This window comes from Streptomyces sp. UF-297 (assembly GCF_058245575.1).
This window is the reverse complement of record NZ_JBSIBZ010000017.1, coordinates 57,672-114,146: the sequence shown is the minus strand read 5'-3', so window position 1 is coordinate 114,146 and position 56,475 is coordinate 57,672. Positions and strand designations below refer to the sequence as shown.

Sequence of the window (56,475 nt, the reverse complement as noted above, 5' to 3'; positions counted from 1 at the left end):
CGCTTCGACCACGTAGCCAGGGCCGAGGTAGCCCTTGATCGTCTTCGCCTTGGCAGGCGACTCGACGATGACGAGTCGGCGGCCGCCGCCCTGTGCGGTCTCGCTGGTCGGGGACAACTTCGCTCTTCTCTCCGGTCGACGCTGGGGAACCCCCGGCCTCGGGCCAAGGGGGCGGGCACTGCGGTGACGCTTGACGCTGCGGAGTGTGACGGTACCTCCCGCCCCCGTGTCAAACGGAAAAACCCCGCAACGCCACTCGAACGGTAACCCGACTACATGCCTTCATGCCGCCCGGGCCGCACGTGGCCCTCCGCCGCCCGTGCCCGCGCCCGCGGGAAGGCCGCGCACCGATCGCACCCGTCCCCGTAACTCATGCCCAGACCCGCCCGCCCTCAGGCACGGACCGGCGCAGACCGTCACGTCAGGGACCGGGGCCCGCGCGTATGCCGTCGTGCCGCGGCGTCGGCGGCGGCTGGCAGGATGGTCATGGACCACACGGCGCGGCGCAGGCGCCCCCGGCCGGCCGTCGCAGCCTCCTGGCCCCGCGCCCGGCGCGCCGCCGTCACCGGCCAGCGATCTTGGGGGAGTGCACCAGCGATGCCCGAGCAGAATCCCTGCGGCCCGCCGCACGAGCCCGGCGGGCGCCGCACGGCCCAGGGGCGCAATCCGGACAGCCGCCGCCCCGCCCCGTACGCGCTCCGCTCCCCTGCACACGCCCCGGACCAGGCCCGGCACGCCGCGGACCGGGCACGCCGCCGCGTACGGCCGCTGAGCGGGTGACCGCCCCGCCCCCGCCCGGCGCCCCGGTCAGGCGCCCCATCGGCCGGGCCGCCGTGCTGCGCCGCGCCGCCCTGTTCGCCGCCCTCGGCGCGGCCGGTGCCGCCTATCTGTGGCACACCGATCCGCACCAGCCGGGGCAGCTGCTGCCGCGCTGCCCCTTCAACTGGCTGACCGGCCTGCTGTGCCCGGCGTGCGGCCTCACCCGCCTGCTGTACGACCTGCTGCACGGCGACGTCGTCGCGGCCTTCCACGACAACGCCGCGCTGCTGGTGCTCGGCGTACCGGCCGCCGTGGCGCTGGCCGCACGCTGGCTGTACGCGGGGTGGCACGGACGCCGCTGGCGCCCCCGGCTCGGGCGCCGCGCGGGGCTCGCCGTGCTGGGCCTGGCCGTCGGCTGGGCCGTCGTACGCAATCTGGTCGGCTGAGTCCGCAGGGCCGGGCCGCGCCGGGGCAGCGGCCATGGAGCGCCTGACGGACGGCGGCGGGACGAGCGCCGTACGGCGGCCGGAGCCCACTGGCCGAAAAACGCCGCCGGGCCGCCCCCGCCGGAGGACGGCCCGGCACACAGACATGCCGTTCAGGGCGCGGAGATCACTTCCGCGCGGTCTTCGCCGGGCACACGGCGCCCGGTCAGCGCACCGTGACCGTGACCACCGGGGAGACCACACCGCCCCCGGCTATCCGCAGCTCGTTCTTGCCCTTGATGCCGAGCTTGACGCGCAGGGAGTACGCGCCGGTCTTGTTGACCGGCACGCTCGCGGGCAGCGAGACCCACTTCTTGCCCTGCTTCTGCTGGAGGGTGACCTTGGTGCCCGCCTTCAGGCCGGTGGAGGTGCCCGAGACGCGGAACTCCTGCCATGCCTTGACCGAGGACACGCTCGCCTTGGCGGTGATCGAGGCCTTCTGCGGGGCCTTGGCGGCGGCCGGGGCGGCGTGGGCGGACGGGGCGGCCGGAGCGGCGACGGCGGCGGCCGCGGTACCGGCGACGAGCGCGGCACTGAGGACACCGGCGGCGGCAAGGCGGTATGCACGGTTCATTACGTGTTCCTCCCTTTCGGGCCTGTTATTGGCCTTCAATGAGGTACACGGTGAAATCAGCGCGTTGGTTGCCTGACCGTGCGGCACGTTTTTCCCCCGGTGCGCACGCGAACGGGGAGCGGACCGGCGCCAGTTGGGACACAGCGTTACGGCTGTGCCCCCTGGGGCTGCCGGGGTGATGGCTGTGGCCCATGCGGCTCATAGGTTCCGTGTGCCCCCTGTTGCGCCTGCCGTAACGACCGGATCCGTACGGATTCCGGATCCGTACGCACTCCCGTGTCCGCACACCCCCGGCCGGACAGCACGAAGGCCACGCGCAAGGGGCGAACGGCGTCTGAACGGTGCCCACTTGGCCCCGCCCCGCGCCGCTCACCTCACCGGCGCTCCGCCCGCCTCAGCCCCGTACGACCGGGTCCAGGAAGCCCTGCTCCACCAGCAGCCGGATCGCCTCCGGAGTGCGGTCCCGCAGCAACACCGGGTCCTCGCCCACCAGTTGGGCGATCGCGTCCAGGATCCGCCCGGCCGGCAGCGAGCCGTCGCACACCCCGGCGAACCCGGCGCCGACCGTGTCCACCTTCGTCGCCCTGCGCATGCCCCTGTTCTGCCGCAGCACCACGTGCTCGGGGTCCTCCGCGCCCGGCATCCCGACCTGCTCCTGGACCACCTCCCGCGCCAGCTGGAAGTGCCCGGCCAGCAGCGCGGCGTCGTCGGTGGCCCGCAGGTAGTCCTGGCGGTCGAAGTGGGCGAGGACCGCCTCGCCCAGCGGCTGCTCGACCGGGTGCGGCCACTCCTCGACCGTCAGGGAGGGGCGGTCCGCGCCCGACTTGCGCAGGGTGATCCAGCCGAAGCCGACGCCCTTGGTCTTGCGGGCCTCGAACTCCTCCAGCCACGCGTCGTAGCGGGCGGCGTACTCCTGCGGGTCGCTGCGGTGGTCCCCGCCGTCGCGCAGCCACAGCTCGGCGTACTGCGCGACGTCCTGCACCTCGCGCTGTACGACCCAGGCGTCACAGCCGCGCGGTACCCACGAGCGCAGCCGCTCGTGCCAGTCCTCGCCCTCGACGTGCTGCCAGTTGGCCAGGAACTGGGCGTACCCGCCGTCGTTGAGCCGGTCCGCGCTCTGCTGCACCAGGGTGCGGCACAGGTCGTCGCCGCCCATCCCGCCGTCCCGGTACGTCAGCCGCGCGCCGGGCGAGATCACGAACGGCGGGTTGGAGACGATCAGGTCGAAGCGCTCCTGGTCCACCGGCTCGAAGAGGGAGCCCTCGCGCAGGTCCGCCTCGGGCGCCCCCGACAGGGCCAGCGTCAGGGCCGCGATGCGCAGCGCCCGCGCATTGAGGTCGGTGGCCACCACGCGGGTGGCGTGCTGGGCGGCGTGCAGCGCCTGGATGCCGGAGCCCGTCCCCAGGTCCAGCGCGCTGCCCACGGGCCTGCGCACGGTGATCCCGGCGAGCGTCGTGGACGCCCCGCCCACGCCCAGCACCAGTTGCGAGCGGTCCGCCCCGGACCGGCCGCCGGCGATCCCGCCCGCGCCGCCGACCGCGCAGCCCAGGTCGGAGACCACCCACCAGTCCTGCCCGTCGGGCCCGCCGTACGGGCGCACGTCCACGCTCGCCCGTACCTGATCGCCGTCCCTGACGAGCCAGCCGTCGGCCAGGCAGTCCTCCACCGACAGCGCGGCCCGCGCCCGCTCGTAGGGCACCGCGTGCTGGAGCAGGAACAGCCGCACCAGCGTCTCCAGCGGGCTCTGGCCGCGGGTCGCGCGCAGCGCGGGCACGGTCTCGCTGCGGGCGAGCGCCGCATAGGCGGGCGCGCCGAGCAGGTCCAGCAGGCCGTCGGCGGTGAAGGCGGCGGACTGCAGCGCCTGGCGCAGCCGGGCCGTACGGGCGGCGGAGTCGGGGTCGCGGACGTCAGCGGTGGGGAGGTGCGTACTCACGCCCCCATTGTCGGGGCTGGCACCGGCAAACGGCGACGGCCCGGTGCCGCGTCCGTTGCGGACGGGGCACCGGGCCGTGTCGGGCCGCGCCTGGCGCGCGGCGGCGGGCAGCTGCCGCTTACTGCCCGGCGTCCGCCTTCTCCTGCTTCTCCTGCTTGTCGTCGGCCTTGTCGCCGGCCTTGGGATCAGCCTTGGGGTCGGCCTTGTCGTCGGCCTTCGGCGAGCCCGAGCCCTTGTCCACCTGGCAGCCGGGCTGCTTGGCCATCGCCTTGCCGACCTCGCCCTCCTGGAACTTCTTCAGAGCGGCGGAGCGCTTCTCGCCCTGCCCCTTCAGCGAGTTGCTCAGGGTCACGATCTGCTCGGCGAACTTCGACAGATTGCCCGGGTCCAGCTTCTCGGCCTGGGCCTTGAGGTCGTCGTAGAACTTCGCGTTGTCGTTGAGCTCCTTGACCGCGGCGTCCTCGCGCTGCTGGCCGTCGTCGACCGGCGGCGGGCCCGAGTCCTTGAGGGACTTGGCCAGCCCGCGCGAGGCGTTGGCGAGGTTCCCGAACGCCTTGACGTACAGCTCCTTGACCCGAGGCCGGTCCTTGATGTGGTCGTTGGCCTCTTCCAGCTCCTTGTCCGCCCCCTGGCTCAGGTCGTACGAGGCGTTCGCCGACTTGCAGTAGGTGGCGGCCCAGTCGTCGAGCTTCTTGCCGCTGTCGTCGTCGCTGCTGCAACCGGTCAGCGTGAGCACAAGCGCCGCACCGCCGGACAGTGCGGCCACTAGCTTCTTGTTCACCGGATTGGTCCCTTCCATGGCTCTCGGCCCCGGAACATACACGCCTGAGGGCCCTTGACCACGAGTCGAGCTTCCTGTACGACCCGCATTGCAGCCATTTGCACCAAGCCTTGGACGAGACCAATGCAGGGCCCGTACGAGACAAAAAGCGGGTGGACGGCGCTCTCAAGATGCGCCGTCCACCCGCCCGTTGGATGCTGCGGGGCCGCTCTCGGCTAGGACACCACGGCCGGGTCGACCGACTTGGCGACCTTCCCGGAGTTGTCTTCGTCACCCACCGCGATACCGCGCCGCTTGGACACGTACACCGCTCCGACGATGATCACGATCGCGAGGACCGCGACCCCGATGCGGATGCCCAGGCTCTTGTCCGCCCCGTAGGAGAACTTCACCACGGCCGGCGCGATCAGCAGCGCCACCAGGTTCATGACCTTCAGCAGCGGGTTGATCGCGGGGCCGGCGGTGTCCTTGAACGGGTCGCCGACCGTGTCGCCGATCACCGTCGCGGCGTGCGCCTCGCTGCCCTTGCCGCCGTGGTGGCCGTCCTCGACGAGCTTCTTGGCGTTGTCCCAGGCACCGCCGGAGTTGGCGAGGAAGACCGCCATCAGCGTGCCGGTGCCGATCGCACCCGCCAGGAAGGAGCCGAGCGCGCCCACACCGAGCGAGAAACCGACCGCGATGGGCGTCAGTACGGCCAGCAGACCCGGGGTGGTCAGCTCGCGCAGCGCGTCCTTGGTACAGATGTCCACCACGCGCCCGTACTCGGGCTTCTCGGTGTAGTCCATGATCCCGGGGTGCTCGCGGAACTGCCGGCGCACCTCGTAGACCACCGAACCGGCCGACCGCGACACCGCGTTGATCGCCAGCCCGGAGAAGAGGAAGACGACGGAGGCGCCCAGGATCAGGCCGACCAGGTTGTTGGGCTGGGAGATGTCCAGGCTCAGCCCCATGCCGCTGGCGGCGCTGCCGACCTCCTTGACCGCCGTGCTGATCGCGTCGCGGTACGAACCGAAGAGCGCGGCCGCGGCCAGCACGGCCGTGGCGATCGCGATGCCCTTGGTGATGGCCTTGGTGGTGTTGCCCACCGCGTCCAGGTCGGTCAGGACCTGCGCGCCGTCGCCGGTGACGTCGCCGGACATCTCGGCGATGCCCTGCGCGTTGTCGGAGACCGGGCCGAAGGTGTCCATCGCGACGATGACGCCGACGGTGGTCAGCAGGCCCGTACCGGCCAGCGCGACCGCGAACAGCGCCAGCATGATGGACGTACCGCCCAGCAGGAACGCCCCGTACACCGACAGACCGATCAGGACCGCGGAGTAGACGGCGGACTCCAGGCCGATGGAGATGCCGGACAGGACGACGGTGGCCGGTCCGGTCAGCGAGGTCTTGCCGATGTCGCGCACCGGGCGGCGGGTGGTCTCGGTGAAGTAGCCCGTCAGCTGCTGGATCAGGGCCGCCAGCACGATGCCGATGGCCACCGCGACCAGCGCCAGGATCCGCGGGTCGCCGGTCTTGGCGAGGATCTCCCCGTCGGTGACGCCCTTCAACTCCTTGTAGGTGGCCGGAAGGTAGGTGTAGACGGCGACGGCCACGAGCACCAGCGAGATGGCGGCCGAGATGAAGAAGCCGCGGTTGATGGCGGTCATGCCGCTGCGGTCCGAACGGCGCGGCGCGACCACGAAGATGCCGATCATCGCCGTGACGACGCCGATGGCCGGTACGAGCAGCGGGAAGGCCAGGCCGGCGTCACCGAAGGCCGCCATGCCCAGGATGAGGGCGGCGACCAGGGTCACGGCGTAGGACTCGAAGAGGTCGGCCGCCATGCCCGCGCAGTCGCCGACGTTGTCGCCCACGTTGTCCGCGATGGTCGCGGCGTTGCGCGGGTCGTCCTCGGGAATGCCCTGCTCGACCTTGCCGACCAGGTCCGCGCCCACGTCGGCGGCCTTGGTGAAGATGCCGCCGCCGACCCTCATGAACATCGCGATCAGCGCGGCGCCCAGACCGAAGCCCTCCAGCACCTTGGGGGCGTCGACCGCGTACACGAGCACCACGCAGGACGCGCCCAGCAGGCCGAGCCCCACGGTGAACATGCCGACGACACCGCCCGTACGGAAAGCGATCTTCATCGCCTTGTGCGAGACCGCCGTCAGATCGCGTGCCTTTGTGTCGCCCTCGGCCGGGGTGGCCTCACGGGCTGCGGCGGCCACACGCACATTGCTGCGTACGGCCAGCCACATGCCGATATAGCCGGTGGCCGCGGAGAATGCGGCGCCGATCAAGAAGAAGGCGCTGCGCCCGGCGCGCTGCGTCCAGTCGTCCGCGGGCAGCAGCATGAGCAGGAAGAACACCACTACGGCGAAAATGCCCAGGGTGCGCAACTGCCGTGCCAGGTAGGCATTTGCGCCTTCCTGCACGGCAGCGGCGATCTTCTTCATGCTGTCGGTGCCCTCGCCGGCCGCGAGTACCTGGCGGACCAGAACGCCCGCGACGGCCAGGGCCGCCAGCGCGACCACGGCGATCACCAGCACCATGCCGCGGTTTCCGGTCGTCAGTGATGGCTCGGCCAGGTATGAGGGGGTGTCCAGCAGCTGAGGGGTGTAAGGCCCCGCCATTCGTCCTCCTTGACGTTTGGCACATGGGCGCGCGAAAGCACGCTCAGGCGTCCTGAGCTAGAGATGTGGACGGATTGTAGGGAGCCCCACTAGATCAAAACAGTGCGCGTCAAAGGGAATTCGCCGGTACCCGCGATGCACCGGCGATACACCGGCGAAGATCAAAAGATGCGCCCCACGGAAATTCGCCTGTACGAATGAAAGCCGCCAATTCGCTGACCGCCGCCGGATGATCTCAGTATTTCCTCGAACGCGCCTGTTCAGAACACCTGAGCCCATTGATCACGGGTGGCGCGGAGAAAGATCGGTACGGGGCCGGGGCGGCCGGGCACCTGCCGCACCCGGGGCCCTGACGGCCCTGGCAGACCGTCCGACGGGGCACACCGGACCTCGCGAAGCGGCGGAAAGGCGGCCGGGAAAGGAGGTACGGGAGCGGGCGCCGGGGCGAGCGGGGCGGTTCCGGGGAAGGGCCGGGGGCGGACGCGGGGAAGGACCGGGGGCGGACGCCGGGAAAGATCGGGAGCGGGCGCTAGGGAAGCACGGGAGCGGGCGCCGTCGGCCAGCTCATGCGGATCACGCCGCCGCCCTCGCCGGAGGACACCTCGACATCGTCGACGAGCCCGCTGATGACCGCCAGGCCCATCGCGTCGTCGCCCTCGGAGTCACCGTTGTCCGAGACCACGACACCGCCGCCCACGGGCTCCACGGCGGCCGGCCCTTCGCCGTCCACCGCGCGCGCGCCGGGAACCAGCCCGGCGCCGCCCTGCACACAGGGGACCTCGTCGCCCACCTCGATGGAGAACTTCTTCTCGTCCTCGACCAGGACGACGCGCACCGGCGCGGAGATGCCGTTGCTGCGGTGCAGCCCGACGGCACGGGTGCAGGCCTCACCCACGGCGAGACGCACCTCGTCCAGCACGGCCTCGTCCACCCCGGCCCGCCGCGCGACGGCGGCCGCGACCAGGCGCGCGGTCCGTACGTGCTCGGGAAGGGCGCTGAAACGAAGTTCGACGGTGGCCATGCCATCCCCCTCGATATGCGGGCGTGCAACGCAGGGGGCCGGACCCCGAAGCCCGGTTCCCCCCACTACTTCCTCCCCCGGCCTCTTCGCCCGGGGGCACCGAAAGCCGTCAGTCGGTGGCCGAGACGGCTTCGTCGACCGAGGTGTGGATCGGGAACACCTTGGTCAGTCCGGTGATACGGAAGATCTTGAGAATGCGCTCCTGGTTGCAGACCAGGCGCAGCGAGCCCTCATGGGCACGCACCCGCTTGAGCCCGCCCACCAGTACGCCGAGCCCGGTGGAGTCGAGGAAGTCGACACGTTCCATGTCCACCACGAGGTGGTAGCTTCCGTCGTTCACGAGCTCGACCAGCTGCTCCCGCAGCTTGGGCGCGGTGTATACATCAATCTCGCCACCGACCTCGACGACCGTACGGTCGCCAACGGTCCGGGTCGACAGGGACAGGTCCACGGATCCTCCAGCACCTTGCTATCGAGCGGTCGCCCCCCATGGATCGGCAGCCGCGATGGCATTCAATCACTTACCAGCAGGCGTGCACGACGCCTTGTCAGCATTGTCCGTCACACCAGTGACACACTCGGTGTCGATGGCCTCCAATCAACTCCCGCCGGACGCGGGCGTCCGCCCTTCCCCACGCGTGGTACTCGACCGCCTCGCCTCCGGGGCGACCCGTGCTACGCGCATCACTCATACGGAGCACTTGCCCCCGAGGATCGGCAGCCATGCCCCCTGGCCGGGACGGATCCGGCCGGAAGTCGTCGAAGCCGTGCGCGCCGCCGGAATCCAGCGGCCCTGGGCCCATCAGGCCCGTACCGCAGAGCACGCCCTGGACGGCGAATCGGTCGTCGTGGCCACCGGCACCGCCTCCGGCAAGTCCCTGGCATACCTGGCGCCCGTCCTGTCGGCCCTCCTGGACGGCTCGGAGGCTCCCAACGGGCGCGGGGCCACCGCGCTGTACCTCGCGCCCACCAAGGCCCTCGCCGCCGACCAGCGACGCGCCGTACGGGAACTGGCCGAGCCGCTGGGCAGCGCGGTCCGGCCCGCCGTCTACGACGGGGACACCCCGGTCGAGGAGCGCGAGTGGGTGCGCCAGTACGGCAATTACGTACTGACCAACCCCGACATGCTGCACCGCGGCATCCTGCCCGCCCACCCCCGCTGGTCGTCCTTCCTGCGCGCGCTGCGCTATGTCGTCATCGACGAGTGCCACACCTACCGCGGGGTCTTCGGCTCGCACGTCGCCCAGGTCATACGCAGGCTGCGCCGTATCTGCGCGCGCTACGGCCGTGAACCGGTCTTCCTCCTCGCCTCCGCCACCTCCGCCGACCCGGCGCAGGCCGCCACCCGGCTGACCGGGCTTCCCGTGGTGGAGATCACCGAGGACACCTCGCCGCGCGGCGAGCTGGTCTTCGCCCTGTGGGAGCCGCCGCTGACCGAGCTGCACGGCGAACAGGGCGCTCCGGTGCGCCGTACCGCCACCGCCGAGAGCGCCGACCTGCTCACCGACCTCGCCGTCCAGGGCGTACGGACCGTCGCCTTCGTACGCTCCCGGCGCGGCGCCGAACTGATCGCGCTCATCGCCCAGGAGCGGCTGGCCGAGGTGGACCGCTCGCTGCCGGGGCGGGTGGCCGCCTACCGGGGCGGCTATCTCCCCGAGGAGCGCCGGGCCCTGGAGCGGGCGCTGCACACCGGCGACCTGCTGGGCCTGGCCGCGACCACGGCGCTGGAGCTGGGCGTGGACGTCTCCGGCCTGGACGCCGTCGTCATCGCGGGCTACCCCGGCACCCGCGCCTCCCTGTGGCAGCAGGCCGGGCGCGCGGGGCGGGCCGGGCAGGGCGCGCTGGCCGTCCTCGTCGCCCGCGACGACCCGCTGGACACGTACCTGGTGCACCACCCCGAGGCCCTCTTCTCCCAGCCCGTGGAGTCCACCGTCCTGGACCCCGACAATCCGTACGTGCTCGCCCCCCACCTGTGCGCGGCCGCCTCCGAACTCCCGCTCACCGAGGACGACTTCGCGCTCTTCGGGCCCGCCGCGCCCGACCTCCTGCCGCAGCTGGAGGCCCGCAAGCTGCTGCGCCGGCGCGCCAAGGCCTGGCACTGGACGCGCCGCGAGCGCGCCGCCGACCTCACCGACATCCGCGGCCAGGGCGGCTCGCCCGTCCAGATCGTCGAGTCCGGCACCGGGCGGCTGCTGGGCACGGTGGACGCGGGCGCCGCGCACACCACCGTCCACGACGGCGCCGTCCACCTGCACCAGGGCCGTACGTACCTGGTCGAGCACCTCGACCTGGCGGACAACGCCGCCCTGGTCAAGGAGGCGAACCCGCCCTACTCCACGACCGCCCGCGACACCACCGCCATCTCCGTCCTGGAGACCGACACCGAAATCCCCTGGGGGGACTCGCGGTTGTGCTTCGGCTCCGTCGAGGTCACCAATCAGGTCGTCTCCTTCCTGCGCCGCAAACTCATCACCGGTGAGGTGCTCGGCGAGACCAAACTCGACCTCCCTGCGCGGACGTTGCGCACCCGCGCCGTGTGGTGGACCGTCACCGAGGACCAGCTGGACGCCGCCCGGGTCAACCCGGAGCAACTGGGCGGCGCCCTGCACGCGGCCGAACACGCCTCCATCGGCATGCTGCCGCTGTTCGCCACCTGCGACCGCTGGGACATCGGCGGCGTCTCCATCCCCCTGCACCCGGACACCCTGCTGCCCACGGTCTTCGTCTACGACGGCCACCCGGGCGGCGCGGGCTTCGCCGAACGCGCCTTCCACACCGCGGCGGAGTGGCTGGCCGCCACCCGCCGGGCGATCGCCTCCTGCGAATGCGATGCCGGCTGCCCCTCCTGCATCCAGTCCCCCAAGTGCGGCAACGGCAACGATCCCCTCCACAAGCGGGGAGCCATCCGGCTGCTGACCGAACTCCTCAAGGGAGCACCACAGCCGTAGCTCCGCCGGGCCCCGCATGGGTCACGCCGGGCCCCGCATGGGTCACGCCGGGCCCTGCATGGGCACGCCGGGCCCTGCATTGGGTTTCGCCGGGCCCCGCTTGGGCCGCGTCAGGCTCTGTGCGACCTATATGGCCTCGCCTCCTTCCCCCTGCGGCGGGCCCGCTCTCGCCCGTACCCGCGAGGTGAAAGGACCGGCCTTCGCCTCGGCCGAGACGTCGGCCACCTCCGCCCGCAGCACACATCTCACCAGGTGCGCGCCTTGGGCCGCCGCCACCCTGCGTGCCGTGGCACAGGCGTCCTGCGTTCCGTACAGGCTGCGGTCGGCGGCGGCCAGGGCCGCCAAGTCGGCCGCCCCGCCCGCCCGGTGGCGGGACAGCACCGCCTGGCCCATGCCGATCACCACGGCGAACACCGCGACCAGCGCCATCGCCCCGAACGCCGACCACACCGTGGCCGAGCCCTCATCTCCCCACCGCTTCCTCGGCAAGTGCCACCGCCTCCCCTCCCAGCCTCAGCGTCAGCGACCCGATCCCGGGCGCCGACGCCTCGACGCGTACGCGCACCAGGTCGCCCTCCTTGGACACCGCCACCCGTGCCCCGCCGGGCCCCGCTTCCTTCGCCGCCGCCAGCACCGCGCCCGGCGGCTCGGACCTGGCCGCCGCCCGTGCCCCCGCCCTGGCCGCGTCCACGCACTGAATCTGCGCGCAGCCGGCCATCACTCCCCAAAGGAGCATCGCGGCGAAGAGCATCAACGTCGGTATCACCAGCGCCGATTCGGCGGTGATGTAGCCCGCGTCCCGCGAGACCGGGTGCGGCGCTGGGGCCAGGGCCGGGGCCCGGGGCGGGGGCGAGGGCGGGAGCCGGGGTGGCGAGCCGCGGCCCGCCACTCCCACCCGGCCCACGCCCCTGCCGTCAGAACGGCGCATCGAGCGCCTCCGAGATCAGCGATTGCAGCGCCCCGCTCACCGTCCCGCTCGTGACGACCTTGTAGAGCACCGCCGCCAGGGCACACGCCGCGAGCGTGCCGACCGCGTACTCGGCCGTCGTCATTCCCCGGTCTGCCGACCCGCGCAGCGCCGCACACCACCGTCGAACCATCACAGCCCCCTCCTTAACCCTTCAGCCTTCGACTCTTCAACTCGTTGGGATCTCAAGCCCCTTGACCCGTTGACCTGCATGCCTGTGTCAGCCGCTCTGCCTGTGTCAGCCGCGTCCCAGCAGCCCGTCCGCCAGCCCGACGAGCACCGGCGCCACCCCAAGGGCCAGAAAGGCGGGCAGAAAGCACGCCGCCAGCGGCAGAGTGACCAGCACTCCCGCCCTGCGCGCCCGGGTGGCCGCCGCCCGCCCCCACTCCGCACGGAGTTCAGTGGCGATCCGCGTCACGGAATCGACGGCGGGCACCCCCGATATCCCGGCACGCTCCATGCACAGGGCCAGCCCTCTCGCCCCGGGCAGGACCGCCAACCGCCCCCATGCCACGGCCGGTTCTCCGCCCAGACGGAGCTCAGCAGCCACCTGGCGCAGCCTCTCCCCCACCGCCCCGCCAAGCGATCGCCCCACCGCCTCAGCGGCATCCCGCGGCCCGGCCCCCGCCGCCAGACAGGCCCCCAACAGATCCGCGCCCGTCGCCAGCCCCGCACGGACCTCCGCCGCCCACACCCGCTCGGCAACTGCGGCCTCCTGACGACGCTGCCAGCGCCACAGCCCGCACCCCACCGCGAGTCCCACCACGACCCCGGCCACCCCACCGACGAAGATGACCCCAGCACCAACCACCCCCGCCACCAGCACGCCCTGCTTCCATCCCCCTCCCCACCGCGCCACCCATCCGCCGCACCACACCCCGCCGGACCGGCGCATCCCACCGCCCGCCCCCAGCAACACCCCTGCCCTCCGCCGCACCACCCTTTCCCTGCGGGCCTCCCTCACAGCCATCACCGCGCACACCACCGCCGCGACAACCGAAACCGTCATCCCCAGCCTGTGGACAACCTCCAGCCCTTCGCCACTCACCACCCCCAGCCCTCCCCCGCTCCCTCACTCACGCCCACCCGCTGCCGAAGACCTGCCGCTGTTGCGCTACACCCCGAAACCACCGCCGCATCCACCACCGCATCCGCACTCCCCGACTTCGGCGTCGGCATCGGCGTCGGCATCGGCATCGGCATCGGCATCGGCATCGGCATCGGCATCGGCGGCATCGACGCCACACCCGTACGCCCCCACGCCGCCGCCGAATCCATAGGCCCCGACGCCGCATCCGCGCCCCTGGGCCGCGACGTCATCGACAGCTCCATGGCCCCTGCCGCTGTCTCCGCCCCCGGCCCGACTCCCGTCGCCACCCGCGGGTCCGGACTCGCCGCCCGCCCCGTCGCATCCCCCGACACCGGCCCCGCGGCCATCGCGCCGCGGACGATCCGGGCAGTCCACAGCACCCCGGCCCACTCCAAGAGGCAGCCGGCTGCCAGGCACGCCCAGCCGATGGGCGTGTGCAGCAGTACGTGTACGGGGTCCGCGCCCAGTGCGGTGCCCATCAGGACGCCGCATGCCGGGAGCAGTGCCAGCATCAGGGCTGTTGCCCGTGGGCCTGCCAACTGGGCGTTCAGGTCCTCGCGTTGGTCGTGGCGGGTGCGCAGTGCGAAGGCGATGCGCTCCAGGCCGGCCGCCAGTCCGGCTCCGCCTTCGACCCCGACCTGCCAGCAGGCCGCCACGCCGGTGAGGCCGTCCGCACCCGGCAGCCGCGCCGCCGTGCGCAGCGCTCCGGGTACGTCCCCGCCGAACCGCGCCGCCGCCAGCACCGCGGTCCCCGCCTCCCCGAACTCCACGGTCCCCAGGCTCTGTGCGCCCACGGCCAGCAGGGCCGGTCCCGGCTGCCGCCCGGCCCGCAGTTCGCCCGCCACTGCCGAGCACAGGGCGATCACTGACGCGTCCCGCCGCCTGCGCTCCCGCGCCCTGCCACGCCCGGCCAGCCAGCGGCGTACCAACGGCGCCGCCACGACTCCGGCGACCACCGGCAGTACGGATCTCGTCAGCAGCCCGGCGCCGATACCCAGCGGCACACACCAGACCCACGGCCCGATCCGGCCACGGTGCAGGAGCCAACCGGGGTGCAGGAACCGACGCACCCGCCCCAGGCCCCCAAGTCCCTTGCGCCCACCGGGCCGTCCGGCACTCGCCCCGTACGACGCCTCCGGCCGCGGCGACCGCCCCGCGAACCACCTCCGTACCTCTTCGAGCCACATCCGGATCCGGCTCTCCCAGCCGGGGTCCGCCGGGCCCGTCGTCCCGCCGCCCGCGAACATCAGCCGCGCCCGCCGGGCCGAGTCGTCCCGCCCACCGGCCAGCCATACGGCCGCTCCGGCGCACAGCACCGCCGCGCACACCGGCACCGACCCGACCGCCACCGCACTCCCGCTCATCCGGCTCCCCCGCCCTTCACACCGCTCTCGCCCCGCTCGCACAGCTGCACCAACCGGCCCCAACCTGCCGCCTCTTGGAATCCGTCGGCTCCCCACAGCGCCGCCGGTACGGTCACCACGAGCCCGTCCCGGTCCCGCTCCAGCACATGCACCTGCGCGATCCGCCGCCGCCCGTCCCGGTCGCGTACCAGGTGCAGCACCACCGACAGCGCGGCCGCCAACTGGCTGTGCAGCGCGGCCCGGTCGAGTCCGGCGGCCGAGCCCAGCGCCTCCAGGCGCGCCGGTACGTCGCACGCGGCGTTCGCGTGCACCGTCCCGCAGCCCCCCTCGTGGCCGGTGTTCAGCGCCGCCAGCAGGTCCGTGACCTCGGCGCCGCGCACCTCGCCGACCACCAGGCGGTCAGGGCGCATCCGCAGCGCCTGGCGCACCAGATCCCGCAGGGTCACCCGCCCGGCGCCTTCCTGATTCGCCGGGCGCGCTTCCAGGCGTACGACATGGGGGTGGTCGGGCCGCAACTCCGCGGAGTCCTCGGCCAGTACGATCCGTTCGCCGGGGCCGACCAGGCCCAGCAGCGCACTCAGGAGAGTCGTCTTACCGCTGCCCGTACCTCCACTGATCAAGAACGAGACCCGGGCTGCCAGCACCGCGCGCAGCAGCCGGTCGCCGCCCGGTGGCACCGTCCCCGCGGCGAGCAGTTCCTCCAGGGAGAAGGCGCGCGGCCGCAGTACCCGTAGCGAGAGGCAGGTCGAGCCGACCGCCACCGGCGGCAGGACCGCGTGCAGCCGTGTCCCATCAGGCAGCCGGGCGTCCACCCACGGCCGGGCGTCGTCCAGCCGGCGCCCGGCCACCGCGGCCAGCCGCCGCGCCAGTCTGCGCACCGCCGCCTCGTCCGGGAAGCGCACCGCCGTACGCTCCAGCCCGCCGCCCCGGTCCACCCACACCTCGTCCGGCGCGGTGACCAGGACATCGGTCACCTCGGGCGCGGCCAGCAGCGACTCCAGCGGCCCGCTGCCCACCATCTCGGATCTCAACGCGGCGACCACGCCCAGCACTTCGGCATCCCCGAGCAGCCGCCCCTCCTCGCGCAGCGCCACGGCCACCCGCGCGGGCGTGGGCTCGGCCCCTTCCTCCGCGAGCCGCCGCCGCACCGCCTCCAGCAGAACCTCACCGCTCATGCCCCGACACCCCCTTCGCCCCCGCTGCCCGCGTCCGCCCCGCTGCCCCGGTCCGCCCCTCTAGCCCCGCCCACCAGCCCGACTCCCCCGTCAGAAGCCCGCCCTCCCGGCAGCGTCCGCTGCCAGAACTGCGCGCAGAACCGGCCCAGCGGCCCGCGCACGCTCGCCCCCGGAGGCGCACCTCGCGCCAGCGCATCCAACAGCCCGGATTCCCAGGGGAGTTCACCCACCAGGGGCAGCCCCAGCAGCCGGGCGATCTCCTCGTCCGCCAGGCCGGGGCCCGGGGCACCGCGGGCCACCACCCGCAGGTCCCGCAGCACCATCTGCACGCCTGCCGTCACCCGGCGGGCCGCTGCCACCGACCGCAGTTCGGCGGGGACCACCAGCAGCCCGACGTCGATCTGCGCCAGCGCCTCGGCCACGGCTTCGTCCACCCGGCGCGGCAGGTCCACGACCACGACGCCACCCCGTCTGCGCGCCGCGGCCACCACCGCGCGCATGGCAGGCGGCGGGATCACCACCGTGTCGCCCCGGTCCCAGCTCAGGACGCGCAGTGCGTGGACTTCGGGCAGCGACTCCTCCAGCGCTCCGCCGCCGACCCGGCCGCGCGACTCGGCGAACGCCGGCCAGCGCAGCCCCTTCTCCCGCTCGCCGCCGAGCAGTACGTCCAGGCCGCCGCCCAGCGGGTCCGCGTCCACGAGGAGGGTCCGCTGCCCCATCCGGGCCGCGGTGACCGCCAGCGCGCAGGCCAGGGTGCTCGCACCGGCCCCGCCGCGCCCGCCGATCACGCCGACCGTCAGCGCGGTCGGGCCCACGCCCTCGGCCGCGTCCGCGATCCGGTCCACCAGCCAGCTCTCGCCGTCGGGCAGCACCAGCACCCGTTCGGCGCCGATCTCCACGGCCAGCTGCCACACCGACCAGTCGTCCGCGTCCCGCCCGACGAGGACCACTCCTTCGCGGCGCCCGGCCCCGCGCAGCCGCGGCGCGCAGTCGTCCCCGACGATCACCAGCGGAGCCGACTCCCAGCCCCCTTTGCGCGCGGGGACGCCATGCGTCACTTCCGGCAGCGCACCGGCCGCGGCGCACAACCGCAGAAGGTCGTCGAGGAGTTCTTCGTCCTCGGTCACGATCAGCGGCCCGGCGCGCTCTCCGCCCGCCTGCGCCGACCGTTCGGATGTCATGGATCCGGCCACGTTCCGTCCCCCTATCGCTACGCAACTCGCACATCCGCTTACTCGCGGACTTTCACCGTGCAGCGATCGGAGAAATCCCGTGGATCTTGGTCCAAAACTGTGGACAACTCAGTGGTTGTGAATATCCCTGTCACCTATACCGGGGAACCTACGAAAACTTCCTCAGAGCATCGCCACGACTACGTACAGTGACGATCAAGGCGTGCGTGCAGGAGCCGCCGCCGAGGGCGAAGAGGAGGGAGATGATCCGTGTCCGCGAGCCAAAAACGCGTCCGGACATGCGACGACCCCCGCCGGGGGGGAGAGCGGGGGTCGTCCCCACGGCCGACTCGGGGGGGGAGGAGTCGGGCCGGGTTAGCACGGTCGCGAACGATCCGTGACTTCCATGGTGTACCCGAGAGCCTTCTCAGGCAAACCCACGCGCCCCACCTTACGCCGAATGGTGGGCGCCTATGCTCGGCTCGTGGAAAACCACTCCGTGCCCCACTCGACGCCCCTCTCTGCTCCGCGGACTGCCGCGTTCTTCGACCTGGACAAGACAGTCATTGCAAAGTCGAGCACGTTGACCTTCAGCAAGTCCTTCTACCAAGGCGGCTTGATCAATCGGCGGGCCGTACTGCGCACCGCATACGCCCAGTTCGTGTTCCTCGCGGGCGGCGCGGACCACGACCAGATGGAGCGGATGCGCGAGTACCTCTCCTCGCTCTGCCGTGGCTGGGACGTAGCCCAGGTCCGCGAGATCGTCGCCGAGACCCTGCACGACCTGATCGACCCGATCATTTACGACGAGGCCGCGTCCCTCATCGAGGACCACCACGCGGCCGGCCGCGATGTCGTGATCGTCTCGACTTCCGGCGCCGAGGTCGTCGAGCCGATCGGCGAACTCCTCGGCGCGGACCGGGTCGTGGCGACCCGCATGGTCGTCGGCGAGGACGGCCGCTTCACCGGCGAGATCGAGTACTACGCCTACGGCCCGACCAAGGCCGAGGCCATCCGCGAGCTCGCCGAGTCCGAGGGATACGACCTGGCCCGCTGCTACGCGTACAGCGACTCGGCCACCGATGTCCCGATGCTGGAGGCGGTGGGCCGCCCCTGCGCGGTCAACCCCGACCGCGCGCTGCGCCGCGAAGCCCTGGCCCGGGACTGGCCCGTCGTGACGTTCAACCGCCCGGTGCGCCTCAAGCAGCGCCTGCCGTCCCTGTCCATGCCCTCGCGCCCGGTCCTGGCCACGGTCGCCGCCGTGGGCGCGGCCGCCGCGACCGCGGGCCTGGTCTGGTACGCCAGCAAGCGCCGCCCGCCCGTTGACCGGATCAGCCGCATTTGGAGCTGATTGATGCCGTTTGAAGCTGTTTGAAGTCAAAAGTAAAGATCTGCGGCTAGGGGTTCCGCTTACCCGGCATCAGGAGTACAAAGGATTCAACGGCCCGCGAGACCAAGGACATCCGAGAGGATCACCTGTAACGCATCAAGGCCCACGGACCGAGCATGGAAGCAGGGCACCCACGCGACGCCGACCCGTCGATTACGGGCCAGCCGCACCAGGTAACGGACCAAGTTCTCCGACCTGATGGGCAAACAACAGTGCACGCATGGTAACCCGGCGGACATGCCAGCGGCGGTACCGTTCAGCACCTGGTACCGCCGCAACTCCTGTCTCCCGAAGGCCCGTTCACCGGGCCGTTTCACCCCGCGGGGACACCCCTCAGGCCGCGCCCCGCTGCAGCGCCTCACACACCGCCGTGCTCTCCCGCACACCGAGTTCGACCGCGCGCCCGCAGTGCGCGATCCACGCCGCCACCCCCTTTGGCGTCCCCGAGGCATAGCCGTCCAGCGCCGCCGTATAGGCGTCCTGCCCCAGCTCCGCGTGCCCGACCTCCGCCGGGCAGATCGACTTCGGGTCGAGCCCGCTGCCGATCAGCACGATCCGCTCGGCGGCCCGCGCGACCAGCCCGTTGTACGAGCCGAAGGGCCGCAGCGCCAGCAGTTCGCCGTGCACCACAGCGGCCGTCACCAGCGCCGGGGCCTGGCTGCCGGCCAGCAGCAGCCGCGCCAGCCCGTCCAGCCGCCCGGCCACTTCCTCCGCGTCCGGCAACGGCAGCCGTACGAGGGGTTCCTGAACCCCCTCACCGGCCAGCCGCGGCCTGCCCACCGCATCGTCCGCGCCGTCGGCCGGGCCCTCCTGAGGAGCCTCGCCGTCCTCCTGCTCCGCGCCGCGCGCCCCGTCCGTGGCCGCCGCCACCAGATGCAGCCGCGCCAGCACCCGCAGCGGCGACTGCCGCCACACACCCAGCAGTTGACCGGCCTCGGCGGTCAGCCGCAGCGCGGCGCCGACCGTCCGCGGCTCACCCGCGACCCCGAAGTCCGTACGCCTGCGCATCTCTTCCAGCGCCCAGTCCGCACCGGCCAGCGCCGCGGAGCCGCGCGCTCCGCGCAGCGCCGCCTCGGAGGTGACCTCGGTGCTGCGGCGGCGCATGATCCGGTGCCCGTAGACCCGGTCCACGCTCTTGCGTACGGAATCCACCGCGTCGGCGACCCCGGGAAGCGACGCCAGGGTCGCGAGCGGATCGGCGGTCGGCCTCGGGGGGACGGGGGTCGTCCCCCGGGAGAGTGCAGCCATGGTTAGACCCTACGCACCGCAAGCCCCTGCCCCTCGAACGAGTGGTCTTCTTCACGCCGGGCTCTCACGGTGCGCGATCCCCCGCCTACCCTTTGTGAACATGAAGATCGCTTTCGTAGGCAAGGGCGGCAGTGGCAAGACCACGCTGTCCTCCCTGTTCATCCGCCATCTCGCCGCCGGCTCCGTCCCGGTCGTCGCGGTGGACGCCGATATCAACCAGCACCTGGGGGCCGCCCTCGGCCTGCACGAGGCGGAGGCCGCCGCCCTGCCCGCCATGGGCGCCCATCTCCCGATGATCAAGGACTACTTGCGGGGGGCGAATCCGCGGATCGCCTCCGCCGAGACCATGATCAAAACGACGCCGCCCGGTGCGGGGTCCCGGCTGCTGCGGGTCCTTGAGGACAACCCCGTCTACGCGGCCTGCGCGCGGCCCGTACCCCTGGAGGGCGGCGGCGCGGGCGGCGTGGCGCCGCGCCTGATGGCGACCGGCCCGTTCACCGAGTCCGACCTGGGCGTGGCCTGCTACCACTCCAAGGTCGGCGCGGTGGAGCTGTGCCTGAACCACCTCGTGGACGGCCGCGACGAGTACGTCGTCGTCGACATGACGGCCGGCTCGGACTCCTTCGCCTCGGGCATGTTCACCCGCTTCGACGTGACGTTCCTGGTCGCCGAGCCCACCCGTAAGGGCATCGCGGTCTACCGCCAGTACAAGGAGTACGCCCGGGACTACGGCGTCACGCTCAAGGTGGTCGGCAACAAGGTGCAGGGCCCGGACGACCTGGCCTTCCTGCGGGACGAGGCCGGCGAGGACCTGCTGGTGACGGTCGGGCACTCCGACTGGGTACGGGCCATGGAGAAGGGCCGCCCGGCTCCGTACGACTTCCTGGAGGAGGACAACAAGCAGGCCCTTAAGGTCCTGCACACCACCGCCGACGAGGCCTACGAGCAGCGCGACTGGGAGCGCTACACCCGCCAGATGGTGCACTTCCACCTGAAGAACGCGGAGAGCTGGGGAAACGCGAAGACGGGCGCCGACCTGGCGGCCCAGGTCGACCCCGCCTTCGTCCTCGCGGAAGGGCTCGCGACGACTACCGCGCCGCCTGCCTGACCGGCGTCGCCGCGGGCGCGGCGGGCCTGGCCGGCGCGGGCTGGGCGGCGAGGTAGGCCGCCCAGCCCCCCTTGGGAGCCTCGCCCACCTCCAGCGCCCGCAGCCTGTCCAGGACCTTGGGGTCCTGGGCGTCCATCCAGTCGGCCATCTGCTTGAAGGACACGCAGCGCACGCCCTCCTTGGGGCAGACCGACTTGATGGTGTCCTCGATGGCGCGCATGTACGTGCCGCCGTTCCAGGACTCGAAGTGGTTGCCGATGAACAGCGGCGCGCGGTTGCCCTTCTCGGCTCTGGAGAAGGCCGCCATCAGGCCGTCGTGCATCTGCCGGCCCCAGGCGGCGTGCCGGGACGGGTCGCCCTTGGTGGTGCCGGACTGGTTGGCCAGGAAGTTGTAGTCCATCGACAGCGTCTCGAAGGCGCGGCCGGGCACGGGGACCTGCTGGAGCGGGAAGTCCCAGATGCCGCCGAGCTTGGACGGCCAGATCTGGCGGGCGCCCACCGAGCTGGCGTCGTAGCGGAAGCCCATCTCCTTGGCTGCGGGGATCAGGTTGCGCTGGCCCTCCAGGCAGGGCGCGCGCCCGCCGACGAGCTCCTTGCTGTAGTCGAAGGGCAGCGGCTTCTCGCCCTTCAGGCCGGTGTTGGTCTTCCAGTTCTTCACGAAGGACTCGGCCTGCTGGATCTCGCTCTTCCACTCCGCGGGCGACCAGGTGCCCACCCCGCCGTTGGGGCCGCAGAAGTGGCCGTTGAAGTGCGTGCCGATCTCGTTGCCGTCCTGCCAGGCCGCGCGGAGCTGGTCGGCGGTGTCCTTGATTCCCTTGACGTCGTTGAAGCCGATGTCGGAGGCGCCGGCGCCGTGCTTGGGCGGGTGGTAGAGCCCCTTCTTGGAGCCGGGGAGCATGTAGACGCCGCTGAGGAAGTACGTCATCTTCGCGTCGTACTTCCTGCCGACCTCGCGGAAGTGCGAGAAGAGCTTCTGGCTGTCCTCGCCCGCGCCGTCCCAGGAGAAGACCACGAACTGCGGCGGCCGCTCGCCCGCCTTGAGGCGCTGCGCACGGGGCTGGTGGGGCTGGGCTCCGGTGTACGCGGTCGAGCCGTCGCCGATGAGCCGTACGGGCTCCGCGGCGGGCTCGGGCGCAGCGGCCTGCTGCTTCTTCCCGGCGGTCGACCCGCCGTCCGCTCCCCCTGAACAGCCGGCGACCGCCGCCAGCGCCACCGTCACGATGACCCCGGCCGCGACCTTCGATACGGCTGCCATCCAGCCACCTCATTCCTTGAGCTGCGGGCACGTACGGACGCGCACAGACACGCCCTTCACGGCAAAACGGCAAAACCGCCCCTAAATTCGCATACGTCGGGAATGAGGAGGGGAGTGACAAGCGGGCCCAGCGGGTGTTCACCCGAAAGGCGGAATGAGTGATCCGTCTGCCCGTAAAGACTTCTCCTGGCCTTTACACGTCATTACGATTCGTTTACCGATGCTTGAGAGTCACCGGACCGTCACTCACCGCGACGACCGCCGGTCGGCTCGCGTCCCGCCGCAGTACACCGCCGCCCCACGATCGCGCCCCGCGCGACCGCGTCGCCCCGGAGGAGACGGGAATGTCGCAGCTCAGGAACTCCTCGCAGTTCAGGCCCCCGCTCCGGTCGAAGATCCGGCCGCAGTCCAGGAAGTGGCTCGACCCCGGCGCCTGGCGCCACGATCTGAACGCCTCTCTCGTCGTCTTCCTGATCGCCATCCCGCTCTCGCTCGGCATCGCGCTGGCCACCGGCGCCCCGCTGCAGGCCGGCCTGATCGCCGCGGCCGTCGGCGGCATCGTCGCCGGACTGCTGGGCGGGGCCCCGCTCCAGGTCAGCGGCGCCGCCACCGGCCTGCTGGTCGTCACCGCCGACCTCGTGCAGCGCTACGGCTGGCGCGCCACCTGCGCCATCACCGTGCTCGCCGGCCTGGCCCAACTCGCCCTGGGCGCCCTGCGGGTGGCCCGGGCCGCGCTCGCCATCAGCCCCGCGATCGTGCACGGCATGCTCGCCGGCATCGGCGTCACCATCGCCGTCGGACAGCTCCATGTGGTGCTCGGCGGCAGCCCGGACAGCTCGGCGATCGACAACGCCGGCGACCTGCCGGGCCAGTTGGGCCATCTGCATCTGGCCTCGGTGCTCATCGGCGCCATCACCGTCGCCCTGCTGGTCGGCTGGCCGCGCATCCCCGGGCGGCTCGGCCGCACGCTGCGCACGATCCCCGCGCCGCTCGTCGCCGTGGCCGCCGCCACCACCGTGAGCGCGGCCATGAGCGTGCCGCGCGTGGACCTGCCCAACTGGCGCCCGCAGGCGCTGCCCGCCCTGCCCGACGCGCCCGTACTCGCCATCGCGGCGGCCGTACTGACCGTCACCCTCGTCGCCAGCATGGAGTCGCTGCTCTCGGCGGTCGCGGTGGACAAGCTGGCCGCCGAGCAGCCCGGCGCGCGCCCGGTCAGCTCCCATCTGAACCGCGAACTGGCCGGCCAGGGCAGTGCCAACGTCATCTCCGGGCTGCTGGGCGGACTGCCGGTGGCGGGCGGCGCGATCCGCGGCTCGGCCAACGTCAGGGCCGGCGCGCGCACCCGCAGGGCCACGGTCCTGCACGGCGTGTGGGTCCTGCTGTGCGCAGGGCTGCTGGCCCGCGCGCTGGAGCTGATCCCGCTGGCCGCGCTCGCGGCGCTGGTGATGGTGGTGGGCGTGCGCATGGTGAGCTTCGCGCACATCAAGCACGTGCAGCGGCACCGCGAATTCCCCGTGTACGCCGCCACCTTGAGCGGTGTGGTGGTCTTCGGCGTCCTGCAGGGCGTGTGCATCGGCATCGCGGTCGCCGGGTTCCTGTCGCTGCGCCGCCTGACGCACACCCGTATCACCGTCTGCCAGGAGAAGGACGGCTACCGCGTCGGCGTGGACGGCCAGTTGACGTTCCTGGCGGTGCCGCGGCTGACCCGGGCGCTCGCGCAGGTCCCCCAGGGCTCCTCCGTAGTGGTCGTGATCGGCGGCTCGTTCATGGACCACGCCGCCTACGAGGCGCTGCAGTCCTGGTGCGACCGGCACCGCGCGCACGGCGGCTGGGTGAAGCTCAACGGGCGCTCCGGGCGCCCCATCGCCGAGCCCGCCACCGCGCACGCCTGCCGCCCCTGGACGCCCTGGCGCAACCACCACTGCACCCGCCCCGCGCAGGACGTGGCCCGCTCCCCGCAGAGCCCGGACCCCGACGCCCTCTCGGCCAGCGGCAGTCAACTCATGGGCGGGGTCCAGGCCTTCCAGCGCAATACGGCTCCGCTGGTGCGCGAGGAGCTGGCCCGGCTCGCCCGGGAGGGGCAGCGCCCCACCCAGCTCTTCTTGACCTGCGCCGACTCCCGGCTGGTCACCAGCATGATCACCTCCAGCGGTCCGGGCGACCTGTTCACCGTGCGCAATGTGGGCAATCTGATGCCGCCGCCGGGCAGCGACGCCACCTGCGACTCGGTGGGCGCCGCGATCGAGTACGCCGTCGACGTACTGAAGGTCGGGTCCCTCACCGTCTGCGGGCACTCGGGCTGCGGCGCGATGCAGGCCCTGCTCGGCTCCGCTTCCGCGCCCGAGGCGCCCCCGGAGAAGTCCGCGCCGGTCACCCCCCTGGCGCGCTGGCTGCGGCACGGCCGCCCGAGCCTGGCCCGGATGGAGCGGATCGGCCGGCTGGGCCGGGGCGAAGTCGCCCTCGCCGACCGGCCGGTGGCCGACGACCTGGAGCGGCTCGCCCTCGTCAACGTCGTGCAGCAGCTGGACCACCTGATGGCCCACCCTTGTGTCGCCCGCCGGGTGGCCGAGGGCTCGCTGACCCTGCACGGCATGTACTTCCACGTCGCCGAGGCCCAGGCCTACGTCCTGGAGCGCGGTTCGGGCCGCTTCCGTGCCGTACGCGCCGAGCCCGCCCGGCTTCCCGTATGACCGGACGGACAAGCCAAAGGGCACATAGGTCTACACCAATTTTTGCCAACAACCCTTGTCAGGGCGGCCCGTGGGCTGATGAGCTATGGCCCGGGACCCATCGAACGCCCTGAGTCTGGGAGAAGTCGTGAGCAACGAAAGCCTGGCCAACCTGCTGAAGGAGGAGCGGCGTTTCGCGCCGCCCGCCGATCTGGCCGCCGCCGCCAATGTCACGGCCGAGGCGTACGAACAGGCCAAAGCGGACCGGCTGGGTTTCTGGGCCGAGCAGGCCAAGCGGCTGACATGGGAGACCGCGCCCACCCAGACGCTGGACTGGTCGGGCGCGCCCTTCGCCAAGTGGTTCGCCGACGGCAAGCTCAACGTCGCCTACAACTGCGTGGACCGCCATGTGGAGAACGGCCTGGGCGACCGCGTGGCCATCCACTTCGAGGGCGAGCCGGGCGACACCCGCGCGATCACCTACGCCGAACTCCAGCGCGAGGTCTCCAAGGCCGCCAACGCCCTGGTGGAGCTGGGTGTCGCGGCCGGCGACCGGGTCGCGATCTACATGCCGATGATCCCCGAGACGGTCATCGCCATGCTGGCCTGCGCGCGCCTGGGCGCCCCGCACTCCGTGGTCTTCGGCGGCTTCTCCGCCGACGCGCTGGCGACCCGCATCAACGACGCGGACGCCCGCGTGGTCATCACCGCCGACGGCGGCTACCGCCGCGGCAAGCCCAGCGCGCTCAAGCCCGCCGTCGACGAGGCGCTCACCAAGCCCGGTACGGACAACGTCCGCAGCGTGCTGGTCGTCCGCCGTACGGGCCAGGACGGCATCGGCTGGACCGAGGGCCGCGACGTGTGGTGGCACGACATCGTCGGCCGCCAGTCCGACCGGCACACCCCCGAGGCCTTCGACGCCGAGCACCCGCTGTTCATCCTCTACACCTCCGGCACCACCGGAAAGCCCAAGGGCATCCTGCACACCACCGGCGGCTACCTCACCCAGGTCTCCTACACCCACCACGCCGTCTTCGACCTCAAGCCGGAGACCGACGTCTACTGGTGCACCGCCGACGTCGGCTGGGTCACCGGCCACTCGTACATCACCTACGGCCCGCTCTCCAACGGCGCGACCGAGGTCCTCTACGAGGGCACCCCCGACACCCCGCACCAGGGCCGCTGGTGGGAGATCGTGCAGAAGTACGGCGTCACCATCCTCTACACCGCGCCCACCGCGATCCGCGCCTGCATGAAGTGGGGCGACGACATCCCGGCCAAGTTCGACCTGTCCAGCCTGCGCGTGCTCGGCTCGGTGGGCGAGCCCATCAACCCCGAGGCCTGGATCTGGTACCGCAAGCACATCGGCGCCGACAAGGCCCCGATCGTGGACACCTGGTGGCAGACCGAGACCGGCGCCATGATGCTCAGCCCGCTGCCGGGCGTCACCGAGACCAAGCCCGGCTCGGCGCAGCTGCCGCTGCCCGGCATCGCCGCGACCGTCGTGGACGACGACGCCAACGAGGTGCCCGACGGCGCGGGCGGCTACCTGGTCCTGACCGAGCCGTGGCCGTCCATGCTGCGCACCATCTGGGGCGACGACCAGCGCTACCTGGACACCTACTGGTCGCGCTTCGAGGGCAAGTACTTCGCCGGGGACGGCGCCAAGAAGGACGAGGACGGCGACATCTGGCTGCTGGGCCGGGTGGACGACGTCATGCTCGTCTCCGGGCACAACATCTCCACCACCGAGGTCGAGTCCGCGCTGGTCTCGCACCCCAAGGTCGCCGAGGCCGCGGTCGTGGGGGCCGCCGACCCGCAGACCACCCAGGCCATCTGCGCCTTCGTCATCCTGCGCGGCGGCGCGGCCGAGGACGAAGGCCTGGTCGAGGAGCTGCGCGCGCACGTCGCCAAACAGCTGGGGCCGATCGCCAAGCCCAAGCGCATCATGCCGGTCGCCGAGCTGCCCAAGACCCGCTCCGGCAAGATCATGCGGCGGCTGCTGCGCGATGTCGCCGAGAACCGCGACCTCGGTGACGTCACCACGCTCACGGACTCCTCCGTCATGGACCTGATCCAGAAGAAGCTGCCGAGCGCGGGCAGCGAGGACTGACGGCCCGTACCTCAGCGCGCAGCACCGTCGAAGGGGCGTCCCGCTCGGGGCGCCCCTTCAGCGTTCCCCGAGCGGCTCTCCAGGCGATATGCCCGTAAGGTGAAGATCGCCCGCCTTCCCCTTGCGCACGCCAGGTAGGGTAAGAAGTGCGTCAACAACGCGCTAAGAATCTGGGGTGCGCCGGGAAGTCTGGTCGGCAACTGCAACAGCCGTATCCAGCTGCACAGCTGCCTGAGCCACCGGAGGTCCCGCGTGAGCGCGCCCAACAACCGACGTTCCATATTTCTCGGACGCATGTCGCTGCCCGAGCGGAACTTCATCGCGGACGCCCTGCGCACCGAGACCGTGGGCGGTGTCCTCCTCCTCGCCGCCGCCGTGGTCGCCCTCATCTGGGCCAACACCCTCGGCGACAGCTACGCCTCGGTCCGCGACTTCCACCTCGGGCCCGCCTCCCTGGGGCTGGACCTCTCCATCGGCCACTGGGCCGCCAACGGCCTGCTGACGGTGTTCTTCTTCGTCGCCGGCATCGAACTCAAGCGCGAGCTGGTGGCAGGCGAGCTGCGCGACCCCAAGAAGGCCGCGCTGCCGGTCGTCGCGGCGATCTGCGGCATGGCGATGCCCGCCCTGGTCTACGTCCTCGTCAACACCATCGGCGGCGGCTCGATGGACGGCTGGGCGGTCCCCACCGCCACCGACATCGCCTTCGCGCTCGCGGTCCTCGCCGTCATCGGCACCTCCCTGCCCTCCGCACTGCGTGCCTTCCTGCTGACCCTGGCCGTCGTCGACGACCTCTTCGCGATCCTGATCATCGCGGTCTTCTTCACCTCCCGGCTCAACTTCCTGGCGCTGGGCTTCGCCGTGGTGGGCCTGGTGGCCTTCTACCTGCTGCTGCGCAAGGGCGTCCGCGGCTGGTACATCTACGTCCCGCTCGGCCTGGTCATCTGGGCGCTGATGGAGAACAGCGGTGTGCACGCCACCATCGCCGGTGTCGCGATGGGCCTGATGCTGCGCTGCACCCGCCGCGACGGCGAGCAGCACTCCCCCGGCGAGCACATCGAGCACCTCGTACGCCCGCTGTCCGCCGGTCTCGCGGTGCCGCTGTTCGCCCTGTTCTCCGCGGGCGTCTCGATCTCCGACGGGGCAATCAAGGACGTCTTCACCCGGCCCGAGACCCTCGGTGTGGTCCTCGGCCTGGTCGTCGGCAAGGCCGTGGGCATCTTCGGCGGTACGGCCCTGACCGCGCGCTTCACCAAGGCGGAGCTGAACCCCGAGCTGAAGTGGCCGGACGTCTTCGCGGTCGCCTCACTGGCGGGCATCGGCTTCACCGTCTCCCTGCTCATCGGCGAGCTGGCCTTCCAGGGCGACGCGGTGCTCACCGACGAGGTCAAGGCGGCCGTGCTGATGGGCTCGCTGATCGCCGCGGTATTCGCCGGAATCCTGCTGAAGGTACGTAACGCCAAGTACAAGAAGCTGTGCGAGGACGAGGAGCGCGACGAGGACCAGGACGGCATCCCGGACATCTACGAGCTGGACAAGCCGGACTACCACCTGCGCATGGCCGCCATCCACGAGGCCAAGGCCGCCGAACACCGCCGCCTTGCCGAAGTGGCCTCCGACGCCCACGCCGGGGACGATGGTCCGGCATGATCTGAGAGGCTTTGCATCCGGGGTAGATGCACCGGGAGAAGACAAGAGGGAGTAGCGATGAGCGCAGCTGACGACGGCGCGGACCGCAGCCTCGGGCAGCTGGTGGCGCAGGCCACCACCGAGATGTCCGCGCTGGTGCACGACGAGATCGCACTGGCCAAGGCCGAACTGCGCAGCGACGTGAAGCGGATCGGGATCGGCGGCGCGGCCGGCATCGCGGCCGCGGTCGTCCTGCTCTTCTCCCTGCCGATGCTCAGCTTCGCGCTGGCCTACGGCATCCACGCCTGGAGCGGCTGGCACCTCTCGGTCTGCTTCGTGCTGTCCTTCGCCGCCAATGTGGTGGTCGCGGGCCTGCTCGGGCTGATCGCGCTGCTGGCCTTCAAGAAGGCCAAGCAGAGCAAGGGCCCGCAGAAGGCGGTGGCCTCCGCCAAGGAGACGGCCGCCGTACTGCAGAACGTCAAGCCGCACCCGCGGCCGGTGCCCGAGGACCACCCGGTCCTGGAGTCTGTGACACGCTCGTCCGTATGACGGCTCCCGACAGCGCTGCCTCAGTCGTACGGATCGGCATTCCCGGCGGGAAGAAGGTCACCCACCGGGATGTCGCCGCCAACGGGGCGCGCTTCCACATCGCCGAAATGGGCGAGGGCCCGCTGGTCCTGCTGCTGCACGGCTTCCCGCAGTTCTGGTGGACCTGGCGCCACCAGCTGCCGGCCCTGGCCGATGCGGGCTTCAGGGCGGTGGCGATGGACCTGCGGGGCGTGGGCGGCAGCGACCGTACGCCCCGCGGCTACGACCCGGCCAACCTCGCGCTGGACATCACCGGCGTCGTACGGTCCCTGGGCGAGCCGGACGCCGCCCTCGTCGGGCACGACCTGGGCGGCTATCTGGCGTGGACGGCGGCGGTCATGCGGCCCAAGCTGGTGCGGCGCCTGGCGGTGTCCTCCATGCCGCACCCGCGGCGCTGGCGCTCGGCGATGCTCGCCGACTTCAAGCAGAGCCGCCAGAACTCCTACGTCTGGAGCTTCCAGCGGCCCTGGCTGCCCGAGCGCCGGCTCGTCGCGGACGACGCGGCCCTGGTGGGGCGGCTGATCCGGGACTGGTCCGGGCCGCGGCTGCCCGAGGACGACGCGGTGGAGGTCTACCGGCGGGCGATGAGCATCCCCTCCACGGCGCACTGCTCCATAGAGCCCTACCGCTGGATGGTGCGGTCCCTGGCGCGCCCCGACGGCATCCAGTTCAACCGCCGCATGAAGTGGCCCGTACGGGTCCCCACGCTGCATCTGCACGGCTCCCTGGACCCCGTGATGCGCACCCGCAGCGCGGCGGGGTCCGGCGAGTACGTCGAGGCGCCCTACCGCTGGCGCCTCTTCGACGGCCTGGGCCACTTCCCGCACGAGGAGGACCCGGTGGCGTTCTCCACGGAGCTGATCAACTGGCTGCAGGACCCCGAGCCGGACCGGTAGCGGGCGGGTCGGGCGCGCTGTGACGCGGTGTCCGGTGACGCGGCGCCGACCGATCGCCGAACTCGTGCGAACGTTCGTCTGACGAACAGCCAATTGCCTGACGCATAGGCCAATTGTCGGGTCTCAGGGCGGTTACGGACCATGGGGCCCGGGCAGAGTCGTGGGTATGGGCTGGACGCACGACTACCGTGACGTGGCACGCAACCGCCGCAGCAGCGCCGCTGCAGTGGGCACTCAGGAGAAGGGGACCCCGGGCCTCGGGCCGGACGGGTCCTCTCCCCTCGCCCACCCGTTGGGCATTCCGCGCATCCTGCGCCGACGAGCGCGCTGGATGACCGCGCGGCTCCGCCATCCACGCGGCTGAGCCGCCGCCCCCCGTTCCACCGCCTCAGATCGCGCAGCCCTGGCTGTCGGCCTGCTGCTCGGCCATGCGCCCCTTCAGGACGTCCTGGCGGACCTCGTCGGCGGTCAGCGCGTACCCGGTGTTGTCGTCGTCGCGCGACTTGGCGAAGACGACTCCGTAGACCTCGCCCTGCGGGGTGAGCAGCGGGCCGCCGGAGTTGCCCTGACGCACGGTGGCATAGAGCGAGTAGACATCGCGGCGGACCGTGCCGCGGTGGTAGATGTCCGCGCCGTCGGCCTTGATACGGCCCCGGATACGGGCGGCGCGTACGTCATAGCCGCCGTTCTCCGGGAAGCCGGCGACGATGGCGCCGTTGCCGCGGGCGGCGTCGGACTCGGCGAAGCGCAGCGCGGGGGCCTTCAGCGCCGGTACGTCCAGGACCGCGATGTCGCGCTTCCAGTCGTACAGGACCACCTTGGCGTCATAGACGCGGCCCGTGCCGCCCACCTGGACGGTCGGCTCGCTGACGCCGCCGACCACATGGGCGTTGGTCATCACGCGCTGCGGCGAGAAGACGAAGCCGCTGCCCTCCACGATCTTGCTGCAGCTGGGGGCCTGGCCGACGACCTTGACGATGGACTGCCGGGCGCGCGCGGCGACCTGGCTGCCCGCCAGCTTGGGGTCGGGCGGGGCGACCGAGTGGATCGGCTCGTTGGAGAAGGGCGAGAAGACCTGCGGGAAGCCGTTCTGCGCGAGGACGGAGGTGAAGTCGGTGAACCAGGTGTTGGCCTGCTCGGGGAGCACCTCGGAGACGCCCAGCAGCACCTTGGAGTTGCGTACCTCCTTGCCGAGCGTGGGCAGGGACGTGCCGGCCAGCGCGGAGCCGATCAGCCAGGCCACCAGCAGCATCGCCACGACGTTGACCAGCGCCCCGCCCGTGGCGTCCAGCGCGCGCGCCGGGGACCAGGTGATGTACCGGCGCAGCTTGTTGCCCAGGTGGGTGGTCAGGGCCTGGCCCACCGAGGCACAGATGATCACGATGGCGACGCCCGCGATGGCCGCGTAGGTGTTCGGCTGGGCGTCGTCGGTGATCTCGTTCCAGATCACGGGCAGCACATAGACCGCGACCAGGCCGCCTCCCAGGAAGCCGATCACGGACAGGATGCCGACCACAAAGCCTTGGCGATAGCCGACGACGGCGAACCATACGGCGGCGGCCAACAGCACGATGTCCAGGACGTTCACGTCCGCCACCGTCTCACGCGTGCCAGTCGAGCGGGACCTGCTTGGTGCGGTCCCATGGCCGCTCCCAGCCCGCGAAATGCAGGATCCGGTCGATGACTCCGGCGGTGAAACCCCAGACCAGAGCGCCCTCGACGAGGAATGCCGGGCCGGTGTGGCCTCTGGGGTGACGGGCCGTCACACGGTGTGCGGGGTCCGTGAGATCCGCCACGGGAACCGTGAACACCCGGGCCGTCTCGGCCTGGTCGACCGCGCCCACGGGGCTCGGCTCGCGCCACCAGCCCAGCACCGGGGCCACCACGAAGCGGCTGACGGGGATGTACAGGCGCGGGAGCACGCCGAAGATCTGCACTCCGGCGGGGTCCAGGCCGGTCTCCTCCTGGGCCTCGCGCAGCGCGGCGCGCAGCGGGCCGTCGCCCTGCGGGTCGCCGTCCTGCGGGTCGAGGCCGCCTCCGGGGAAGGAGGGCTGGCCGGCGTGCGAGCGCAGGGTGCCGGCCCGCTCCATCAGCAGCAGCTCCGGTCCGCGCTCGCCCTCGCCGAACAGGACGAGCACGGCCGACTGGCGTCCCGCGCCGTCGGCGGGCGGCAGGAAGCGGCTGAACTGCTGCGGCTGGGCCGTGGCGGCCGTACGCGCGACCGGCTCCAGCCACTGGGGCAGACCGTCCGTGGTCACCGCCACCGCGCCGCGGGGCGGCCCGGGCCGGTCGTACGGGCGCTGCCGTCCCTGCTGGTCATGCCGGTCGTACGTTTCCCGTGCACTCGTCATACGCGCCCCCTCAGGCCCTTGCTTCGATGGTCGCTTGCCGCCGACGGTCAGCCGCTCACCCGGTCGTCCGGCCGCCCGGTCATCTGCCCGCCAGCGGGGCCGCGGGCTGTCCCGGGTAGTCGGCCGGGGGCTTCAGGCGCTGCCCCGGCTGGCCGCCCATTTCGTACTTCAGCAGCTTCCTCGCCTTCTCCGCGTCCGTCTCGCCCACTCCGTAGGAGGGGCACAGCTCGGCGATGGGGCAGGCGCCGCAGGCGGGCTTGCGGGAGTGGCAGACGCGGCGGCCGTGGAAGACGACGCGGTGGGAGAGCATCGTCCACTCGCTCTTGGGGAAGATCTCGGCGATCTCCGCCTCGACCTTCACCGGGTCCTCTTCGGTGGTCCAGCCGAAGCGGCGCACCAGGCGGCCGAAGTGGGTGTCGACGGTGATGCCGGGCACGCCGAACGCGTTGCCCAGCACGACATTGGCGGTCTTGCGGCCCACGCCGGGGAGCGTGACGAGGTCCTCCAGGCGGCCCGGCACCTCGCCGCCGAAGCGGTCGCGCAGCGCGGCGGACAGGCCCAGCAGCGACTTGGCCTTGGCGCGGAAGAAGCCGGTCGGGCGGATCAGCTCCTCCAGCGCCTCGGGGTCGGCCGCGGCCATGTCCTCGGGCGTCGGGTAGGCGGCGAAGAGGGCGGGGGTGGTCTGGTTGACCCGCAGGTCGGTGGTCTGCGCGGACAGGACGGTGGCGACCAGCAGCTCGAAGGAGTTGGAGAAGTCCAGCTCGGGGTGGGCGTAGGGGTAGACCTCGGCCAGCTCGCGGTTGATCCGCCGGGCGCGCCGGACCATGGCCGTGCGCGACTCCGGCTTGCGCGCGGGGACCGGCGCAGGGGCCACGGCCTTCTTCGCCGCCGTCCGCTTCGCCGTGGCCGTCTTCGCCGTGGCCTTCTTGGCCGCCGCTTTCTTCGCCGCGGCCGGCTTCGCCGTCTTTATCGTGGACGTCTTGGGCGCGGCCTTGCCCGCCGCTGTCTTCTTGACCGCCTTCTTGGCGGCTTTTGCCGCCTTTACGGCCTTCGCAGGCGACTGTTCGCCCACAGCGGAATCACGGCCCGCGTTCACTCGTCCAGCCCCCTCATCCCGTGCTCTCACCGGCGTATTGGACACTCGGCCAGAGTACGGCCCCCCGCTGACATCCGACCCGATCACCAGGAATCGCGACCCCAATCGGCCCCCCGCCGTATGACCTGCGCCACCCGTCCGGCAAACTTGTGACTGATCACACCGTTTTGCATTCCGGCATGATGGGGACCTAGGTCCCCCGGAGCATGTCGACAAGGAGAGATCTCGTGGACGACGTTCTGCGGCGCGCACCGCTCTTCGCGGCGCTCGATGACGAGCAGGCGGCCGAGCTGCGCGCCTCGATGGGAGAGGTCACGCTCGCCCGCGGCGACGCCCTGTTCCACGAAGGGGACCCCGGCGACCGCCTGTACGTGGTCACCGAGGGCAAAGTGAAGCTGCACCGCACCTCACCCGACGGCCGCGAGAACATGCTGGCCGTCCTCGGCCCCGGCGAGCTGATCGGCGAGCTCTCCCTGTTCGACCCGGGCCCGCGTACCGCCACCGCCACCGCGCTGACCGAGGTCAAGCTGCTGGGCCTGGGCCACGGCGACCTCCAGCCCTGGCTCAACGCCCGCCCCGAGGTGGCCACGGCCCTGCTGCGCGCGGTCGCCCGCCGCCTGCGCAAGACCAACGACCAGATGTCCGACCTGGTCTTCTCCGACGTGCCGGGCCGGGTCGCCCGCGCGCTCCTGGACCTCTCGCGCCGCTTCGGCGTGCAGTCCGAGGAGGGCATCCACGTCGTCCACGACCTCACCCAGGAAGAGCTGGCCCAGCTCGTCGGCGCCTCCCGCGAGACGGTCAACAAGGCCCTCGCCGACTTCGCGGGCCGCGGCTGGCTCCGCCTGGAGGCCCGCGCGGTGATCCTCCTGGACGTCGAACGCCTGGCCAAGCGCTCGCGCTGACCCGCGCCCACAGCGACGAAGGGCCCCGCTCTTGGTGGAGCGGGGCCCTTTCGTGTGATCCCGCTCGCCGAGGGCGGGACCACGCCGCTGCCACGGACCGCGGTCAGCCCGCCGGGTGCTGCTGCGTGGCGCAGTGGATGCCCCCGCCGCCCTCCGCGATCGCATCGATCGCGACCTGGCGGATGTCGCGGCCGGGGTAGAGGTCGCGCAGGGTGGACGCGGCCCGTTCGTCGGCCCGGCGGTCGCCGAAACGGGGCAGGACGACCGCGCCGTTGGCGACGTAGTAGTTGACGTACGAGCCGAGGAAGTCCTCGCCGCGGTTTCCCGCATCGGCCGGTTCGGGGAGGTCGACGATCTCCAGGCGGCGGCCCCGGGCGTCGGTCGCCTGCTCCAGTACGCCGCGGGCCTGCGCGTACACCCGCGTCCAGACGTCCTTGGGGGCGCCCTGCGGCGGGCGGCTCATGACCACGGCGCCGGGCTGTGCGGTGAAGCGGGCGAGCGCGTCGATGTGGCAGTCGGTGATGTCCTGGCCGCGTACGCCCTCGACCCAGATCACCGTGGTCACGCCCAGTGCCGCGCACAGCGCCCGCTCGATGTCCTCGCGCCTGCGGCCGGGGTTGCGGTTGTCGTTGACCAGCGAACTCTCGGTCACGAGAAGCGTCCCGTCCCCGTCGCCCTCCAGCGATCCCCCCTCGGCGACCAGCCCCGCCCCGATCCTGGGCACCCCCTCGTACGCGAGGAGTCCGCGAGCCGCCTCGCCGTCCCTGGGGTGCGTCTGTTTCCCGCCCCACCCGTTGAACCCGAGATCCACCCCGGCCACGCCATCAGCGGTACGGACGAAAACCGGACCGAAATCCCGTACCCACAGATCGTCCACCGGCACCGGCACCACCTCGACACCGGAACCGCACGCCTTACGGGCCCGGCCCTCGTCCTGGGGCCCGGCGAGCAGATGCACCGGCTCGTACTCCGCGATGGTGCGGGCGAGTTGGGCGATGTCGTCCTGGACGTCCCGGATGGCATCGCCCCATACGGGCCCGGCGGGCGGCCACGCCAGGTAGGTCCGCAGGTGCGGCAGCGATTCGGCGGGCAACTGCCCGGACGGGACGATGCCTGAGCTGGTCTCGGGGGTGCTCATCACAGGGCTCTCCTTCTTCCGGCTGCCTCGCCTCCACCCTGCACGCGCTCCCCCGGTGACGGCCCGGTGCACGCCGGGCCGGGGCCCGCCGGATCAGATCAGGCCGTGTTCCTGGAGGTAGTCGAGCTGGGCGCGTACGGAGAGTTCGGCGGCGGGCCGGACCGAGGGGTCCACGTCGGCGTAGACGGCGGCCACGACCTCCGAAGGGGTGCGGTGGCCTGCTTCGACGGCCGTTTCGACCTGGGCGAGGCGGTGGGCGCGGTGGGCGAGGTAGAACTCCACGGCCCCCTGGGCGTCGTTGAGGACCGGGCCGTGGGCCGGGAGGAAGGTGGTGACGCCCTCGTCGACGGTGAGGGAGCGCAGGCGGCGCAGGGAGTCGAGGTAGTCGCCGAGGCGGCCGTCGGGGTGGGCGACGACGGTGGTGCCGCGGCCGAGGAGGGTGTCGCCGGTCAGGACGGCGGCGTCGGCCGGGAGGTGGAAGCAGACCGAGTCGGCGGTGTGGCCGGGGGTGGGGATCACCCGCAGTTCCAGGCCGCCGGTGGTGATGACATCGCCCGCGCTCAGGCCCTCGTCGCCCAGGCGGAGCGCCGGGTCCAGGGCGCGTACCCGGGTCCCGGTCAGCTCGGCGAAGCGGGCGGCGCCGTCGGAGTGGTCGGGGTGCCCGTGGGTGAGCAGGGTCAGGGCGATGCGGCGGCCGGCGCGCTCGGCGGTGTCGACGACGGTCTGGAGGTGACTCTCGTCCAGGGGGCCGGGGTCGATGACGACGGCGAGGTCGGAGTCCGGTTCGGCGATGATCCAGGTGTTGGTGCCGTCCAGCGTCATCACGGACGGGTTGGGAGCCAGTACGCAGGTGGCGCGGTCGGTGGCGGGCCCGCCGATGGCGCCCTCGCGCGGCCGTCCGGGGAGAGCTGCTGCTGCGTTGGTCATGCGGTGGGCCCTTCGGGGGTGCGGGGCGGTGTGGCGGCGCCGGGGGCCTCGGGGGTGCCGGGGTGGGGCATGCCGGAGGAGGCGCGGCGCCGGGTGGCGTCGATGTGCTTGGTGAACTCGTCGTGGCCCGGCCAGCTCAGGACGATCTCGCCGTCCCTGACCTCGGCGCGCGCCAGTACGGGCGTCAGGTCACGGGCGCCGGCCGCGGCGAGGGCCTCGGCGGCGGTGGCGTACGGGGTGAGCGCGCGCAGCGTCGAGATCGTCGGCGGCATCATCAGCAGTTCGCCGCGGTCGTAGCCGGCGGCGGCGTCCTCGGGGCGGGTCCACACCGTACGGTCGGCCTCCGTGGAGACGTTGCGGGTGCGCTGTCCCTCGGGCAGGGCGGCGACGAAGAACCAGGTGTCGTAGCGGCGCGGCTCGAACTCGGGCGTGATCCAGCGGGCCCAGGCGCCCAGCAGGTCGGAGCGCAGGACCAGGCCGCGGCGGGCCAGGAACTGTGCGAAGGACAGCTCGTGGGCGACGAGTGCGGCGCGGTCCGCCTCCCAGTCCTCGCCGGTGGTGTCCTGCACGACCGAGTCCGGGGACGGCCCGGCGAGCAGGACGCCCGCCTCCTCGAAGGTCTCGCGGACCGCCGCGCAGACGATCGCCTGCGCCGCGTGCTCGCCGACGCCGAGGCGGCCGGCCCACCGGGCGCGCGAGGGCCCGGCCCAGGCGGCGGCGTCCAGGGGGGATTCGTCGCGCGGGTCGACGGCTCCGCCCGGATACGCGTACGCGCCCCCGGCGAAGGCCATGGAGGCGCGTCGGCGCAGCATGTGGACGAAGGGGCGGCCGGGGGCGCTCTCCCCTGCGGATGCGGCAGGACCGGCAGAAACAGCAGGCCCGGCGGCCGCGTCCCGCAGCAGCATGACGGTCGCGGCCCTGCGCGGGGTGGCGGGCGTCAGCTCGCCGTTGGTGAGCGCCCGGATGAGGTCCGGCCACTCCGGTGGATACCACTGGCCATTGGTCATCGACGGCATGGCCGGATGCTATGCGCTCGTCCGCGGATGCACGAGGCCCGGACCTGCCGCAATCCGCCCGGCGTGCGCCATCTCACGTCTGCCGCCGGTCCGTTGACCGCGGCTGCCCGCCGCCGCACGGCCGGCAGGCGTGGAGCGCGCGCTCCGCGGGCCCGTAGCGGCCGGTCGCGCCCAGGCGGCCAAGCCGCACAACGACACAGCCCCGTGCCCCTTACGGGCACGGGGAACTGCTGCCGCTCACTCAGCCAGCTCGACCTGGATCTCGACCTCGACCGGCGCGTCGATCGGCAGCACCGCGACGCCCACGGCGGAGCGCGCGTGCACGCCCTTGTCGCCGAGGATCTCGCCGAGCAGCTCGCTGGCGCCGTTCAGGACGCCGGGCTGGCCGGTGAAGTCCGGCGCGGAGGCGATGAAGCCGACGACCTTCACGACCCGGGCGATCTTGTCCAGGTCACCGATCACGGACTTCACCGCGGCGAGCGCGTTCAGCGCGCAGATGCCCGCGAGCTCCTTGGCCTGCTCGGGGCTGACCTCGGCGCCGACCTTGCCGGTGGCGGGCAGCGCGCCGTCCACCATCGGCAGCTGGCCGGAGGTGTAGACGTACGCGCCCGAGCGCACCGCGGGCTGGTAGACGGCCAGCGGCGGCACGACCTCGGGGAGCTTGAGCCCGAGCGAGGCGATCTTGTCCTCTACGGCGCTCACGCCTGCTTCTCCCGCTTCAGGTAGGCCACCAGCTGCTCGGGGTTGTTCGGGCCCGGCACGACCTGGACCAGCTCCCAGCCGTCCTCGCCCCAGGTGTCCAGAATCTGCTTGGTCGCGTGCACCAGCAGCGGCACGGTCACGTATTCCCACTTGGTCATGGGGCCGAGCGTAATGCCTCTCACCCGCCGTCGCGGACCGCTCCTGGCCGGTCCCGTGCGTAGCCCGTACGCGGACTGGTTAGGCTCCTTGGCGTGAGCAGGCTCCATGTCGTCAGCGGCAAGGGCGGCACCGGCAAGACCACGGTCGCCGCCGCCCTCGCCCTGGCCCTGGCCAAAGAGGGGCGCCGTACCCTCCTGGTCGAGGTCGAGGGCCGTCAGGGCATCGCCCAGGTCTTCGAGACCGAAGCGCTTCCTTACGAGGAGCGCAAGATCGCTGTGGCCCCAGGGCCCGACCCGGGAGCGGTGTACGCGCTGGCCATCGACGCCGAACGCGCCCTCCTGGACTACCTCCAGATGTTCTACAAGCTCGGCAGCGCGGGCCGGGCCCTGAAGAAGCTCGGCGCGATCGACTTCGCGACCACCATCGCGCCCGGCCTGCGGGACGTCCTCCTGACGGGCAAGGCGTGCGAGGCGGTGCGCCGCAAGGACAAGAGCGGGCGCTTCGTCTACGACGCGGTCGTGATGGACGCCCCGCCGACGGGCCGGATCACCCGCTTCCTCAACGTCAACGACGAGGTCGCCGGGCTGGCCAAGATCGGGCCCATCCACAATCAGGCGCAGGCCGTGATGCGGGTGCTCAAGTCCCCCGAGACCGCGGTGCACTTGGTGACGCTGCTGGAGGAGATGCCGGTCCAGGAGACCGTGGACGGCGTCGCCGAACTGCGTGCCGCGGGACTGCCCGTGGGCGGCGTCGTGATCAACATGATCCGTCCCGCCGTCCTGGACACCGTGGACGTGGACTTCGCCGCCAACGGGGCGCGGCCGCAGATCGCCGCGGCGCTCTCCGCGGCGGGGCTGGGCAGCGCCCGGCGCGGCGGCCCGGCCCAGCGGCTGATCGACCCGCTGCTGGAGCAGGCCCACGAACACGCCGAGCGGGTGGATCTGGAGCGCGCCCAGCACGCCGAGCTGGCCAAACTGGGCCTGCCCACCTACGAACTGGAGCTGCTCCCCGAGGGAGTGGACCTCGCCGGGCTGTACCGGCTGGCGAGGGACCTGAGGAAACAGGGGCCCATATGAGCTCGGACGACACGGCCACGGACACCGTCCCGGCGGCCGGGGCCGCGGCGCTGGACGCCGCCGCCCCGCTCCTGGAGGTCGACGCGCTCCTGGACGATCCGCGCACCCGCATCGTGGTGTGCTGCGGCTCGGGCGGCGTCGGCAAGACCACCACCGCCGCGGCCCTGGGCGTACGGGCCGCCGAGCGCGGCCGCAAGGTCGTCGTGCTGACCATCGACCCGGCGCGGCGCCTGGCGCAGTCCATGGGCATCGAGGAGCTGGACAACGTCCCGCGGCCGGTCAAGGGCATCGACACCGCGGCGGGCGGCGAATTGCACGCCATGATGCTGGACATGAAACGCACCTTCGACGAGATCGTCGAGGCGCACGCGGACCCGGAGCGGGCCCGCGCCATCCTGGAGAACCCCTTCTACCAGTCCCTGTCGGCCGGTTTCGCGGGCACGCAGGAGTACATGGCCATGGAGAAGCTCGGCCAGCTCCGCGCGCGCGACGACTGGGACCTGATCGTCGTGGACACCCCGCCCAGCCGCTCGGCGCTGGACTTCCTGGACGCGCCCAAGCGCCTGGGGTCCTTCCTGGACGGGAAGTTCATCCGGGTGCTGATGGCGCCGGCGAAGGTCGGCGGGCGGGCCGGGATGAAGTTCCTCAATGTCGGTATGTCGATGATGACGGGCACGCTCAGCAAGCTGATGGGCGGCCAACTGCTGCGGGACGTGCAGACGTTCGCGGCCGCGATGGACACCATGTTCGGCGGCTTCCGTACGCGCGCGGACGCGACCTACCGGCTCCTGCAGGCGCCCGGGACGGCCTTCCTGGTCGTGGCGGCGCCGGAGCGGGACGCGCTGCGCGAGGCGGCGTACTTCGTGGAGCGGCTGGCGGCCGAGCGGATGCCGCTGGCCGGGCTGGTGCTCAATCGCGTACACGGCAGCGGGGCGGCGCAGTTGAGCGCGCAGCGGGCGCTGGCCGCGGCGGAGACGCTGGCCGAGCGGGACTCGGAGGGCGAGGAGACTCCGGAGAACGGTTCCTCGGAGTCGGCCGCTTCGGAGTCGGCCGCTTCGGAGGCCGTCGCTTCGGAGGCCGGGACCTCGGAAACCGGCGCCACGGAGACCGGGTCCTCGGAAACCGGCGCCACGGAGACCGGGTCCGAAAATCTTGGCGAGAGCGGCATTGTGGATCTCGGCGACGGGAAGGCTGGATCTCGTACCGCCGACGGCCTCTCCCCCGCCGCCGCGGCGGAGCAATCGACAACATCCCGCTCTTCCCAGGAGCCTTCACAGCCGCTCCGGTCCCAGCTCCCGCCCCGGTCCGACCGGTCGGCGGAACGTCTCGCCGCCGGACTGCTGCGGCTGCACGCCGAGCGCATGCAGGTCATCGCGCGCGAGCGGCGCACCCGTGACCGCTTCACCACCCTGCACCCCGAGGTGCCGGTGGCCCAGATCGCCGCCCTGCCCGGTGACGTCCACGACGTGGCGGGGCTGCGGACGATCGGCGAACGCCTCGCGGTCCAGGCGGACCACAGCGGCGCCGAGGAGTAGGCCCGGGCGCGCGACGAAGGCGCGCACGAGAAACCGGCCGGGCTCGCAGGCATGCACCGAGATGCAGGCCGGCTCGGCGGTACGCGCCGAGAAGCAGGCCTCGGCACGGAGGCGCGGCGCGGAAGCACGAAGGCGCGCAAGCACGGAGAGCTGGGCCGGGCGCGCGGAGAGTCTGCCGCTCGCACCGTGGCACTGCCGCATCCCGGCTCCGTACGGGCCACGGTCCACGGGCACACGGGCAGGAGCCCGAGGCACAGGGGCCCAAGAAGCGGGCGGGCAAAGGGGAATGAGGCAAAGGCCAGTAGGCCGCCTGTGCCGCAAGGGCCGTCGGCCTCCCGTGCCTTCCCACTTTCCCAGCTGTACCGGCTACCGCTGTCGTGCTGACGCAGCTGTCCTGCGGCCGTCGGCGACGGCCGTCACCACGGCGGCCCGCTCAGCCGACCGCGGCGTAGTTGTCGTAGGTGTCGTCGTACCTGGTGTCGTAGCCCTCGTCCTCGCAGTCCACGGGCAGGATGCCCGCACTGCGCTCGTACTCCGTGCGCGCCGTCTCCAGCAGGCGGCGCCACGAAGTGACGGTTGGACGGCGGCGCAGCAGCGCCCTCCGCTCGCGCTCGGTCATCCCGCCCCACACGCCGAACTCGACGCGGTTGTCCAGGGCGTCGGCGAGGCATTCCGTGCGTACCGGGCAGCCGGTGCAGACTGCCTTGGCGCGGTTCTGCGCTGCCCCTTGAACGAACAGTTCATCCGGATCGGTAGTGCGGCAGGCTGCCTGCGCACTCCAGTCGGTTACCCAGCTCATGCTGGCGCCGTCCTCTCCCGAATCGAGGCTCCCCCACGGCGGCAAGCGGCATATTCACCGTTGCCAGTTGAGGACGTTACGGAAGGCAGGCAGGGCGCAACACCCCCTTCGGGCCCAATCTTGAATGGCCCGAACGGACTATGCGTACGCGGCAGATCACCCAACGGAGTGAGCGCAGGGCATACGTCACTTCCCCGTCAGAGCAGGACAGTTCACCGTGGTCACGCCTGGATCCTGGCGACACAAGCGGGCATTCCGACCTCGGTCCGCGCGGAGAGAGGGGCTTGACGCATCGGCACGGAACCAATCCGCTGTGGCAGGTGTAAACAGCGTAGGCGAACACATGGACCCCTGTCCGGCGATTGAGAACGTAGGGTGCCTGCTATGGGTAAGAAGCGCGACGGCGGCGGTCTGACCAAGACCCAGCAGGCCGCGAAATTCCTTGGTGTCAGTGTGCTGGCCGGCGCCGTGCTGGCCGGGCTCGCCCTACCCGCCGCGGGAGCGCTGGGCCTGGCGGCCAAGGGGACGGTCGAGGGCTTCGACGACCTCCCCGCCAACCTCAAGACGCCGCCGCTGAGCGAGCGGACCACGATCCTGGACGCCTCGGGCGGCCAGATCGCCAACGTCTACTCCCGTGACCGCACGGTCGTGGACCTCAAGGACATGTCGCCCTACATCCAGAAGGCGATCGTCGCGATCGAGGACGCGCGCTTTTACGAACACGGCGCCATCGACCTCAAGGGCATCCTGCGCGCGCTCAACAAGAACGCCCAGTCCGGCGGGGTCTCCGAGGGCGCGTCCACGCTGACGCAGCAGTATGTGAAGAACGTCTTCGTCGAGGAGGCCGGTGACGACCCCGACAAGGTCGCCCAGGCCACCCAGCAGACGCTCGGCCGCAAGATCAAGGAGCTGAAGTACGCGATCCAGGTGGAGGAGGAGCTCGGCAAGCGCAAGATCCTGCAGAACTACCTCAACATCACCTTCTTCGGGCAGCAGGCGTACGGCGTCGAAGCGGCCTCGCAGCGCTATTTCAGCAAGCACGCCAAGGACCTCACCCTGGACGAGTCCGCGCTGCTGGCCGGCATCGTCCAGTCGCCGAGCCGCTACGACCCGGTCAACGACCCCAAGGAAGCGGCCAGGCGGCGCAACACGGTCCTGCAGCGCATGGCCGACCTGAAGAGCATCACCAGGGCCGAGGCCGCGGCCGCCGCCAAGAAGCCGATCCGGCTCAAGGTCAGCCGCCCCAAGAACGGCTGCATCACCGCGGGCAACGGCGCGGGCTTCTTCTGCGACTACGTCCGCGAGGTCTTCCTGACCGACCCGGTCTTCGGCAAGACGAAGAAGGAGCGCGCCAAGCGCTGGAACCAGGGCGGTCTGACGATCCGCACGACGCTGGACCCGAAGGCCCAGAAGTCGGTCCAGGACTCGATAAAGGATCACGTCTACGAGAGCGACCCGGTCGCGAGCGCGTCGACCCTGGTGGAGCCGGGCAGCGGCAAGATCCTGGCGATGGGGCAGTCCCGCCCGTACGGCTTCGGGCAGAACCAGACGCAGATCAATCTGTCCGTGGACCAGAAGATGGGCGGCGGCGCGGGATACCAGCCCGGCTCGACGTTCAAGCCGGTGATCGCGGCAGCCGCGCTGGAGCAGGGCACGAGCCCCTACCAGCAGTTCTCCTCACCGTTCAAGATGCGGTACCCGAGTCCGATCGCCACCTGCGACGGGCAGTGGACCGGCAAGGATCCCGTCGAGAACGAGAACAGGTCCGAGGTCGGCCCGTACGCCATGAAGGAGGCGACCGCGAAGTCGGTCAACACCTACTTCGTGCAGCTGATCAGCGACATGGGCATCTGCCCGGTGATCAAGTTGGCCGACAAGATGGGCGTCAAGCGCGCGAACGGCAACGAGATCGAGCAGAAGCCCTCCATCGCGCTCGGCTCGCCGGAAGTGTCCCCGCTGACCATGGCCAACGCCTACGCCACCTTCGCCAACAACGGCGAGTACTGCTCGCCGGTGGCCGTCACCTCGATCACCGACTCGAACGGCAAGGCTCTGCCGGTCCCGCGCAGCAAGTGCCAGCGGGCCATGTCCGAGCGCACCGCCCAGACCATCAACTCCCTGCTCAAGGGAGTCGTCGAGGACGGTACGGGCAAGCAGGCCGGGCTCAGCGGGCGCGACAGCGCGGGCAAGACGGGTACGACCGACAGCCGCTACGCCGCCTGGTTCGTGGGCTACACCCCCAACATGGCGGGCGCCGTGTGGGTCGGTGACCCCAAGCACAGCCGCAAGATGTTCGACATCACCATCGGCGGCAACTACCACGCCAAGGTCTACGGCGCGGACACCCCGGGCCCGATCTGGCGGGACGCGATGTCGGGCGCCCTGGCCGACAAGCCCGCGCCGTCCCTGCCGACCGTCCATATCCAGGACGCCGCGAAGAAGGACAAGGACCGGGACAAGGGCGGCGACAAAGGCAGGGGCCGTGACAGGGACAAGCCGGGCCGCGGTGGGCACGACGACGACAAGCCGGGCGGCGGATGGGGCTTCCCCGGCTTCCCGGACATACTCGGCGGGGCCAACGGCGGCTGACGCCGAATCCGGGAGATGAGAACCAGGACAGGAGAAGGGGCGCCCCGCTCGGGGCGCCCCTTCGTCCGTATCCCTGCCGGAACTCAGCCGGCCAGCAGCTTCTTGACCACAGCGGCCACCCGGCCGCCCTCGGCCCGGCCGGCGATCTTCGGGTTGACGATCTTCATGACCGCGCCCATCGCCCGCGGCCCCTCGGCGCCGCCCGCCTTCGCCTCCGCGACGGCCTCGGCCACCAGCGTCTCCAGCTCGGCGTCCGTCAGCGGCTCGGGGAGGTACTCCGCGAGCACCTCGCCCTCGGCGCGCTCGCGCTCGGCCTGGTCGGCCCTACCGCCCTTCTCGAAGGCGTCAGCGGCCTCACGGCGCTTCTTCGCCTCCCGGGCGATGATCTTCTCTACCTCGTCGTCCGACAGCTCGCGCGCCACGCTGCCCGCGACCTCTCCCCGCTGGATCTCGGTCAGGGTGAGGCGGAGGGTGGAGGAGCGCAGCTCGTCGCGCGCCTTGATCGCCGCGGTGAGGTCGTCCTGCAGCTTCGACTTGAGCGTGGTCATGCCGTTGAGTATGCCCGTACGCACCGGCAAACGCCGCGTGTTTTCCCGCCGGGGACGGGTACGGCAGCGCAGGCGGCACCGTAACGAGTGGGGCGGGCGGAGCGGGTGGACAGCACGCCCGCGCTCTCTGCCACGATGGGTGCATGCGCGCGCGATACGGAATTCCCCTGTCCCTCACGGCAGTCGGCGCGGCCGGCCTCGCCTACGCCGCCGGATTCGAGGTCCGGTCCTTCCGGCTGCGACGGGTCACCGTGCCCGTACTGCCGCCCGGGATGCGGCCGTTGCGTGTGCTGCAGGTCTCCGACATCCACATGGTCAGCGGGCAGCGCAAGAAGCAGCGCTGGCTGCAGGCGCTGGCCGGGCTGCGCCCCGATTTCGTCATCAACACGGGCGACAACCTCTCCGACACCGAAGGCGTCCCGGAGGTGCTGGACGCGCTGGGGCCGCTGATGCAGTTCCCGGGTGCGTACGTCTTCGGCTCCAACGACTACTACGGGCCCAAGCTGCGCAACCCCGCCCGCTACCTGGTCGAGAAGGTCCAGGGGCGGCACGGCCTCAACGGGAACGCGCCCGCCGTCGGTGTCGTGCACAACCCCTGGGAAGAGCTGCGCGACGCCTTCGACAGCGCGGGCTGGATCGGGCTGAGCAACACCCGCGGACGTCTCAAGCTGGACACCCCCGACCACGCCGAGATCGCCCTGACCGGCCTGGACGACCCGCACATCAAGCGGGACCGCTACGCCGAGGTGGCCGGAGGCCCGGAGGCCGACGCCGACCTCTCGCTCGCCGTCGTGCACGCCCCCTACCTCCGCTGCCTGGACGCCTTCACCTCCGACGGCTACCCGCTGATCCTGGCCGGGCACACCCACGGCGGCCAGCTCTGCGTCCCCTTCTACGGCGCCCTGGTCACCAACTGCGACATCGACGCCGACCGGGTCAAGGGCCTGTCCACGCACACCGCGGGCGAGCACACCTCCTTCCTGCACGTCTCCGCGGGCTGCGGGACCAACCGCTACACCCCGGTCCGCTTCGCCTGCCCGCCCGAGGCGACCCTGCTGACGCTCACGGCCCGCGGGTGACTCTCCTCACGGTGTACGCCGGGAGCCCGCCGGTCACCGGCGGCGCTTCCGGCCCGCGGCCGAACCGCCCCGCCCGCCCCTGAGGCACCAGCGGTCGCACCCCTTTAGCGTGGAAGGATGATCGATCCGACCCGGTCCACGCACTACTCCAAGGGCGCTGCCGCCGCCTCGTCCCGTACACCGGCGGCGGCCGTCCTGCCCCAGGTCCGCCGCCCCCTGGCGGCGCTCTTCCGCGCTCTGGTCGCGGCCGCGGCCGTCACCGGCCTGGTCATCGACATCTCGGTCTCCGAGGACCTCGGCCGGCTGTTCAGCTACTTCACCGTCCAGTCCAACATCATGGTCGCGCTCGCCCTGGGCCTGGCCGCGCAGCGCGCCTGGACCGGCCGCCCGCCCCTCTCCCCCCGCATCACCGGCGCCGTCCTGCTCTTCATCTGCATCACCGGCCTCGTCTACCACTTCGTCCTGGCCAACGACTCCAGCGGCTTCTCCATGACCGGAGCAGGCGAGGAGACCGGCGCCCGCGTCGTCTCCAACCAGCTCCTGCACACCGTCACCCCCATCGGCACGGCCCTGGACTGGCTGCTGTTCACCACCCCGCGCTCCTTCCGCTTCGGCTACGCCTGGCAGTGGCTGGCCTACCCGCTCCTGTACCTCCCCTTCGCCCTGATCCGCGGCGCCCTCATCACCCCCGGCGCCGAGGGCCGCTACCCGTACCCCTTTCTCGACGTCGAGATCCACGGCTACGGAGGCGTCCTGGGCAACGGTGTCGTCTTCGGTCTCGCCTTCTACGCACTGGCCCTGCTCGTCGTGGCGATCGACCACGTCAGGCCCCATCCCCGGCGTCCCGATAACCGGATTTCGTCTACGGGGATCGGTCCGCTAAAGTAGAGCTCGTTGCTTCGGGGTGTGGCGCAGCTTGGCAGCGCGCTTCGTTCGGGACGAAGAGGTCGTGGGTTCAAATCCCGCCACCCCGACTGAAGAAACAGCATCAGGGCCGCCCAGTCATCTGACTGGGCGGCCCTGATGCGTTGTGCGGGGCCGTTTGCCGGGGCGGTGCTGAAGGCGGCCGGTGAATTGGTGGGGAAACCGCGTCAACCGGCTGGGGGGTCCCGGGACTAGAGAGGGTAGGGACACCCAGGTTTGGAGCATGTCATTGACCGCTGAAGAGTTTGAAGAGTTCTACGCGCATGCGGTCAGACGGCTCACCGGTCAGCTCTATGTGATGCTCGGCGATCTGCACGAGGCCCAGGACGTCGTGCAGGAGGCGTTCGTGAAGGGCTGGAGCCGGCGCAGGCAGCTGGCCAAGGAGGGTGCGCCCGAGGCGTGGATCCGTACGGTCGCCTGGCGGCTGGCTCTCCGGCGCCGGCGCGGGCACCGGAGGGCTCAGGAGGCCTGGCAGCGGCACGGCACTCCGCCGCCCGCCCACGGGCCCGACCCCGACTCCGTGGCGCTGGTCCAGGCGCTGCGGCAGCTGTCCCCCCAGCAGCGCAGGACGGTGGCGCTGCACTACGTCTGCGATCTGTCCGTCGAGCAGATCGCGGGCGAGACGGGGCTGTCCGCCGGCACGGTCAAGACTCATCTGTCCCGGGGGCGGGCCGCGCTGGCCGACCGTCTGCAGGACCCGAACACCCAGGAGGCGTACGGTGCCTGAGCCCCACGAGAACGACCCGCTGGCGGCGGCGCTGAAGGACCTGGCCGCCACCGCCCATCAGCAGGCCGCCCCCGCGCCGGTCGCCACGGTCCTCGCCCGGGGGCACCGGGCCCGGCACCGGCGGCTGGTGACCGTGGTGGTCACCGTGTGCCTGGTGGCCGGCGGAGTGAGTGGGGCCGTGGCGACGGTGCTGTCCCATCGGCCCGCGGCACAGGTCGGCCCGGCCGGCGGCCCGTCCCCCGCGCCCTCACCCGCTCCCCCCGGCCCCGAGCGCTCGGGCGCCCCGTCCCCTTCGAGCACGTCCTCCTCCGGCCCCGGAGGGGCTTCGGCGACCGCGCCGACGGGGGGCGGTGGCGGCAGCGGAGGCAGGAGCACCCGGTTTGCCACGCCCACCGGTACGCACACGCCGACCGCGCCGCCCGGCGGTACGGGCCGGACCTGGCCGCCCACCGGGACGTCGGCCACGGCAACGGACGGCGCGCCGCCCGGGTAGGCGAGCGGGCCGCTGTCCGGGGAGTTGCCAGGTCCCTGGCGCTCCCCGCCCCGTCCTCCGACCGCCCCACAGGTCGCCGGACGGCCCCGCGTGCCCCGGGACACCCCGCACCACGGCCTCATAGGTCTTCGTACGGCGCCGGGCCCCGCACCCTCTACACCTCCACCCCCGAACAGGAGTCGATTCATGCCCGCGGCACCCCCCACCACGACCTGGCCGCGCGTGCAGGAGCCCGGGCCCGGCGGCACCCACGCCTCGGGCGGCGGCGCGGACGGACCGGGCGGCACGCGACTCCCCGGCCCCCGCCCTCCCGAGCCGATACGGCGGCCGCCCGCGGAGCAGCACCACCGCGGGCGGCGATGGCACCGGCCCGGCTGGCCGGTGTGGCTCACCGGTGGCGACCGGGCCGTGCTCCAGCTGTATCTGGTCACCCGCATCGGGCTGTGGATCACCGCGTACTGCACCGCGTGGCTGTTCCCGCGTGACCCGCAGGCCACCCACGCGCCGTCCGTGCTGTCCCGGTGGGCTCAGTGGGACTGGCAGCACTTCCAGCACATAGCCGAGCACGGCTACTTCAGCGGGACCGCGGGCGCGCTCGCACCGCCGGACAACCGCGAGGCGTTCTTCCCCGGTTTCCCGCTGCTGTTGCGCGCCGTGCACCTGGTGATTCCCGACTGGACCGTCGCGGGGCTGCTGATCTCGCTGGTGGCCGGGGCCGTCGCGGTGGTGGCGCTGGCCCGGATCGCGCATCTGGCGCGCGGCGGCGCGGGCAGCGGCGAGCGCGCCGTGCTCTTCCTGCTGCTCTCGCCCTGCGCGGTCTTCCTCGCCGCCGGCTACACCGAGTCCCTCTTCCTGGCCCTGGCGCTGCCCGCCTGGCTGGCGGCCAAGAAGGGCAGTTGGCGCCTGGCGGCGGTGCTGGCCGCTTGTGCCACCGCCACCCGTATCAGCGGCCTCTTCCTGGCCGCGGCCCTCGCCGTGGAGTTCCTGCTCGCCCGCGACGGCCGCCGCACCTGGCGGTCCCTGCCCTGGCTGGCGCTGCCCGCGCTGCCCGCCCTGCTCTACACCTGGTACCTGCAGGCGCGTACGGGCGACTGGATGGCGTGGAAGCACGCCCAGGAGCGCGGCTGGCACCGCGAGTTCCACCCGCCGTGGGAGGCCTGGAGCAACACCTGGAACTCCGCCTTCGACAGCATCCACCCCACCGGCTACGGCCTGATGTTCCAGGCCGAGTTGGCGGGCATGGTCGTCGGCGTCCTGCTGCTGGGCTGGCTGCTGTACCGGCGCCGCTGGCCCGAGGCGGTCTACATCGCGCTGAGTCTGTGGGCGCTGGGCACCTCGTACTGGTACATGTCCGTCCCCCGGGCCACCCTGCTGTGGTGGCCGCTGTGGATCGCGCTGGCCACCTTCAGCCTGCGCGCCCGCTGGCTGAAGACCGCCTATCTGTGTGCCGTGGGGCCCCTGACGACCGTCTTCGCGGTCGCGTTCGCCTCGGGGCGGTGGGCGGGGTAGCGGCTGTCTCCGCACGGTCCGGTCCGGCCCGCCGCACTCGATCGGGTGACTGATCATTCAGCGGTGCCGCTGAGTGCGCAGGCGCGGGCTATGGTGCTCGCGGCCACCCCAGTCCCCGGTAGTCGGCAGATGTCAACAGACCTGTGTGCTGTGCGCTTTGCCGGTTGACTCTGCGGCACGCACACGAGGGCGACGGATGGGGGCGTGGGCCGCCCTCGGGGGCGGGGCGTGATGGGCGACAGTGCGTGCGATGCCGACGGTGCCACGTGTCCGGGTGCGGCGTTCGTCTGCCGTACGGGCGCGGACGGCCACCTGGTGATCGAGCTGCGCGGTGAAATCGATGTCGCGGTGTCCGCGGAGCTGGCCGAGGGGCTGGACGCGGTGCTGCGGGCGCCGGCCGGCCGGGTCGTCATCGACCTCACGCCGGTCACCTTCTTCGACTGCGCCGGGCTGTGGGTGCTGTGCCACGCGCGCCGCCGTGTCCTGGAGAGCGGCGGGAGCCTGCGGCTGCGCGGCGCCCGCCCGCTGATCCTGCGGCTGCTGCGGATCACCGGGCTGAGCGCGTACTTCCCCACGGAGCCCGATGGCGCCACGGAGAACTGAGGAATGCCGGGGAATGCCGGGGAACTGCGGGGAACGCCGAGGAATACCGCCCTTGTGGACCTCACCACCGTTCAGCGGCGTCGGCTAGGCTCGCCACGTGACGGCATACTCGCCCGACCCCCCGTCCGACCACTTCGCCGTCGTCGCGGTGGCCTCCTCCGCCGGGGGTATTCACGGCCTGGGAGTGCTCCTCGGGGCGCTGGGGCCGGACCTGGCCGTGCCCGTACTGGTCGTCCAGCACCTGGACCCGCGCCATCGCACCGTCATCGCCGATGTGCTCGGCCGGCGCACCGACCTCCCCGTCAAGCTCGCGCAGGCGGAGGAGACCGCGCTGCCCGGCACCGTCTACATCGCACCGCCCGACCGGCATCTGCTGGTGGGCCCCGGCGGGGTGCTGTCCTTGTCCGTCAGCGAGATGGTGCACTTCCTGCGGCCCTCGGCCGATCTGCTCTTCGAGTCGGTCGCCGGTGCGTACGGGCCACAGGCCATCTGCTGTGTCCTGACCGGGACGGGCCGGGACGGGGCGATGGGGGTGGACGCCATCAGCTCGCGCGGCGGCACCGTCATCGTCGAGGACCCGCGCACCGCGGAGTTCAAGGGCATGCCGCAGGCCGCGGTGGACACGGGCGCGGTGGACTTCGTGTTACCTCTGGAGGAAATCGCCCCGGTGATCCGCGGGCTTGTCGACACGAAGAGGCAGTGATGGGCGAAGCGCAGGACGTCGAGATCGACGAGGAGCTCGAGGGACTGCTCCGTTTCCTCAGGGACGCCCGGGGCTTCGACTTCACCGGCTACAAACGCTCGTCCCTGGGGCGGCGCATCCGCAAGCGGATGGCCGATGTGGACGCGCGCACCTACGCGGACTACCGGGACCGGCTGGAGACCAGCGCGGACGAGTTCGGCGCGCTCTTCAACACCATCCTGATCAACGTCACCTCCGTCTTCCGCGACCCGGGCGCCTGGGCCTTCCTCCAGCGTGCGGTGATGCCCGAACTCCTCGCCGACATCGGCACCGAGGACGAGATCAGGGTGTGGAGCGCGGGCTGCTCCAGCGGCGAGGAGGCGTACTCCCTCGCCATCATGTTCGCCGAGGCGCTCGGCATCGAGGAGTGCGTGCGCCGCGTCAAGATCTACGGAACGGACGTGGACGAGGAGGCACTGCGCGAGGCCCGCTCCGGGCTCTACAGCGCCAAGTCCCTGGAGCCGCTCTCCCCGGAGCTGCGCGAGAAGTACTTCGAGCAGAACGGCACCCAGTTCAGCTTCCGGCCGGACCTGCGGCGCCGGGTGATCTTCGGGCGGCACGACATCACCCGGGACGCCCCGATCTCCCGGCTGGATCTGCTGGTCTGCCGCAACACCCTGATGTACTTCAACGTCGAGGCGCAGACGCAGATCGTGGACCGCTACCACTTCGCCCTGCGGGAGGGCGGGTTCCTCTTCCTCGGCAAGGCCGAGATGCTGCTGAACGACACCGAGCGGTTCGAGGTCGTCAGCATGCGCCAGCGCGTCTTCCGGCGCCGCCCGGGCGAGAACAGCCCGCCGTACCACCCGGCCCCGGTGAAGGCCAGGGGGAACCCCGGCGGGGGCGAGCAGCACTCCATCGCGCGCTCCCGGCAGATGCGCGACATGATCCTGGACGCCATCCCTGTCCCGTCGGTGTCGGTGGACTCCGACGGGACCGTGGTGATGATCAACAGCCCTGCGCGGACCCAGTTCTCGCTGACCACCAACGACATCGGCCGCCCCTTCCAGGACCTGGAGGTCTCCTACCGGCCCGTGGAGCTGCGCTCCCTGATCGAGCAGGCCACCCACGAGCGCCGGACGCTGCGCATCAACGGTGTGGAGCGTCGGCTGGGCGAGGACCTCCAGTACTTCGACATCCTCGTGCAGCCGCTCATGGGCGCCAACGGGCTGCCGGCCGTCACCACCGTCAGCTTCTCCGACGTCACGGTCGCCACCCAGCTCAAGACCGAGGTCAAGCGCGTACGGGAGGACCTGGAGACGGCGTACGAGGAACTCCAGTCCACCAACGAGGAACTGGAGACCACCAACGAGGAACTCCAGTCGAGCATCGAGGAACTGGAGACGACGAACGAGGAACTCCAGTCCACCAACGAGGAATTGGAGACCACCAACGAAGAACTCCAGTCGGGCAACGAGGAACTGGAGACGATGAACGAGGAGCTGCGCATCCGCACGGACGAGCTGAACGAGACCCGCGCCTTCCTGGAGGGCGTGGTGAGCGGCATCGCGGCGGCCGTGGTGGTCCTGGACTCCGACAAACGGGTCAAGTGCTGGAACCGCGGCGCGGCGGAGCTGTGGGGCTTGCGCGCCGAAGAGGTGGCCGACCAGCCGTTCTTCTCCCTGGACTTCGGGCTTCCCGCCGAGGACCTGAAGGCCGTGATCCAGGAGTGCCTGGAATCGAGCAGCAAGCCCGGCACCGTCGACATCCCGGCCGTCAACCGCAGGGGCCGGACCATCCTGTGCAGTGTGACGTGCTCCCCCTTCGGGGGCCACAACAGCGGTGTGGTCCTGCTGATGGAGGAGAAGGCGGACGAGAGCGGCGCCTGACGCCGGGGATGCGGCGTAGGCTACAAAGATGAGCCCCGCAGAGGGTAGTTCGGAAAGGGCGGTGGCCGCGCAACGGCGGGCCGCGGCAGCTCATCAGCGCGCCGACCGCGAGCGGGCGTCGGCCGAGCGGCACGAGCGCCTGGCGGCGGGCGACGGCGGCGAATTCCATCGGCAGCTCGCCTCGATGCACCGCAGAATGGCGGACCGCCACACCTCCTCGGCCCGGCTCCAGGAGTCCTTCGCGCAGCGTATGACGGGGTGGACCACGGGAAACGGCGCCCCGCCGCGCTTCATGAGCGGGGTCGCGGAGGCCTGTGGGACCGGCAGCGCGGCGCTGACCCTGGTCGACTCCGATCACCGCCAGCTGGCCGTCGCCGCCTCCGACCAACCCTCCAAAGCGGCGCAGGAGTTGGAGTACGTGATCGGCGAGGGTCCGACCACCGAGGCGGCGCGGGTCGGCCGCCAGGTCGCCGTCCGCCGTCCGGTCATCACCAAGCGCTGGCCGCTCTACGGTCCGGAGCTGGCCGCACTGGACATCAGTGAGGTGGTCGCCGTACCCCTGGCCTCGCCGGGCGTCTGCCTGGGCACTCTGGCCGTCTTCGATCCGCGGCCGGGCCTCGGGAACACCTCCATGCTGGCCGATCTCGCCGAGACCCTCATGCGGACGGTGCTGCTGGGGCCGGACGCCGATCCCGACCTGTACGGCGGGGTCGACCACCGCGATGTGGTCCAGCAGGCCGCCGGGATAGTGTCCGCGCGGTCCGGCCGCCCGGTGGGCGACGCGCTGGCGCTCATCCGGGCGCGGGCGTTCACGCTGGACGAACCGATCACCGCGGTCGCCCGGCAGATCGTGTCCGGGACGCTGATGCTCGGCCGGGACCTGAAGTGAGCGCAGCGCAGCCGTGACCTGATCGCAGCGCAGCCGTGACCTGAGCGCATCACGGCCGTGAGCCGAGGGCAGCACGGCCGTGGCCCGGACACCGGACTTCAGGGGCGCGACGCCTTCAGGGAGTACATGAGCGGGACGCGGGGGCGGTCGGCAGGCAGGCGGAAGTAGCCGTCCTCGCCGCGCTCCAGCGAGCCGAGGTGCTTGAAGAGCGTCTTGTCGTGCTCGTGCAGGAAGTCGATGCGCAGCCCGGCGGCGGACAGGGCGGAGACGACCTCGCCGATGGGGTGCTGCCACTCCACGCTGCGGTTGTTGACCGTCGGGGCGCTGAAGTCCGTGTACGTACCGGGGGTTTCGTCGACCCAGGCGTCCTGGCTGAAGTAGTCGTGCGCGATGCGCGAGCCGGTGTCCGGGTCCAGCGCGTCCACCAGCGGGTGGAACTCGGCGAGGTAGAGGAAGCCGCCGGGGGCGACGAGAGAGGCCGCGGTCTCGGCCCAGCGGCGGATGTCGGGCAGCCAGCACAGGGCGCCGATGCCCGTGTAGACGATGTCGTAGCAGGGGTCGGGGACGGCCTCGGCGGCGTCGTACACATCGGCCGCGACGAACGAGGCGCGCTCGGGGCCCAGGCCCAGCTCGGCGGCCAGCTCGCGGGCGACCTCGACGGCGGGCTCGGAGAAGTCCAGGCCGACGACCTGAGCGGCGCCGCGGCGGGCCCAGGAAAGGGTGTCCTGCCCGACGTGGCACTGCAGATGCAGCAGGGTCTTGCCGGTGACGTCGCCGACCTCGGCGGCCTCGAAGTCACGGATGGCGTCCTTGCCTTGGCGAAATCCCTCGAAGTCGTAGAAGTCACTGGCCACGTGGATCGGTACGCGCTCGTCCCACATCGCACGGTTGGCCGCACGCCAGTCCTCGGGTGCCGTGGTTCTGTGCATGCCGCGAAGTTATCCACAGGCTGTGCCGGCCCGCCACCGAATTGTCCGTGGCCCGGCGCAGAATGGGGCCATGACTGAGGAGATCGATACGACGAGCGGCGGCCCGCGGGGCGCCGAGGCCATGCCGGACTGGGAGAAGCGGTTCAGAGCGCCGCGGGTGAGCCTGCCCGAGTGGGCCGAGGACGCCCCGGACCGCTCGCTGTTCGTGTCCAACGCCACGGGCACCTTCGAGCTGTACGCCTGGGACCGCGCCAGTGGCGAGCAGCGCCAGGTCACCGACCGCCCCAACGGGACCACGCACGGCACGCTCACCCCGGACGGCGAGTGGATCTGGTGGTTCTCCGACACCGACGGCGACGAGTTCGGCGTGTGGATGCGCCAGCCGTTCGCCGGGTGGGGCGAGGGCGGCGAGCGCGCCGATGAGCCCGCGACGCCGGGGCTGGATGCCTCCTACCCCGCCGGCCTGGCCATCGGGCGTGACGGTACGGCCGTCGTGGGCCGTTCCACCGACGAGGAGGGCACCACGATCCATGTCGTACGGCCCGACGAGGGCCCGGTGGAGATCTACCGGCACCGCGAGTCGGCGGGGGTCGGCGGCCTCTCCCGCGACGGGTCGCTGATCGCCATCGAGCACACCGAGCACGGCGACGCGATGCACTCGGCGCTGTGGGTCGTGCGGCCCGACGGCTCCACCGTCGCCGAGCTGGACGACACCGAGGGCGGCACCAAGGAGCTGGGCCTGTCGGTGATGGGCTTCGCACCCGTGCCGGGCGACTCACGGCTGCTGGTGGGCCACCAGCGGCGGGGCCGCTGGGAGCCGATGATCTGGGACCCGATGACGGGCGAGCACAAGGACCTGGCCATCGATCTGCCCGGCGATGTGGGCGCCGACTGGTATCCGGACGGCTCGGCCCTGCTCATCGAGCACGAGTACCAGGCGCGCAGCGAGCTGTGGCGCTACGACCCGGCCACCGAGGAGCTGACCCGCGTCCAGACCCCGTCCGGGACCGTCGCGGGCGCCGGGGCGCGGCCCGACGGGACGGTGGAGTTCCTGTGGTCCTCCGCCGCGCAGCCGCCCGAGGTGCGCTCGACCTCCGGCAAGGTCGTACTGGACCCGCCCGGCATGAAGCCGCCGGGCTCGGTGCCGGTGACGGACGCCTGGGTGGAGGGGCCCGGCGGGACGGTCCACGCGCTGGTGCAGCGCCCCGCGGGCGACGGCCCGTTCCCGACGATCTTCGAGATCCACGGCGGCCCCACCCACCACGACAGCGACGGTTTCGCGTCGGCGCCCGCGGCGTGGGTGGACCACGGTTTCGCCGTCGTACGCGTCAACTACCGCGGCTCGACGGGCTACGGCCGGGCATGGACGGACGCGCTCAAGCACCGCGTCGGGCTGATCGAGCTGGAGGACATCGCGGCGGTCCGGCAGTGGGCGGTGGACTCGGGGCTGGCCGACCCCGGGAAGCTGGTGCTCTCGGGCGGCTCCTGGGGCGGCTATCTGACGCTGCTGGGGCTCGGTACGCAGCCCGAGGCGTGGGCGGTGGGCCTGGCGGCGGTGCCGGTCGCGGACTACGTCACCGCGTACAACGACGAGATGGAGGCGCTCAAGGCGCTGGACCGCACGCTGCTGGGCGGGACCCCGGAGGAGGTGCCCGAGCGCTTCGAGGCGTCCTCGCCGATCACCTATGTCGACGCGGTGCGCGCGCCCGTCTACATCTCCGCGGGGGTCAATGACCCGCGCTGCCCCATCCGGCAGGTCGACAACTACGTCGAGCGGCTCCAGGAGCGCGGCCATCCGCACGAGGTCTACCGCTTCGACGCGGGGCACGGCTCGCTGGTGGTGGAGGAGCGGATCAAGCAGCTGCGCCTGGAGCTGGACTTCGCCCTGCGGCACCTGGGCGCTGCGCCGGCTGCGCGGCCGTGAGAGCGCGGTCGGTCCGCGGTCCGGGGCGGTTCAGCCCCGGGCCGCGGGCTCTTCCCGGCTCTGGTCGGGGCCCGGCGTGCCGTCGGGTCCCGCCTGCTCCGGTACGAGGCCCAGGGCCACGTCCCGGGCCGCCTCCGCCTCGCGGCGGAAGAGCCGGAACCACATGAAGAGGACGAAGCCCGCGAAGACGAACCACTCGCCGGTGTAGCCGAGGT

52 protein-coding genes and 1 tRNA gene (2 of these 53 running past the window's edge) are annotated in these 56,475 nt (G+C 71.9%); 25 read left to right on the top strand and 28 right to left on the bottom strand.

Annotation, left to right across the window (positions count from 1 at the left end; all coding sequences use genetic code 11):
- Positions 1-117, bottom strand: the start of a protein-coding gene (gene topA, locus AC4IJH_RS13200; RefSeq protein ID WP_490851829.1) for a type I DNA topoisomerase. It extends 2,739 nt beyond the left edge of the window; 117 of the gene's 2,856 nt are visible here — the first part of the coding sequence; its start codon is at positions 115-117; its stop codon lies off the left edge, out of view.
- A 480-nt stretch (positions 118-597) separates the two neighbouring features.
- On the opposite strand from topA, the gene AC4IJH_RS13195 reads away from it, so the two are divergent.
- Together AC4IJH_RS13195 and AC4IJH_RS13190 are read left to right on the top strand one after the other, a co-directional pair.
- Complete coding sequence (locus AC4IJH_RS13195; RefSeq protein WP_490851828.1) at positions 598-780, top strand: hypothetical protein; 183 nt, start codon at positions 598-600, stop codon at positions 778-780.
- Positions 777-1,205 (top strand): DUF2752 domain-containing protein, encoded by a 429-nt coding sequence (locus AC4IJH_RS13190; RefSeq protein WP_490851827.1) that lies wholly within the window; start codon positions 777-779, stop codon positions 1,203-1,205. Before AC4IJH_RS13195 ends, AC4IJH_RS13190 begins: the two co-directional genes overlap by 4 nt.
- 205 nt (positions 1,206-1,410) lie before the next feature.
- On the opposite strand, the gene AC4IJH_RS13185 is transcribed toward AC4IJH_RS13190, so the two are convergent.
- The 6 genes from AC4IJH_RS13185 to bldG all read right to left on the bottom strand — a co-directional run bounded on the left by AC4IJH_RS13185 (position 1,411) and on the right by bldG (position 8,616).
- Positions 1,411-1,818, bottom strand: coding sequence for a hypothetical protein (locus AC4IJH_RS13185; protein ID WP_490851826.1), 408 nt, complete (start codon positions 1,816-1,818; stop codon positions 1,411-1,413).
- 394 nt (positions 1,819-2,212) lie between these two features.
- Positions 2,213-3,751, bottom strand: coding sequence for a DUF7059 domain-containing protein (locus AC4IJH_RS13180; protein WP_490851825.1), 1,539 nt, complete (start codon positions 3,749-3,751; stop codon positions 2,213-2,215).
- Positions 3,752-3,869: 118 nt separating this feature from the next.
- Positions 3,870-4,532 carry a small secreted protein gene (locus AC4IJH_RS13175; RefSeq protein ID WP_490851824.1) on the bottom strand — a complete coding sequence of 221 codons (663 nt, stop codon included), beginning with the start codon at positions 4,530-4,532 and terminating at the stop codon, positions 3,870-3,872.
- 215 nt (positions 4,533-4,747) lie between these two features.
- Positions 4,748-7,144: a sodium-translocating pyrophosphatase gene (locus tag AC4IJH_RS13170; RefSeq protein ID WP_490851823.1), complete on the bottom strand. Its 2,397-nt coding sequence runs from the start codon at positions 7,142-7,144 to the stop codon at positions 4,748-4,750.
- A 529-nt stretch (positions 7,145-7,673) separates the two neighbouring features.
- Entirely contained in the window at positions 7,674-8,165 is a 492-nt protein-coding gene (locus AC4IJH_RS13165) for an ATP-binding protein (protein WP_490851822.1), read from the bottom strand.
- Positions 8,166-8,274: 109 nt separating this feature from the next.
- A complete protein-coding gene (gene bldG, locus AC4IJH_RS13160; RefSeq protein WP_046926810.1) occupies positions 8,275-8,616 on the bottom strand; it encodes an anti-sigma factor antagonist BldG in 342 nt (113 codons plus the stop codon).
- A 55-nt stretch (positions 8,617-8,671) separates the two neighbouring features.
- Between bldG and AC4IJH_RS13155 the strand changes: the two genes are divergently transcribed.
- Positions 8,672-11,113, top strand: a complete 2,442-nt coding sequence (locus AC4IJH_RS13155; RefSeq protein ID WP_490851821.1) for a DEAD/DEAH box helicase — start codon at positions 8,672-8,674, stop codon at positions 11,111-11,113.
- A 126-nt stretch (positions 11,114-11,239) separates the two neighbouring features.
- Here AC4IJH_RS13155 and AC4IJH_RS13150 read toward each other — a convergent pair whose 3' ends face one another.
- From AC4IJH_RS13150 to ssd, 7 genes are all read right to left on the bottom strand, one after another.
- Positions 11,240-11,602: an Rv3654c family TadE-like protein gene (locus AC4IJH_RS13150; protein WP_490851820.1), complete on the bottom strand. Its 363-nt coding sequence runs from the start codon at positions 11,600-11,602 to the stop codon at positions 11,240-11,242.
- Entirely contained in the window at positions 11,577-12,041 is a 465-nt protein-coding gene (locus tag AC4IJH_RS13145; protein ID WP_490851819.1) for a TadE family type IV pilus minor pilin, read from the bottom strand. Before AC4IJH_RS13145 ends, AC4IJH_RS13150 begins: the two co-directional genes overlap by 26 nt.
- On the bottom strand, positions 12,028-12,165 hold the full coding sequence (locus AC4IJH_RS13140; protein ID WP_490851818.1) for a DUF4244 domain-containing protein: 138 nt from the start codon (positions 12,163-12,165) through the stop codon (positions 12,028-12,030). The genes AC4IJH_RS13145 and AC4IJH_RS13140 overlap by 14 nt, the downstream gene beginning before the upstream one ends.
- Before the next feature lie 153 nt (positions 12,166-12,318).
- Positions 12,319-13,089, bottom strand: a complete 771-nt coding sequence (locus AC4IJH_RS13135) for a type II secretion system F family protein (protein ID WP_490851817.1) — start codon at positions 13,087-13,089, stop codon at positions 12,319-12,321.
- Positions 13,090-13,124: 35 nt separating this feature from the next.
- Positions 13,125-14,534 (bottom strand): type II secretion system F family protein, encoded by a 1,410-nt coding sequence (locus AC4IJH_RS13130; RefSeq protein WP_490851816.1) that lies wholly within the window; start codon positions 14,532-14,534, stop codon positions 13,125-13,127.
- The gene (locus AC4IJH_RS13125) at positions 14,531-15,709 is read right to left on the bottom strand and encodes a TadA family conjugal transfer-associated ATPase (protein ID WP_490851815.1); all 1,179 of its coding nucleotides are present in this window, start codon (positions 15,707-15,709) and stop codon (positions 14,531-14,533) included. The genes AC4IJH_RS13130 and AC4IJH_RS13125 overlap by 4 nt, the downstream gene beginning before the upstream one ends.
- Positions 15,706-16,890: a septum site-determining protein Ssd gene (gene ssd / locus AC4IJH_RS13120; RefSeq protein WP_490851814.1), complete on the bottom strand. Its 1,185-nt coding sequence runs from the start codon at positions 16,888-16,890 to the stop codon at positions 15,706-15,708. The genes AC4IJH_RS13125 and ssd overlap by 4 nt, the downstream gene beginning before the upstream one ends.
- A gap of 451 nt (positions 16,891-17,341) precedes the next feature.
- Here ssd and AC4IJH_RS13115 point away from each other — a divergent pair, with 451 nt between their 5' ends.
- On the top strand, positions 17,342-18,232 hold the full coding sequence (locus AC4IJH_RS13115; RefSeq protein WP_490851813.1) for an HAD family hydrolase: 891 nt from the start codon (positions 17,342-17,344) through the stop codon (positions 18,230-18,232).
- Between the two features lie 372 nt (positions 18,233-18,604).
- Here AC4IJH_RS13115 and AC4IJH_RS13110 read toward each other — a convergent pair whose 3' ends face one another.
- Positions 18,605-19,519, bottom strand: a complete 915-nt coding sequence (locus AC4IJH_RS13110; RefSeq protein ID WP_490851812.1) for a Fic family protein — start codon at positions 19,517-19,519, stop codon at positions 18,605-18,607.
- A gap of 100 nt (positions 19,520-19,619) precedes the next feature.
- On the opposite strand from AC4IJH_RS13110, the gene AC4IJH_RS13105 reads away from it, so the two are divergent.
- Positions 19,620-20,627, top strand: coding sequence for an ATP-binding protein (locus AC4IJH_RS13105; protein WP_490851811.1), 1,008 nt, complete (start codon positions 19,620-19,622; stop codon positions 20,625-20,627).
- Here AC4IJH_RS13105 and AC4IJH_RS13100 read toward each other — a convergent pair.
- Positions 20,608-21,882: a polysaccharide deacetylase family protein gene (locus tag AC4IJH_RS13100; protein WP_490851810.1), complete on the bottom strand. Its 1,275-nt coding sequence runs from the start codon at positions 21,880-21,882 to the stop codon at positions 20,608-20,610. The two genes, AC4IJH_RS13105 and AC4IJH_RS13100, sit on opposite strands and share 20 nt — an antisense overlap.
- A 344-nt stretch (positions 21,883-22,226) precedes the next feature.
- Here AC4IJH_RS13100 and AC4IJH_RS13095 point away from each other — a divergent pair, with 344 nt between their 5' ends.
- The 5 genes from AC4IJH_RS13095 to AC4IJH_RS13075 all read left to right on the top strand — a co-directional run bounded on the left by AC4IJH_RS13095 (position 22,227) and on the right by AC4IJH_RS13075 (position 29,774).
- Positions 22,227-24,572 (top strand): SulP family inorganic anion transporter, encoded by a 2,346-nt coding sequence (locus tag AC4IJH_RS13095; protein WP_490851809.1) that lies wholly within the window; start codon positions 22,227-22,229, stop codon positions 24,570-24,572.
- Between the two features lie 127 nt (positions 24,573-24,699).
- Complete coding sequence (gene acs / locus AC4IJH_RS13090; protein WP_490851808.1) at positions 24,700-26,664, top strand: acetate--CoA ligase; 1,965 nt, start codon at positions 24,700-24,702, stop codon at positions 26,662-26,664.
- Between the two features lie 294 nt (positions 26,665-26,958).
- Positions 26,959-28,311: a Na+/H+ antiporter NhaA gene (nhaA, locus tag AC4IJH_RS13085; RefSeq protein ID WP_490851807.1), complete on the top strand. Its 1,353-nt coding sequence runs from the start codon at positions 26,959-26,961 to the stop codon at positions 28,309-28,311.
- Positions 28,312-28,368: 57 nt separating this feature from the next.
- Positions 28,369-28,839 carry a phage holin family protein gene (locus AC4IJH_RS13080; protein WP_490851806.1) on the top strand — a complete coding sequence of 157 codons (471 nt, stop codon included), beginning with the start codon at positions 28,369-28,371 and terminating at the stop codon, positions 28,837-28,839.
- Entirely contained in the window at positions 28,836-29,774 is a 939-nt protein-coding gene (locus tag AC4IJH_RS13075) for an alpha/beta fold hydrolase (protein ID WP_490851805.1), read from the top strand. Before AC4IJH_RS13080 ends, AC4IJH_RS13075 begins: the two co-directional genes overlap by 4 nt.
- 388 nt (positions 29,775-30,162) lie before the next feature.
- Here the strand turns inward: AC4IJH_RS13075 and AC4IJH_RS13070 are convergent, their stop codons facing one another.
- The 3 genes from AC4IJH_RS13070 to nth all read right to left on the bottom strand — a co-directional run bounded on the left by AC4IJH_RS13070 (position 30,163) and on the right by nth (position 33,197).
- Positions 30,163-31,362, bottom strand: coding sequence for a MarP family serine protease (locus AC4IJH_RS13070; RefSeq protein WP_490851804.1), 1,200 nt, complete (start codon positions 31,360-31,362; stop codon positions 30,163-30,165).
- A gap of 13 nt (positions 31,363-31,375) precedes the next feature.
- Positions 31,376-32,125, bottom strand: coding sequence for an NUDIX hydrolase (locus AC4IJH_RS13065; RefSeq protein ID WP_490851803.1), 750 nt, complete (start codon positions 32,123-32,125; stop codon positions 31,376-31,378).
- A 79-nt stretch (positions 32,126-32,204) separates the two neighbouring features.
- Positions 32,205-33,197: an endonuclease III gene (nth, locus tag AC4IJH_RS13060; protein WP_490851802.1), complete on the bottom strand. Its 993-nt coding sequence runs from the start codon at positions 33,195-33,197 to the stop codon at positions 32,205-32,207.
- 251 nt (positions 33,198-33,448) lie between these two features.
- On the opposite strand from nth, the gene AC4IJH_RS13055 reads away from it, so the two are divergent.
- The gene (locus tag AC4IJH_RS13055) at positions 33,449-34,123 is read left to right on the top strand and encodes a Crp/Fnr family transcriptional regulator (RefSeq protein ID WP_003981529.1); all 675 of its coding nucleotides are present in this window, start codon (positions 33,449-33,451) and stop codon (positions 34,121-34,123) included.
- Between the two features lie 103 nt (positions 34,124-34,226).
- Here AC4IJH_RS13055 and AC4IJH_RS13050 read toward each other — a convergent pair whose 3' ends face one another.
- The 5 genes from AC4IJH_RS13050 to sp36 form a co-directional block, all read right to left on the bottom strand.
- Positions 34,227-35,261 carry an agmatine deiminase family protein gene (locus AC4IJH_RS13050; RefSeq protein WP_490851801.1) on the bottom strand — a complete coding sequence of 345 codons (1,035 nt, stop codon included), beginning with the start codon at positions 35,259-35,261 and terminating at the stop codon, positions 34,227-34,229.
- A gap of 93 nt (positions 35,262-35,354) precedes the next feature.
- Positions 35,355-36,188, bottom strand: coding sequence for an MBL fold metallo-hydrolase (locus AC4IJH_RS13045; protein ID WP_490851800.1), 834 nt, complete (start codon positions 36,186-36,188; stop codon positions 35,355-35,357).
- Positions 36,185-37,195 carry an NUDIX hydrolase gene (locus AC4IJH_RS13040; RefSeq protein ID WP_490851837.1) on the bottom strand — a complete coding sequence of 337 codons (1,011 nt, stop codon included), beginning with the start codon at positions 37,193-37,195 and terminating at the stop codon, positions 36,185-36,187. Before AC4IJH_RS13040 ends, AC4IJH_RS13045 begins: the two co-directional genes overlap by 4 nt.
- Positions 37,196-37,441: 246 nt before the next feature.
- Positions 37,442-37,906 carry a RidA family protein gene (locus AC4IJH_RS13035; RefSeq protein WP_490851799.1) on the bottom strand — a complete coding sequence of 155 codons (465 nt, stop codon included), beginning with the start codon at positions 37,904-37,906 and terminating at the stop codon, positions 37,442-37,444.
- Positions 37,903-38,064: a Sp36 family protein gene (sp36, locus tag AC4IJH_RS13030; RefSeq protein ID WP_003981536.1), complete on the bottom strand. Its 162-nt coding sequence runs from the start codon at positions 38,062-38,064 to the stop codon at positions 37,903-37,905. The genes AC4IJH_RS13035 and sp36 overlap by 4 nt, the downstream gene beginning before the upstream one ends.
- A gap of 93 nt (positions 38,065-38,157) precedes the next feature.
- Here sp36 and bagA point away from each other — a divergent pair, with 93 nt between their 5' ends.
- Complete coding sequence (bagA, locus tag AC4IJH_RS13025; protein ID WP_490851798.1) at positions 38,158-39,141, top strand: ATPase BagA; 984 nt, start codon at positions 38,158-38,160, stop codon at positions 39,139-39,141.
- Complete coding sequence (bagB, locus tag AC4IJH_RS13020; RefSeq protein WP_490851797.1) at positions 39,138-40,676, top strand: ATPase BagB; 1,539 nt, start codon at positions 39,138-39,140, stop codon at positions 40,674-40,676. Before bagA ends, bagB begins: the two co-directional genes overlap by 4 nt.
- Before the next feature lie 433 nt (positions 40,677-41,109).
- Here the strand turns inward: bagB and AC4IJH_RS13015 are convergent, their stop codons facing one another.
- Positions 41,110-41,475: a WhiB family transcriptional regulator gene (locus AC4IJH_RS13015; protein ID WP_490851796.1), complete on the bottom strand. Its 366-nt coding sequence runs from the start codon at positions 41,473-41,475 to the stop codon at positions 41,110-41,112.
- Positions 41,476-41,859: 384 nt separating this feature from the next.
- On the opposite strand from AC4IJH_RS13015, the gene AC4IJH_RS13010 reads away from it, so the two are divergent.
- Entirely contained in the window at positions 41,860-44,064 is a 2,205-nt protein-coding gene (locus AC4IJH_RS13010) for a transglycosylase domain-containing protein (RefSeq protein ID WP_490851795.1), read from the top strand.
- An 83-nt stretch (positions 44,065-44,147) separates the two neighbouring features.
- Here AC4IJH_RS13010 and AC4IJH_RS13005 read toward each other — a convergent pair whose 3' ends face one another.
- On the bottom strand, positions 44,148-44,612 hold the full coding sequence (locus AC4IJH_RS13005) for a GatB/YqeY domain-containing protein (RefSeq protein WP_490851794.1): 465 nt from the start codon (positions 44,610-44,612) through the stop codon (positions 44,148-44,150).
- A gap of 143 nt (positions 44,613-44,755) precedes the next feature.
- Between AC4IJH_RS13005 and AC4IJH_RS13000 the strand changes: the two genes are divergently transcribed.
- From AC4IJH_RS13000 to AC4IJH_RS12955, 10 genes are all read left to right on the top strand, one after another.
- Complete coding sequence (locus AC4IJH_RS13000) at positions 44,756-45,691, top strand: metallophosphoesterase (protein WP_490851793.1); 936 nt, start codon at positions 44,756-44,758, stop codon at positions 45,689-45,691.
- A 117-nt stretch (positions 45,692-45,808) separates the two neighbouring features.
- The gene (locus AC4IJH_RS12995; protein WP_490851792.1) at positions 45,809-46,579 is read left to right on the top strand and encodes a Pr6Pr family membrane protein; all 771 of its coding nucleotides are present in this window, start codon (positions 45,809-45,811) and stop codon (positions 46,577-46,579) included.
- A gap of 12 nt (positions 46,580-46,591) precedes the next feature.
- A tRNA-Pro gene (locus AC4IJH_RS12990) sits at positions 46,592-46,665 on the top strand.
- A 179-nt stretch (positions 46,666-46,844) separates the two neighbouring features.
- On the top strand, positions 46,845-47,342 hold the full coding sequence (locus AC4IJH_RS12985; protein ID WP_490851791.1) for a SigE family RNA polymerase sigma factor: 498 nt from the start codon (positions 46,845-46,847) through the stop codon (positions 47,340-47,342).
- Positions 47,335-47,835 carry a hypothetical protein gene (locus AC4IJH_RS12980; protein WP_490851790.1) on the top strand — a complete coding sequence of 167 codons (501 nt, stop codon included), beginning with the start codon at positions 47,335-47,337 and terminating at the stop codon, positions 47,833-47,835. Before AC4IJH_RS12985 ends, AC4IJH_RS12980 begins: the two co-directional genes overlap by 8 nt.
- Before the next feature lie 186 nt (positions 47,836-48,021).
- Entirely contained in the window at positions 48,022-49,344 is a 1,323-nt protein-coding gene (locus AC4IJH_RS12975; protein WP_490851789.1) for a mannosyltransferase family protein, read from the top strand.
- Between the two features lie 231 nt (positions 49,345-49,575).
- On the top strand, positions 49,576-49,947 hold the full coding sequence (locus AC4IJH_RS12970) for an STAS domain-containing protein (RefSeq protein ID WP_490851788.1): 372 nt from the start codon (positions 49,576-49,578) through the stop codon (positions 49,945-49,947).
- Between the two features lie 97 nt (positions 49,948-50,044).
- Positions 50,045-50,650: a chemotaxis protein CheB gene (locus AC4IJH_RS12965; protein WP_490851787.1), complete on the top strand. Its 606-nt coding sequence runs from the start codon at positions 50,045-50,047 to the stop codon at positions 50,648-50,650.
- On the top strand, positions 50,650-52,518 hold the full coding sequence (locus tag AC4IJH_RS12960) for a CheR family methyltransferase (protein ID WP_490851786.1): 1,869 nt from the start codon (positions 50,650-50,652) through the stop codon (positions 52,516-52,518). The genes AC4IJH_RS12965 and AC4IJH_RS12960 overlap by 1 nt, the downstream gene beginning before the upstream one ends.
- Before the next feature lie 28 nt (positions 52,519-52,546).
- Positions 52,547-53,407: a GAF and ANTAR domain-containing protein gene (locus AC4IJH_RS12955; RefSeq protein WP_490851785.1), complete on the top strand. Its 861-nt coding sequence runs from the start codon at positions 52,547-52,549 to the stop codon at positions 53,405-53,407.
- Between the two features lie 98 nt (positions 53,408-53,505).
- Here the strand turns inward: AC4IJH_RS12955 and AC4IJH_RS12950 are convergent, their stop codons facing one another.
- A complete protein-coding gene (locus AC4IJH_RS12950; protein WP_490851784.1) occupies positions 53,506-54,336 on the bottom strand; it encodes a class I SAM-dependent methyltransferase in 831 nt (276 codons plus the stop codon).
- Positions 54,337-54,406: 70 nt separating this feature from the next.
- On the opposite strand from AC4IJH_RS12950, the gene AC4IJH_RS12945 reads away from it, so the two are divergent.
- Entirely contained in the window at positions 54,407-56,260 is a 1,854-nt protein-coding gene (locus tag AC4IJH_RS12945) for a S9 family peptidase (protein WP_490851783.1), read from the top strand.
- A 30-nt stretch (positions 56,261-56,290) separates the two neighbouring features.
- Here AC4IJH_RS12945 and AC4IJH_RS12940 read toward each other — a convergent pair whose 3' ends face one another.
- Positions 56,291-56,475, bottom strand: partial view of an SURF1 family protein gene (locus AC4IJH_RS12940; RefSeq protein WP_490851782.1) — the end only. 658 nt of this gene lie beyond the right edge of the window; only the last 185 of its 843 coding nucleotides appear in the window; its start codon lies off the right edge, out of view; it ends in the stop codon at positions 56,291-56,293.

Excerpts from the sequence above, each read along its gene's own strand:
- AC4IJH_RS13195 (WP_490851828.1), top strand. The coding sequence starts at position 598 with ATGCCCGAGCAGAATCCCTGCGGCCCGCCGCACGAGCCCGGCGGGCGC.
- AC4IJH_RS13185 (WP_490851826.1), bottom strand. The coding sequence starts at position 1,818 with ATGAACCGTGCATACCGCCTTGCCGCCGCCGGTGTCCTCAGTGCCGCG.
- AC4IJH_RS13170 (WP_490851823.1), bottom strand. The coding sequence starts at position 7,144 with ATGGCGGGGCCTTACACCCCTCAGCTGCTGGACACCCCCTCATACCTG.
- AC4IJH_RS13165 (WP_490851822.1), bottom strand. The coding sequence starts at position 8,165 with ATGGCCACCGTCGAACTTCGTTTCAGCGCCCTTCCCGAGCACGTACGG.
- AC4IJH_RS13155 (WP_490851821.1), top strand. The coding sequence starts at position 8,672 with ATGGCATTCAATCACTTACCAGCAGGCGTGCACGACGCCTTGTCAGCA.
- AC4IJH_RS13145 (WP_490851819.1), bottom strand. The coding sequence starts at position 12,041 with ATGCGCCGTTCTGACGGCAGGGGCGTGGGCCGGGTGGGAGTGGCGGGC.
- AC4IJH_RS13140 (WP_490851818.1), bottom strand. The coding sequence starts at position 12,165 with ATGACGACGGCCGAGTACGCGGTCGGCACGCTCGCGGCGTGTGCCCTG.
- AC4IJH_RS13135 (WP_490851817.1), bottom strand. The coding sequence starts at position 13,089 with ATGACGGTTTCGGTTGTCGCGGCGGTGGTGTGCGCGGTGATGGCTGTG.
- AC4IJH_RS13130 (WP_490851816.1), bottom strand. The coding sequence starts at position 14,534 with ATGAGCGGGAGTGCGGTGGCGGTCGGGTCGGTGCCGGTGTGCGCGGCG.
- AC4IJH_RS13125 (WP_490851815.1), bottom strand. The coding sequence starts at position 15,709 with ATGAGCGGTGAGGTTCTGCTGGAGGCGGTGCGGCGGCGGCTCGCGGAG.
- ssd (WP_490851814.1), bottom strand. The coding sequence starts at position 16,890 with ATGACATCCGAACGGTCGGCGCAGGCGGGCGGAGAGCGCGCCGGGCCG.
- AC4IJH_RS13115 (WP_490851813.1), top strand. The coding sequence starts at position 17,342 with ATGGTGGGCGCCTATGCTCGGCTCGTGGAAAACCACTCCGTGCCCCAC.
- AC4IJH_RS13110 (WP_490851812.1), bottom strand. The coding sequence starts at position 19,519 with ATGGCTGCACTCTCCCGGGGGACGACCCCCGTCCCCCCGAGGCCGACC.
- AC4IJH_RS13105 (WP_490851811.1), top strand. The coding sequence starts at position 19,620 with ATGAAGATCGCTTTCGTAGGCAAGGGCGGCAGTGGCAAGACCACGCTG.
- AC4IJH_RS13100 (WP_490851810.1), bottom strand. The coding sequence starts at position 21,882 with ATGGCAGCCGTATCGAAGGTCGCGGCCGGGGTCATCGTGACGGTGGCG.
- AC4IJH_RS13095 (WP_490851809.1), top strand. The coding sequence starts at position 22,227 with ATGTCGCAGCTCAGGAACTCCTCGCAGTTCAGGCCCCCGCTCCGGTCG.
- nhaA (WP_490851807.1), top strand. The coding sequence starts at position 26,959 with ATGTCGCTGCCCGAGCGGAACTTCATCGCGGACGCCCTGCGCACCGAG.
- AC4IJH_RS13080 (WP_490851806.1), top strand. The coding sequence starts at position 28,369 with ATGAGCGCAGCTGACGACGGCGCGGACCGCAGCCTCGGGCAGCTGGTG.
- AC4IJH_RS13075 (WP_490851805.1), top strand. The coding sequence starts at position 28,836 with ATGACGGCTCCCGACAGCGCTGCCTCAGTCGTACGGATCGGCATTCCC.
- AC4IJH_RS13065 (WP_490851803.1), bottom strand. The coding sequence starts at position 32,125 with ATGACGAGTGCACGGGAAACGTACGACCGGCATGACCAGCAGGGACGG.
- AC4IJH_RS13050 (WP_490851801.1), bottom strand. The coding sequence starts at position 35,261 with ATGAGCACCCCCGAGACCAGCTCAGGCATCGTCCCGTCCGGGCAGTTG.
- AC4IJH_RS13045 (WP_490851800.1), bottom strand. The coding sequence starts at position 36,188 with ATGACCAACGCAGCAGCAGCTCTCCCCGGACGGCCGCGCGAGGGCGCC.
- AC4IJH_RS13040 (WP_490851837.1), bottom strand. The coding sequence starts at position 37,195 with ATGACCAATGGCCAGTGGTATCCACCGGAGTGGCCGGACCTCATCCGG.
- sp36 (WP_003981536.1), bottom strand. The coding sequence starts at position 38,064 with ATGACCAAGTGGGAATACGTGACCGTGCCGCTGCTGGTGCACGCGACC.
- bagB (WP_490851797.1), top strand. The coding sequence starts at position 39,138 with ATGAGCTCGGACGACACGGCCACGGACACCGTCCCGGCGGCCGGGGCC.
- AC4IJH_RS13015 (WP_490851796.1), bottom strand. The coding sequence starts at position 41,475 with ATGAGCTGGGTAACCGACTGGAGTGCGCAGGCAGCCTGCCGCACTACC.
- AC4IJH_RS13010 (WP_490851795.1), top strand. The coding sequence starts at position 41,860 with ATGGGTAAGAAGCGCGACGGCGGCGGTCTGACCAAGACCCAGCAGGCC.
- AC4IJH_RS13005 (WP_490851794.1), bottom strand. The coding sequence starts at position 44,612 with ATGACCACGCTCAAGTCGAAGCTGCAGGACGACCTCACCGCGGCGATC.
- AC4IJH_RS13000 (WP_490851793.1), top strand. The coding sequence starts at position 44,756 with ATGCGCGCGCGATACGGAATTCCCCTGTCCCTCACGGCAGTCGGCGCG.
- AC4IJH_RS12995 (WP_490851792.1), top strand. The coding sequence starts at position 45,809 with ATGATCGATCCGACCCGGTCCACGCACTACTCCAAGGGCGCTGCCGCC.
- AC4IJH_RS12975 (WP_490851789.1), top strand. The coding sequence starts at position 48,022 with ATGCCCGCGGCACCCCCCACCACGACCTGGCCGCGCGTGCAGGAGCCC.
- AC4IJH_RS12970 (WP_490851788.1), top strand. The coding sequence starts at position 49,576 with ATGGGCGACAGTGCGTGCGATGCCGACGGTGCCACGTGTCCGGGTGCG.
- AC4IJH_RS12960 (WP_490851786.1), top strand. The coding sequence starts at position 50,650 with ATGGGCGAAGCGCAGGACGTCGAGATCGACGAGGAGCTCGAGGGACTG.
- AC4IJH_RS12955 (WP_490851785.1), top strand. The coding sequence starts at position 52,547 with ATGAGCCCCGCAGAGGGTAGTTCGGAAAGGGCGGTGGCCGCGCAACGG.
- AC4IJH_RS12950 (WP_490851784.1), bottom strand. The coding sequence starts at position 54,336 with ATGCACAGAACCACGGCACCCGAGGACTGGCGTGCGGCCAACCGTGCG.
- AC4IJH_RS12945 (WP_490851783.1), top strand. The coding sequence starts at position 54,407 with ATGACTGAGGAGATCGATACGACGAGCGGCGGCCCGCGGGGCGCCGAG.